This window comes from Nannocystis bainbridge, assembly GCF_028368995.1.
In the GTDB taxonomy this organism is placed as follows: Bacteria; Myxococcota_A; Polyangia; order Nannocystales; family Nannocystaceae; genus Nannocystis; species Nannocystis bainbridge.
The window spans coordinates 4083873-4141543 of record NZ_JAQNDL010000001.1 but is presented as its reverse complement, the minus strand read 5'-3'; the positions used below and the strand labels follow the sequence as shown (position 1 = coordinate 4141543).

At 70.6% G+C, this 57671-nt stretch carries 49 protein-coding genes (2 of these 49 cut by a window edge); 24 read left to right on the top strand and 25 right to left on the bottom strand.

Translation table 11 applies throughout. The annotated features are described in order from the left end of the window. Window positions 1–90: the 5' end (the start) of an acetyl-CoA carboxylase biotin carboxylase subunit gene (locus POL25_RS16165; RefSeq protein ID WP_272086921.1), read on the bottom strand. Its footprint begins 1275 nt before the window's first position; the window shows 90 of its 1365 coding nt (coding positions 1–90); it begins with the start codon at window positions 88–90; its stop codon lies beyond the left edge, outside the window. A 284-nt stretch (window positions 91–374) separates the two neighbouring features. Between POL25_RS16165 and POL25_RS16160 the strand changes: the two genes are divergently transcribed. Further along, window positions 375–2804 carry a serine/threonine-protein kinase gene (locus tag POL25_RS16160; protein WP_272086920.1) on the top strand — a complete coding sequence of 810 codons (2430 nt, stop codon included), beginning with the start codon at window positions 375–377 and terminating at the stop codon, window positions 2802–2804. A gap of 285 nt (window positions 2805–3089) precedes the next feature. On the opposite strand, the gene POL25_RS16155 is transcribed toward POL25_RS16160, so the two are convergent. Beyond that, window positions 3090–4013, bottom strand: a complete 924-nt coding sequence (locus POL25_RS16155; protein WP_272086919.1) for a ribonuclease Z — start codon at window positions 4011–4013, stop codon at window positions 3090–3092. Window positions 4014–4197: 184 nt separating this feature from the next. Here POL25_RS16155 and POL25_RS16150 point away from each other — a divergent pair, with 184 nt between their 5' ends. Next, on the top strand, window positions 4198–5199 hold the full coding sequence (locus POL25_RS16150; RefSeq protein WP_272086918.1) for a hypothetical protein: 1002 nt from the start codon (window positions 4198–4200) through the stop codon (window positions 5197–5199). 7 nt (window positions 5200–5206) lie between these two features. Continuing rightward, window positions 5207–5500 (top strand): gamma-butyrobetaine hydroxylase family protein, encoded by a 294-nt coding sequence (locus POL25_RS16145; protein ID WP_272086917.1) that lies wholly within the window; start codon window positions 5207–5209, stop codon window positions 5498–5500. Window positions 5501–5749: 249 nt separating this feature from the next. On the opposite strand, the gene POL25_RS16140 is transcribed toward POL25_RS16145, so the two are convergent. The 5 genes from POL25_RS16140 to POL25_RS16120 all read right to left on the bottom strand — a co-directional run bounded on the left by POL25_RS16140 (window position 5750) and on the right by POL25_RS16120 (window position 11297). After that, entirely contained in the window at window positions 5750–7972 is a 2223-nt protein-coding gene (locus POL25_RS16140) for a DUF3160 domain-containing protein (RefSeq protein ID WP_272086916.1), read from the bottom strand. Between the two features lie 84 nt (window positions 7973–8056). Then, complete coding sequence (locus POL25_RS16135) at window positions 8057–8602, bottom strand: GNAT family N-acetyltransferase (RefSeq protein WP_272086915.1); 546 nt, start codon at window positions 8600–8602, stop codon at window positions 8057–8059. A gap of 47 nt (window positions 8603–8649) precedes the next feature. Next, window positions 8650–8889 carry an RNA recognition motif domain-containing protein gene (locus POL25_RS16130; RefSeq protein ID WP_272086914.1) on the bottom strand — a complete coding sequence of 80 codons (240 nt, stop codon included), beginning with the start codon at window positions 8887–8889 and terminating at the stop codon, window positions 8650–8652. A gap of 180 nt (window positions 8890–9069) precedes the next feature. Further along, window positions 9070–10674, bottom strand: a complete 1605-nt coding sequence (locus tag POL25_RS16125; protein ID WP_272086913.1) for a FecR domain-containing protein — start codon at window positions 10672–10674, stop codon at window positions 9070–9072. Continuing rightward, window positions 10671–11297, bottom strand: a complete 627-nt coding sequence (locus POL25_RS16120) for an RNA polymerase sigma factor (protein WP_272086912.1) — start codon at window positions 11295–11297, stop codon at window positions 10671–10673. Before POL25_RS16120 ends, POL25_RS16125 begins: the two co-directional genes overlap by 4 nt. A gap of 90 nt (window positions 11298–11387) precedes the next feature. Between POL25_RS16120 and POL25_RS16115 the strand changes: the two genes are divergently transcribed. Both POL25_RS16115 and POL25_RS16110 read left to right on the top strand, forming a co-directional pair. Beyond that, window positions 11388–11996, top strand: coding sequence for a hypothetical protein (locus tag POL25_RS16115; protein ID WP_272086911.1), 609 nt, complete (start codon window positions 11388–11390; stop codon window positions 11994–11996). An 85-nt stretch (window positions 11997–12081) separates the two neighbouring features. After that, window positions 12082–12507, top strand: a complete 426-nt coding sequence (locus POL25_RS16110; RefSeq protein ID WP_272086910.1) for an HU family DNA-binding protein — start codon at window positions 12082–12084, stop codon at window positions 12505–12507. 44 nt (window positions 12508–12551) lie between these two features. Here the strand turns inward: POL25_RS16110 and POL25_RS16105 are convergent, their stop codons facing one another. Continuing rightward, window positions 12552–14414 (bottom strand): PEP-utilizing enzyme, encoded by a 1863-nt coding sequence (locus POL25_RS16105; protein WP_272086909.1) that lies wholly within the window; start codon window positions 14412–14414, stop codon window positions 12552–12554. Window positions 14415–14670: 256 nt separating this feature from the next. On the opposite strand from POL25_RS16105, the gene POL25_RS16100 reads away from it, so the two are divergent. Continuing rightward, entirely contained in the window at window positions 14671–15144 is a 474-nt protein-coding gene (locus POL25_RS16100) for a hypothetical protein (protein ID WP_272086908.1), read from the top strand. Next, complete coding sequence (locus tag POL25_RS16095) at window positions 15141–15500, top strand: hypothetical protein (protein WP_272086907.1); 360 nt, start codon at window positions 15141–15143, stop codon at window positions 15498–15500. Before POL25_RS16100 ends, POL25_RS16095 begins: the two co-directional genes overlap by 4 nt. A 60-nt stretch (window positions 15501–15560) precedes the next feature. On the opposite strand, the gene ppk1 is transcribed toward POL25_RS16095, so the two are convergent. Both ppk1 and POL25_RS16085 read right to left on the bottom strand, forming a co-directional pair. Beyond that, window positions 15561–17705, bottom strand: coding sequence for a polyphosphate kinase 1 (gene ppk1, locus POL25_RS16090; RefSeq protein ID WP_272086906.1), 2145 nt, complete (start codon window positions 17703–17705; stop codon window positions 15561–15563). 22 nt (window positions 17706–17727) lie between these two features. Then, entirely contained in the window at window positions 17728–18204 is a 477-nt protein-coding gene (locus POL25_RS16085) for a SixA phosphatase family protein (RefSeq protein ID WP_272086905.1), read from the bottom strand. A gap of 133 nt (window positions 18205–18337) precedes the next feature. Here POL25_RS16085 and POL25_RS16080 point away from each other — a divergent pair, with 133 nt between their 5' ends. The 4 genes from POL25_RS16080 to POL25_RS16065 all read left to right on the top strand — a co-directional run bounded on the left by POL25_RS16080 (window position 18338) and on the right by POL25_RS16065 (window position 22374). After that, window positions 18338–20476 carry a DUF2079 domain-containing protein gene (locus POL25_RS16080; RefSeq protein ID WP_272086904.1) on the top strand — a complete coding sequence of 713 codons (2139 nt, stop codon included), beginning with the start codon at window positions 18338–18340 and terminating at the stop codon, window positions 20474–20476. A 99-nt stretch (window positions 20477–20575) separates the two neighbouring features. Further along, a complete protein-coding gene (locus POL25_RS16075; protein WP_272086903.1) occupies window positions 20576–21325 on the top strand; it encodes a hypothetical protein in 750 nt (249 codons plus the stop codon). A 1-nt stretch (window position 21326) separates the two neighbouring features. Beyond that, a complete protein-coding gene (locus POL25_RS16070) occupies window positions 21327–21860 on the top strand; it encodes a hypothetical protein (RefSeq protein WP_272086902.1) in 534 nt (177 codons plus the stop codon). Window positions 21861–21870: 10 nt separating this feature from the next. After that, window positions 21871–22374, top strand: a complete 504-nt coding sequence (locus tag POL25_RS16065) for a hypothetical protein (protein WP_272086901.1) — start codon at window positions 21871–21873, stop codon at window positions 22372–22374. 95 nt (window positions 22375–22469) lie between these two features. On the opposite strand, the gene POL25_RS16060 is transcribed toward POL25_RS16065, so the two are convergent. Continuing rightward, complete coding sequence (locus POL25_RS16060; protein WP_272086900.1) at window positions 22470–23003, bottom strand: hypothetical protein; 534 nt, start codon at window positions 23001–23003, stop codon at window positions 22470–22472. Between the two features lie 176 nt (window positions 23004–23179). Further along, window positions 23180–25864 (bottom strand): MGH1-like glycoside hydrolase domain-containing protein, encoded by a 2685-nt coding sequence (locus tag POL25_RS16055; RefSeq protein WP_272086899.1) that lies wholly within the window; start codon window positions 25862–25864, stop codon window positions 23180–23182. Window positions 25865–25955: 91 nt separating this feature from the next. Between POL25_RS16055 and zwf the strand changes: the two genes are divergently transcribed. From zwf to gnd, 3 genes are read left to right on the top strand one after another with little or no spacing between them, the layout of a single operon-like run. Then, a complete protein-coding gene (zwf, locus tag POL25_RS16050; protein ID WP_272086898.1) occupies window positions 25956–27482 on the top strand; it encodes a glucose-6-phosphate dehydrogenase in 1527 nt (508 codons plus the stop codon). After that, a complete protein-coding gene (gene pgl / locus POL25_RS16045; protein WP_272086897.1) occupies window positions 27479–28162 on the top strand; it encodes a 6-phosphogluconolactonase in 684 nt (227 codons plus the stop codon). The genes zwf and pgl overlap by 4 nt, the downstream gene beginning before the upstream one ends. Next, window positions 28155–29576 carry an NADP-dependent phosphogluconate dehydrogenase gene (gene gnd, locus POL25_RS16040; protein ID WP_272086896.1) on the top strand — a complete coding sequence of 474 codons (1422 nt, stop codon included), beginning with the start codon at window positions 28155–28157 and terminating at the stop codon, window positions 29574–29576. The genes pgl and gnd overlap by 8 nt, the downstream gene beginning before the upstream one ends. Window positions 29577–29716: 140 nt before the next feature. Here gnd and POL25_RS16035 read toward each other — a convergent pair whose 3' ends face one another. From POL25_RS16035 to POL25_RS16005, 7 genes are all read right to left on the bottom strand, one after another. Continuing rightward, window positions 29717–30616: a hypothetical protein gene (locus POL25_RS16035; protein ID WP_272086895.1), complete on the bottom strand. Its 900-nt coding sequence runs from the start codon at window positions 30614–30616 to the stop codon at window positions 29717–29719. A 77-nt stretch (window positions 30617–30693) separates the two neighbouring features. Further along, the gene (locus tag POL25_RS16030) at window positions 30694–31620 is read right to left on the bottom strand and encodes a hypothetical protein (protein WP_272086894.1); all 927 of its coding nucleotides are present in this window, start codon (window positions 31618–31620) and stop codon (window positions 30694–30696) included. 186 nt (window positions 31621–31806) lie between these two features. After that, entirely contained in the window at window positions 31807–32463 is a 657-nt protein-coding gene (locus POL25_RS16025) for a hypothetical protein (protein ID WP_272086893.1), read from the bottom strand. Window positions 32464–32651: 188 nt separating this feature from the next. Next, entirely contained in the window at window positions 32652–33263 is a 612-nt protein-coding gene (locus POL25_RS16020) for a hypothetical protein (RefSeq protein ID WP_272086892.1), read from the bottom strand. 30 nt (window positions 33264–33293) lie between these two features. Next, entirely contained in the window at window positions 33294–35039 is a 1746-nt protein-coding gene (locus POL25_RS16015; RefSeq protein WP_272086891.1) for an ATP-dependent nuclease, read from the bottom strand. Between the two features lie 97 nt (window positions 35040–35136). Then, on the bottom strand, window positions 35137–36168 hold the full coding sequence (locus tag POL25_RS16010) for an agmatine deiminase family protein (protein WP_272086890.1): 1032 nt from the start codon (window positions 36166–36168) through the stop codon (window positions 35137–35139). 4 nt (window positions 36169–36172) lie between these two features. Next, window positions 36173–37150, bottom strand: coding sequence for a deoxyhypusine synthase family protein (locus tag POL25_RS16005; RefSeq protein ID WP_272086889.1), 978 nt, complete (start codon window positions 37148–37150; stop codon window positions 36173–36175). Window positions 37151–37268: 118 nt separating this feature from the next. Here POL25_RS16005 and POL25_RS16000 point away from each other — a divergent pair, with 118 nt between their 5' ends. The 5 genes from POL25_RS16000 (at window position 37269) to POL25_RS15980 (ending at window position 43089) form a co-directional block, all read left to right on the top strand. After that, window positions 37269–38903, top strand: coding sequence for a glycerol-3-phosphate dehydrogenase/oxidase (locus tag POL25_RS16000; protein WP_272086887.1), 1635 nt, complete (start codon window positions 37269–37271; stop codon window positions 38901–38903). A 61-nt stretch (window positions 38904–38964) separates the two neighbouring features. After that, a complete protein-coding gene (locus POL25_RS15995) occupies window positions 38965–39912 on the top strand; it encodes a diacylglycerol/lipid kinase family protein (protein WP_272086886.1) in 948 nt (315 codons plus the stop codon). 30 nt (window positions 39913–39942) lie between these two features. Further along, window positions 39943–41619, top strand: coding sequence for an FAD-binding oxidoreductase (locus POL25_RS15990; RefSeq protein WP_272086885.1), 1677 nt, complete (start codon window positions 39943–39945; stop codon window positions 41617–41619). Beyond that, complete coding sequence (locus tag POL25_RS15985) at window positions 41616–42170, top strand: hypothetical protein (RefSeq protein ID WP_272086884.1); 555 nt, start codon at window positions 41616–41618, stop codon at window positions 42168–42170. The genes POL25_RS15990 and POL25_RS15985 overlap by 4 nt, the downstream gene beginning before the upstream one ends. Before the next feature lie 58 nt (window positions 42171–42228). Next, a complete protein-coding gene (locus POL25_RS15980; protein ID WP_272086883.1) occupies window positions 42229–43089 on the top strand; it encodes an HTTM domain-containing protein in 861 nt (286 codons plus the stop codon). Between the two features lie 5 nt (window positions 43090–43094). On the opposite strand, the gene POL25_RS15975 is transcribed toward POL25_RS15980, so the two are convergent. Further along, complete coding sequence (locus tag POL25_RS15975; protein ID WP_272086882.1) at window positions 43095–43997, bottom strand: hypothetical protein; 903 nt, start codon at window positions 43995–43997, stop codon at window positions 43095–43097. A gap of 698 nt (window positions 43998–44695) precedes the next feature. After that, on the bottom strand, window positions 44696–45589 hold the full coding sequence (locus POL25_RS15970; RefSeq protein ID WP_272086881.1) for a hypothetical protein: 894 nt from the start codon (window positions 45587–45589) through the stop codon (window positions 44696–44698). A 437-nt stretch (window positions 45590–46026) separates the two neighbouring features. Here POL25_RS15970 and tssD point away from each other — a divergent pair, with 437 nt between their 5' ends. Further along, the gene (tssD, locus tag POL25_RS15965) at window positions 46027–46584 is read left to right on the top strand and encodes a type VI secretion system tube protein TssD (protein ID WP_272086880.1); all 558 of its coding nucleotides are present in this window, start codon (window positions 46027–46029) and stop codon (window positions 46582–46584) included. Between the two features lie 50 nt (window positions 46585–46634). Here tssD and uvrA read toward each other — a convergent pair whose 3' ends face one another. Continuing rightward, window positions 46635–50012: an excinuclease ABC subunit UvrA gene (uvrA, locus tag POL25_RS15960; protein WP_272086879.1), complete on the bottom strand. Its 3378-nt coding sequence runs from the start codon at window positions 50010–50012 to the stop codon at window positions 46635–46637. Then, the gene (gene pdxA / locus POL25_RS15955; protein ID WP_272086878.1) at window positions 50009–50929 is read right to left on the bottom strand and encodes a 4-hydroxythreonine-4-phosphate dehydrogenase PdxA; all 921 of its coding nucleotides are present in this window, start codon (window positions 50927–50929) and stop codon (window positions 50009–50011) included. The genes uvrA and pdxA overlap by 4 nt, the downstream gene beginning before the upstream one ends. Before the next feature lie 119 nt (window positions 50930–51048). Here pdxA and POL25_RS15950 point away from each other — a divergent pair, with 119 nt between their 5' ends. From POL25_RS15950 to POL25_RS15940, 3 genes are all read left to right on the top strand, one after another. Then, complete coding sequence (locus tag POL25_RS15950; RefSeq protein WP_272086877.1) at window positions 51049–52326, top strand: DUF3108 domain-containing protein; 1278 nt, start codon at window positions 51049–51051, stop codon at window positions 52324–52326. Between the two features lie 133 nt (window positions 52327–52459). After that, on the top strand, window positions 52460–53911 hold the full coding sequence (locus POL25_RS15945; RefSeq protein ID WP_272086876.1) for a serine/threonine-protein kinase: 1452 nt from the start codon (window positions 52460–52462) through the stop codon (window positions 53909–53911). Window positions 53912–53937: 26 nt separating this feature from the next. Beyond that, entirely contained in the window at window positions 53938–54456 is a 519-nt protein-coding gene (locus tag POL25_RS15940; protein WP_272086875.1) for a gamma carbonic anhydrase family protein, read from the top strand. 78 nt (window positions 54457–54534) lie between these two features. On the opposite strand, the gene POL25_RS15935 is transcribed toward POL25_RS15940, so the two are convergent. Together POL25_RS15935 and POL25_RS15930 are read right to left on the bottom strand one after the other, a co-directional pair. Next, the gene (locus tag POL25_RS15935) at window positions 54535–56040 is read right to left on the bottom strand and encodes a hypothetical protein (protein WP_272086874.1); all 1506 of its coding nucleotides are present in this window, start codon (window positions 56038–56040) and stop codon (window positions 54535–54537) included. A 134-nt stretch (window positions 56041–56174) separates the two neighbouring features. Then, a complete protein-coding gene (locus tag POL25_RS15930; RefSeq protein ID WP_272086873.1) occupies window positions 56175–57149 on the bottom strand; it encodes a fibro-slime domain-containing protein in 975 nt (324 codons plus the stop codon). 398 nt (window positions 57150–57547) lie between these two features. Here POL25_RS15930 and POL25_RS15925 point away from each other — a divergent pair, with 398 nt between their 5' ends. Continuing rightward, window positions 57548–57671, top strand: the beginning of a protein-coding gene (locus tag POL25_RS15925; protein ID WP_272086872.1) for an N-acetyltransferase. Its footprint extends 1016 nt past the window's final position; 124 of the gene's 1140 nt are visible here — the first part of the coding sequence; its start codon is at window positions 57548–57550; its stop codon lies beyond the right edge, outside the window.

Sequence of the window (57671 nt, the reverse complement as noted above, 5' to 3'; positions counted from 1 at the left end):
GGCGATCCGGACCGCCACTTCGCCCCGGTTGGCGACCATCAGCCGGCGAAACATCGGTACAGCGGGTGTGCCGCGGGTCTTGGCGCTCATGGAGGCGCCGAGGCTACCACCTTTTGCGCGGTACTGCCCCGCCGCTCGTCGCGCGCCCGAGGTCGGTGCGCGCCGACGATCTCGGCGCGCGCTTTCCATTTATAATCGCGGACGAGGTTCTTCTCCTTATGGCGGACGAGGGCGCAGACAAGGGACGCGGTCAGAGCGACGACAAGGGGCGCACGGTCTTCGGCATCGGCTTGCCGGCGTCGGTCCAGGCGGCCACTCGCGCGGCTCCGGCCTCCTCGCCGCCGCCGCCGGTCGCGGCGAGACCCGCACCGCCGGTGAAAGTCCCCGCCAAGGCGGACGACGAGGACACCATGCGCGACGTCCGGGACCTCACCCGTCCGGACGACAAGCGGGTCGCGGACGACAAGCGCACGATCGTCGCCAGACCAGGGCAGCTGTTCGGCGCAGCGGCCACGCCTGCTGCGGCGGAGCGCCCGGTATCCGACCACACGATGCCCGACATCCGCGCGGTGACGGGCCAAAAGCGCGATACCGGCGAGTTCACGGCGCCCGCGATCGCGAACGCCGATACCCACCTCGAGCTGCGCACGCCGGTGAAACTCACGGCGGGCAAGCCGATCCCGGGCACCCGCTACAAGCTGCTGCGCTGGCTCGGCGAGGGCGGCATGGGCGTGGTTTATGAAGCCGAGCACATCGACATCGAGCGACGGGTCGCGCTGAAGATCCTCCGCGCCGAGCTCAGCCTCCGCAGCGACACGGCCCAGGTGTTCCGCGACGAGGCGCGCGCGGCGACCCGCGCCGGCTCGAAGAACATCGTCGAGATCTTCGACTTCGGCGAGCTGCCCGACGGGCGCCTGTTCTTCTGCATGGAGCTGCTGAACGGCATCGACCTCGCCAGCCTGGTCGACCCCGAGCTCGAGTTCGGCCGCCTCATCGCCGTGCTGCGCCAGGTGTGCAAGGGCCTCGGCCTGGCCCACAAGGCCGGCATCGTCCACCGCGACATCAAGCCCGAGAACATCATCCTCATCACCCACGACGGCCGCCGCGACATGGCGAAGATCGTCGACTTCGGGGTGTCGGCGATGCTGACGGCCGACCGCGGCGCCGGACCGATCGCCGGCACGCCGGCCTACATGCCGCCGGAGCAGATCAACAACACCGACTTCGACGGCCGCCTCGACATGTACGCGATCGGCTGCGTGATGTACGAGCTGCTCGTCGGCCACCCGCCGTTCGTCGACGACAACCTCGCCGAGGTGTTGCTGTCGCACATCAAGGTCACGCCGCCGCTGCCGAGCCAGGTCAAGCCGGACCGCAACATCCCGAAGGCGCTCGAGGACGTGGTGATGCGCTGCCTGGCCAAGTCGCCGAGCGACCGCTACGCCGACATGGCCGAGCTCGAGGCGGCGCTCTGCGAGGCGCAGATCGCGGCCCGCATCACGACCGAGTGGGACGACCTGCCGCTGCCGGAGATCGAGCCCGAGCGGCGCGCGGCCCTGCTGGCGCGCATGCCCGGCTCGCAGGCGGAGGAGGGAGCGCAGCGGAAGTGGCTGCTGCCGGTGGCCGCGGCCGTGGGCGCGGCGGTGATCACCGCGGTGGCGCTGATGCTGATGGGCGCGCCGGAGGTGACGCCGGAGGAGCAGGAGCAGATCGAGTCGCTCAGCCGCGTCGCGCGGCAGGCCGCGAGCATCGGCCACTACGTCAACCTGCCGGAGGAAGGCGGGCCGACGGCGCTGCTCAAGGTCAAGGAGCTCGAGTCGGTCGAGGGCAGCGGCGAGCGCATGGCGGACGAGCGCGGCGAGGAGCTGCGCAAGGAGTTCTCGAACCAGCTGCTGACGATCGGCGACAAATTCTGGGACACCGAGGGCACGCGGCCGCTGTCGCGCGACTACTACGCGTGGGCGCTGGCCTTCGACCCCAAGAGCGAGCGAGCGCTGACCCGCGCGGCCCGCTCGCAGGCGGAGATCGACGACTACGTCAAGCGCGCCGAGGCCGGCACGCTGAGCCCGGGCGAGAAGGCGACCGGCGAGCTCGCGGTGGCGCTGATCCAGCCCGACGAGGACAAGCGCGCGGCCAACATCAAGAAGGCGGTCGCCAAGGCGCGCACGGAGGCGCCGCTGTCGGCCCAGACCGCGCTCCTCGAGGTCGCGCGTGGGGCCGGCGTGGCGGTCGAGCCCGAGGCGGCGCCGCCGACGAAGGAGCCCGAGCCGGAGCCGACGAAGCAGGACGACCCGCCGCCGGAGATCGTCGAGCCCGATGCGGTCGAGCCGACGCCGGAGCCGACCGGCAAGCCGTCGAAGTCGAGCAGGGGCGGCGGCAAGAAGAAGAGCGAGCAGGAGGACCCGGGCGACGACGAGCTGGCCGACGCGCCGGTCAAGCGCGACCCGGCCAAGGCGACCGAGATCGCCGGCCAGGGCAAGGCGGCGCTGGCGTCCGGCCGCCGCGACGAGGCCGAGTCGCTGTTCAACCAGGCGATCAGCTACGACCGCCGCAACGCCGAGGCGTTGATCGGTCTGTCGGACATCTACTTCGACCGCGGCTCGGCCGACAAGGCCCAGCGCTTCGCCGAGAAGGCGGTCGCGGTGGCCCCGAACAACGGGTCGTACCGGCTCAAGCTCGGCGACGCCTACTACAACGCGCTCCGCTACCGCGACGCGCTGCTGCAGTACGAGAAGGCCCAGGAGCTCGGCGACGCCAAGGCGGCCCAGCGCATCGCCAAGGTCAAGACGAAGCTCGGCGGGTAGGCTGGCCGAAAGGGCATGCTCGAAAGGGCATGCTCGAAGGGGCATGTTCTTACGAGCATGTCCTTTCGCTCCGCCTCGGAGTCCTCTGCCGCTTCGCAACACGGCGGCGACCTCCGCGCGAGGTAGTGGGTAGAAAGGGCCTCGAAGTCGAGGGACCGTGAACAACAGGAACTTCGGCACCGGATCGGCTCTCGCAGAGAGGCCGCGACCGCAGTTCGCGGGGCGTTGGCTCCGAGGCGCGGCGCCGTCTGTTCGAGAGCTGCCGCGATCGCGGCGCGCAGGGCCTCAGGCGCCGGCTTCGCGGCGCTTCGGCACCGGGATGATGTCGCAGTCGCGGGCGGCGATCACGTCGGGGTGGATCGCGCGGGCCTCGGCGACGAAGGCCTCGGTGTCCTGGTAGCGCTGCGAGAAGTGGGTGAGGACCAGGCGGCGGACGCCGGCGTCGCGGGCGATCGTCGCGGCCTCGACGGCGGTCATGTGGCCGTGGTCGTGGGCGAGGTCGGCGTCGCAGTGGAGATAGGTCGACTCGCACACCAACATGTCGGCGCCGCGGGCCAGCGCCACCGCGTTGGCGCACTTGCGGGTGTCCATCACGAACGCGAACACCTGGCCCGGCTTCGGCAGGCTGACGTCGTCGAGGTGGATGGTGCGGCCGTCGAGCTCGAGCGAGCCCTCGAGCATCAGCCGGCGGACCATCGGCCCGCGCACGCCGGCGGCGGCCAGTCGGTCGGGCAGCATGGTCCGCTTGGCCTTCTCCTCGAGGCGGTAGCCGAAGGCCTCGACGCCGTGGTCGAGCGGCAGGGTCGAGAGGGTGAGGTCGGCGTCCTCGTAGATCGTGCCGGGGCCGCGGATCGGTCGCGCGGTGATGTGGGCGACGTCGTGGAAGATCGAGGCGTGGCGCAGGCGATCGAAGAAGACCTGACCCGAGGCGGGGTAGTGCACGGTGACCTCGTGCTGGACCCGGTCGAGCGAGATGCGCTGGGAGATACCGGCCAGCCCGAGGCAGTGGTCGCCGTGGAAGTGGGTCACGCAGATCCGCGTGATCGCGGCGGTCGTCACCCCGGCGTAGATCATCTGCCGTTGCGTGCCCTCGCCGGGGTCGAACAGCAGGCCGTGGTCGTCCCAGCGCAGCAGGTAGCCGTTGTGGTTGCGATAGCGCGTGGGCACCTGGCTGGCGGTGCCGAGGGCGATGAGTTCCCGGGCGGACATAAGGGCGCGGAGCATAGATCAGGCGCCGCGGCCGCGGGAGCGAGCGAGCGGCCCGCAGCGGTGTTCGCTCCAGCAGTGACAGGTCCCTTGGGACAGGTCCGAACGGCCAGGCGGCTCAGGGCGTGACTGATACGATGTTCAGAGGTGCGCACGCGGGGTCGGCGCTTGTGGTAGAATCCGCGCCGTGCATTCTCGCCTCCTGAGGCTGGTCGGCGGCGCCACGGTGTGGCTGCTCGGCGCGTGCGGGGCCAAGCCGACCGAGGTCGAGCTGCAGCTGTTCCCGTGCGACCTGGTCAGCGGCGCACCGACGAGCGTGTCGCTGCGGATCCAAAGCTACGGCGCGGAAGGGGCGATCGGCGAACCTCTGACAAAGACGTTCCCGATCACCGATCCGGCCGTGTTCGACGATGACTTCGCGACGGTCGGGTTCACGCCGCCCGCGGGCACGCTGACCGCCGACATCACGGTGACGTGGATCGCCGAGGGCGAGATGGCCGAGGCCAAATACAACCTGTCGGTGCCGGCGCTCGGCGAGGTGCTGCAGCTCGGCAAGGACGAGTGCGAGGGCGGGCCCGGGACGACCTCGACGCCGACGACCGACGGGATGACGACGGTCGGTCCGGGCACGAGCGAGACGGGCACGAGCACGGAGCCCGGCACTTCGTCGACGAGCACGAGCACGACGGAGACGACGAGCACGAGCACGACGGAGACGACGAGCACGAGCACGACCGACGAGACGACGACCACTTCGACGACGGACACGACCGAGACGACGATGGGGACGGCGGGCGACGATCCGATGGAGGGTGGGGGTTGCGAGATCCCCCTCGAGCTCGCCTGCGATGCCGGGCCGGGCGTCCTCGGCAAGCTGCTGCAGTGCCAGGACGGCAAGTGGGAGCTCAACGAAACCTTCTGCACGCCGGGCAGCTGCGGTGACACGGGCCTCGCCGAACCGCAGGCGGCCGGTTGCGTCGGTTCGCTGCAGTCGTGGAGCTGCGCCTGCGCCGACACGCCGAAGAGCGAGTGCTCGATGGGCATGCAGAGCCAGTGCGGCGAGTCCACCGGCGACGGCGTGAAGGTCGAGCTGTGCGTCGAGGACGCCGGCAAGACGTACTACTACGTGTCCGTGTGTCCGGTGTGCGAAGAAGAGAACGGCCAGCCGCTGTGCGTGGTTCCGCCATGAGGTGCCGATGGTCCCGGTAGACATCGCCCATCACGTGAAGGAAGCCGTCCTCGAGGTCACCTGGGAGGACGGCGCGGTGTCGCGGCTGGCAGCGGGACTGCTGCGCGGCTGGTGCCCGTGCGCGACCTGCCAGGGGCACACGCCGGGCATCCGGTTCCACGAGCCGCCCGCGGGGGTGACGATCGCCGAGCTGCACGAGGTCGGCGCCTACGCGCTCGGGATCCGCTTCTCCGACGGGCACGACAACGGCATCTTCACCTGGCCGCACCTGCGCTGGGTCGCCGCGTACGGGCAGGGCTGACGTTCGCCTCGCCCGGCGGGACGGGGCGAAGGATGACGTCGTTCCGAACGTGAGGCCGCAGGGTCTTCAGGACATGTCATTCGGGACATGTAGCGAGTCGAGGCCCACTAGGCGGAGGCTTCGCGCTCAGGACGACCCTTGCAAGGCCGCGGCGCTTCAGTTCGGCTGACGAATGACATGCGCTTCAGGACATGCTCATGAGAGCATGTCCTGAAGTTATTTTGCCCGCAGCGACGGCGGGGGTGCGTCCTAGCGGACGAAGCTCTCGGTCCAGGACGGCCGCGCGGGCGGATCGCCCGAGAGGGTGGTCGCCCAGTCGGAGTCGGTCTGGCGGTCGTAGCCCTCGGTGAGCACGCTGTGGAAGCTCGAGACCGGGCCGACGTAGGCGCGGGTGCCGGAGCAGTCCTCGAGGGTGAAGACCATGAGCATCGGGCGGCCGGTGGCGGCGTGCAGGACCCAGCCCTTTTCGACGCCGGCGGCGTCGGTCGGGGCGGTGTGCACGTCGGCGATCGTCGGCTCGAACTCGGCGATCTTCGCCTGGTCGAAGAACAGCTTGCCGTACCAGCCGTCGTACTGGACCTCGCCGCAGCCGACGAGCTCCATCTCGATCGTGCCGCGGAGGAAGTCGTACTCGCCGGTGGTCAGCGCCTGGCCGTCGATCTCCTTCTGGGCGATGCTCTCGAGCGTGGTCGACACGTCCTTCAGGTGCGTGAAGAACGTCTGGGCGTTGGCGACCTCGAAGCCCTCGCCGGCGAGCTCGCCGGTCAGCTCGAGGCCGAGGTCGCCGAGGTGGGCGAGGCGGTTGTAGAGCGCGGGCACCGGCTCGACGTAGGCGTCGATGTACTCGCAACCGTTGCCGCCGGAGTAGGACTGCTTGACGTAGAGCAGGGTGTCGTGGCGCAGCTCGGCCCACGAGGCGGTCTGGGTGTTGAGGCCCTTGTCGGCCCACGCGGCGGTGCGCATCGACTCGGGCAGGTTGTCGAACTCGCTGTGGTCGCCGAGCGCGCGGATGGCCGCCAGCCAGCCGTTGTAGAAGTTGGCGTCCCAGAACTCCTGCGGGTGGCTGTCGACCAGGAAGCGCATCTCGTGCAGCGTGCCCTGGTAGCCGTACTCGTCGAGCTCGGGCTCGAGGTGGTGGGCGGCGGCGTTGTTGCCGAGCACGAACTGGACGTCGAGCTCGCTCGGCAGCATGCGCGTGACCTTGGTGCCGGTGCGCAGGTCCTGCACGCGGTCGTAGGTGACGTTGTTGAACACGTACGAGTCGATCGTGAAGCGCTGACCCATCAGGTGGAACACGCGCGGGAGCATCAGCTGCGGCGCGTTCGGGTCGGTGTACATGATCTGCGACATGATGCGCTGGAGGCCGTAGGCGCCGTCGATGAGGGCCTTGTAGACGACCTCGTCGGACAGCTTGACCAGCTCCTCGGGGGTGTGAGCCCCGACCGCGTCCATGTAGGTCGTCATGTCGGCCGGGCTCATGCTGTCGCGCTCGCCGATCAGCAGCGAGATGGTCTTGTCGATGCGCTTCCAGTTGGCCTCGGCGCCGCTGTCCTGCAGGAGGTGATGCAGGAGGAAGGCGGCATCGAGGCCGCGGCGGTTGAACTGCGGCTTCTGGTTCTCGTCGTAGACGACCATCGAGAGGTCGGTGCGGCCGAGCCAGATCATGGCCTGGAAGTAGGTCTGGAGGTCGGTGTCGTCCTCGTAGTGGCCGCGCGGCTCGAGCTGGGAGAAGTCGTACTCGACGTTGACGCCGAACAGGTCGAGGCCGGCCGGCTTGAGGCCGGTGACGGCGGCGAGGATCCGGTCGACCTTGTCCTGCACGACCTTGTCGTCGCTGACGGGCTCGGCGAAGCCGGACAGCAGGGCGCGGCCGACGGTGAGGTAGACGTCGAGGTCGGCGGCGGCGGCGGCGAGCTCGGGCGGGAGCTTGCCGATGCGGGCGCCGAGGGCCTTGTGGCTGGTGTCGAGCATCGTCGCCATCTCCTGGCGGAGGACGGTGCGCTCGAAGTACATGAGCATCGAGTCGAACGACTTGTGCAGCGCGTAGAGCATGCTGTCGGCGGTGACGAGCACCGGCAGGTCGTTGTCGTAGATGTCGAGGTAGGTGGTGGCGAAGGTCCGGGTGTCGGGGCTGTCGACGGCGACGAAGCCGTTGCTGGCGAGCAGCTTGTCGTGGGCGTCGGTGAGGCCGGCGTAGGGGCGGATGAGATCGAGGCCGGCGGCCTTGAGCGCGTCGTACGAGACGGAGGCGATATAGGCCGGCTGCGGGTAGAGCTCGAGGAACTTGGCGACGCTGAGCTTCTTGGCCTCCTCCTGGACCGGCGCATACTCCTCGGCGATCCACGGATCGGGCGCGGGCTGCTCGACCTCGGGTGCCGCGTCGGGACCACCACCATCGGGACCGTCGGGCTGGCAGGCGGTGATGGCGAGCGCCAGGGCGATAAAGGAGGAAGAGACGCGAAGCAAAGTCATGACACCGAGGGTAGATGGACTTGCGAAGGCGTCAACCAATTCTCGCGATCGCAGATCACGTGCGTGGTCGCCATGACTTCGATGTCAGGCTGGGGGGATCAGCCGACGGGCGAGCCAGATGTCGTGCTGGCCGAAGCCGTTGGCGTCGGGCATGACGCCGATCACCGAATAACCGAGTTTTCGATAGAACCCGAGCGGGTGGCCGCGCAGGTCCTGGAGGCGCGCGAGGTGGCCGATGACGTCGGGGTAGAGGTCGACGCCGGCGAGCGAAGTCAGCCCGAGCTCGTCGTCGGAGCCGACGAACATCGTATGGATGCCCATGGCGCGCACGTGATCCTCCAGGTCACGGACGAGCATGCGACCGACGCCGCTGCGCTCGCGGTCGACCCGGACCACGAGCGGGTGGATCTCCCACACGTGATCCGTGTAGCGCTCGTTGACCGCGGCCCACCCCAGGAGCTCGTCGCCGGCGACCACGGCCCGCGCGATCCGGGCCGGGTCCAGCGCCGCGTCGACCTCGTCGCGCGCGGCGTCGAGGTCCGGCCAGCCCTCGGGCATCCGCGCGTGGAGCAGCTCGGCTGCCTGTTCGAGCAGGTCCGGTCGGTCAAACGTGAGGTCGACGAGCTGCACGCGGGCAGGCTAGCGAGCTCCCGTCGTGGCGACAAGCGTCGCCCGGTTCAAGCGTCTTCGCGGACGCGGATGGTCGCGCCGTTGAACGGCTTTTCGTTCATCGAGGCGATCGCGGCGGCGCCGGCCTGGGTGCTCGCGAACTCGACGTGGGCGACGCCGGTCGAGGCGCCCTCGTCGTCGAACTCGAGCTGGCAGCGGGTGATCGATCCGAAGTTGTCGAAGCCGGCGAGCACCTGCGCCGGCGTGGTCGTCACTGTCATATTTTCTACGCGGATGCGCTTCGGCATCGTTGACTCCTTTTCGAGAGCAGAGGTCGTCCCGCGGCCCTGGAGCCGCACGTCGCGGTGTAGCACGGCGACGTGGCGAGCGCCGGTCGAGGCGTGGCGCGGCGATCGGCCGCGGACGGGCCTCCGGCGAACGCCGTTGGCACGTTCATCGGCGCCGCGAGGCGCGTGCGGACCTCGGCGCTACAGCTCGGAGACGAGCTGAGGGAAGCGCTGGAGGATCTTGCCGGCGTACTTGCCGTCGGGGTGACGCCGCAAGTAATCGCGGCCGTGCTCGATGGCCTCGTGGATGTCGCCGTTCTCGGTGCTGGCGAGCCACAGCCGGTAGCGCGCGAGCTCGACGTCGGCGTGGTCGGGGGCGCGGGCGAGGAACTTCTCGAACGCCTGCTTGGCGGCAGGGTAGTCGTTGGCGAAGTCCATGCGCAGGATGCCGATCAGGAGGTGGCCCTCGGCGATGTCGTCGTCGCCGTGCTCGCTCATGAATTGGGTGAGGCAGCGGGCCGAGAGGTAGCGGGTCTCGGCCGACTCGTAGAGGCCCTGGCAGTGGGCGAGCGAGGCCATGAGCTGCTCGCGGCGCGAGGCCCGGGTCTCGCGCACGAGCTTGTCGATGAGGGCCTGGCCGTCGTCGCCGCGGGCCTCGCGGCCGCGCTTGTGCGAGGCGGCGTGCGGACGCTCGAGGCGCGGGCGGGCGTCGGCGGTGCGGACGACGATGTGCTCGAGGCGACGGAGGCCGGGCACGTCGGGCAGGCCGGGCACGACCCAGCTGGGCGGGATGGTGCCGTCGGCGAACACGAACTGACCGTCGCCGTCGCCGTCGGACAGCGGCATGGCGAGGCCGACCTCGGGGCGACCGACGTCGGCGTAGGTCGAGCGGGCGACGTCGAAGCGATAGCCGGCGCTGACCTCGGCGAGCAGGTCCTCGCTCTTGAGGTCGAGGACCTCGACCTCGCCGCGCAGCACGGCCACGGCGGTGTCGCCGTCGTCGTCGACCTCGACGGTGAAGACGGTGCCGACGACGCGGACGATCGCGGAGGGCGTGCGGATCTTGAGGATCGGGTCGGCGGGCAGTCGCTCGTAGCGGACGGCGATCATGCCGCGCCGCAGGTCGAGCTCGACGAGGCCAGGGTCGGCGCGCGTCCAGTGGATCTCGGAGCCGCTGCCGAAGTTGGCGAGGATCTTCCCGACCAGGCCGATCTGCATGCTGCTGCCCGGGAACACCTCGAAGCGGGTGCCGACCGGGAAGGTGTCGGTGGCGACGGGGCGCTCGCCCTCGGCGACGAAGCTGTTGCCGGCGACGACGCGGCCGTAGTCGGCCTGGGCGTGGTGATCGAGGCCGGCGGCGCGCGCGGGCTCGGACTGGGCGGCGGGACCCGTGGGCTGGCGGGCGAGCAGGTCGGGGAGGTCGCGGGAGGCGACCTGCGAGGCGGGGCCGCCTTCAGGGCGGACGACCACCCAGGCGAGCGCCGCGGCGAGGGCGGCGACGCCGACGAGGCTGACGTTCTGCCTGTACCAAGAGACAGGTGCCGCGGCGCGGACCTTGCGGAGGATCGCGGTGAACTCGCGATCGCGGGCGACGATGCCGTGGCCCGAGCTGCCCGGGTCGGGGCCGCGGTAGACGGCAGAGAGCAATTGATGGGCGCGACGACAGCCTTCGCAGCCGCGCAGGTGGGCGTGGTAGCGGGCGAGACCCTCGGCGTGCAGGCGATCGCCCACGACGAGCTCGGCGTCCTCGCGGCACTCGAGGCAGCCGTAGCGCGGAGCAGAGTCGTCGTGGAGGGCGGGGTTCATGCGTCGCCGTGGACGAGGTCGTGTAGGCGCTTGCGGGCGCGCGTGAGCCGGTCGCCGACCGTCGAGACCGGCTTGTCGAGGATCTGGGAGATCTCCTGCAGGGTCAGGCCTTCGTAGTGATAGAAGACGAAGACCTCGCGCAGGTCCGGCGCGAGCCGCTGCAGCAGCCGCTCGGCCTCGCCGCGCACGTCGACGCGGCCGGTCTGCAGGTGGGCGTCACGCCCGTCGGTCCACCACTGGAAGGCCGACTTGACGCGGTTGCGACGGAAGCGCTGGCGCAGCAGGTTGTGCGTGGTGTTGGTGGTGATCCGGTACAGCCACGTGCTGAGGGCCGAGTTGCCCTTGAAGGTGGCGAGCGCCGCGAAGGCCCGGGCGAACACGGTCTGGACGATGTCGTCGATCTCGCTGTCGGGCCCGAGCAGGCGATAGAGGTGGCCGCGGACCTGCGACTGATGCGCCTCGTAGAACTGTCGCAGCGCCCGCGGGTTGCCGGCGCGCGCGCCCGCGAGGACGAGCTGCTCCTCGGTGGTGAGGTAGCCGGCGGCGCGCTCGTCGTTCGGAGCGGCGGCTTCGGTGGTCGCGTCGGTGGCGAACAGATCGGTGATCGGCAGGGCCTGATCCATGGGGCGGGCGTTGCGTGTCACCGATCCGACAACCTTTCCGCGGAAATTTCCGGGCGCTCGGCCTCACCATAGCAGGGTTACACTGGTGGTGTGACCGATCCGTCGACGGGCGCGCTCTCGTGCTGGCGGGCCCGCTACTGGGACCGGCCCCTCGACCGGGCGACGTGTGCGGCGATGGCCGCCAAGTACGCGGCCCTGGCCGCCCTCGAGGCGCTGCCCGGCGGACCGGCCCAGGCCGCGGCCATCCGTGCGGCAGCCGAGCGGTGGCCCGGGTCGCTCCGCGAGTCGCAGCTGGCCGGCCCGGCTCGCTGTCAGCTGCGCAAGGAGCAAGCGGCCGCGGGCGCGGCGGCGGAGGAACAGCCGCGCGCGCGCTGGCGCGAGGCCGGGGCGGCTCCGGTGGCGCTGTGGGCCGACCTGCATCCGCTGCTGGGCGACCTGCTGGCGTGGCGCCGGGCGACGGCGGGCAAGGACGGGCCAGCAGGGCTGCTGGCGTTCGTCAAGGGCACGCCGGCGGCAGATCGCTGGCCCGCGGATCTCGCGCTATTGGTCCGGGTCGGCGGTCCGCAGGCCCGGGTGCGCATGGCGTACGCGTGGCTGGCCGCACAGGCGAGTCTCGGGCTGTCGGCGCTCAACCTGGAGTTGTTCGGACGTGAGGGTCCGTGGGACGCCCGAACAGGCGATCCACCGCCAGTGCCCTAGCGGTCTCAGGGGTCCGTCTTACTGCTTGAGATCTCTCGTTTTTTCCGCCTACCATCATCGTCCCCGGCGGTCGGAGATCAGCGACGTGACCAAATCCGAACTCATCGAGCGCGTGTCCGAAGCTGCGAAGCTGACCAAGGGCAAGGCCGAGTTGGTCGTCGGGACGATCTTCGGGGCCATGACGGAAGCGATGGTCCGCGGCGAGGGCATCGAGATCCGCGGCTTCGGCAGCTTCACGGTGCGGCAGTACAAGTCCTACGAGGGCCGAAACCCGCGCACCGGCGGGTCCGTGCACGTGAAGCCGAAGCGCCTGCCATTCTTCAAGGTCGGCAAGGAGCTGCGCGCCCGCGTCAACCTCTCGACGGCGCCGCTGATCGAGGACCCGGACGACATAGAGGTGCCGGAGCGCAAGGCCGCCGCGCCCAAGCCGGTCGCCGCGTCGCCCGCCGCCGCGAAGCCGCGGCCGGCGCCGAAGCTCCGCGAAGAGCACCTCTCGGAAGACGAGATCTAGCGTAGGCCGCGCCGCGGCCCGGGCGATCGAAAACGATCTGTCCTTCAGGACATGTCCTTGGGGGCAAGGCGGAGGCGACCGGCGCGGGTGTCGAGCTCGACGGTGCTGCCATCGGCGAGCTCGCTGCAGCCGGCGCAGCCGATCAGCGCCGACAGGCCGAGCTCGCGGGCCATCAAGGCGGCGTGGCTGAGCGCGCCGCCGTACTCGCAGCAGACGGCGCGCACGCCGAGCGCTCGCAAGGCGACCGCGGCCTGAGCGGTGAGCGCCGGCAAGACGACGACGGCGTCGGGCTCGGGCGGGCGGGCGAGCAGGTCGGCGAGGTCGCTGCGAAGGGCGACGCGGCCGCGCACCGGCGGGCCGACGGCGATCCCGCTCCACCGCCGTCGCGGCGAGAGCGGCACGGGCCGGCCGTCGTAAAGCGCCGGGGGTGGTCGCAGCGCGACGAAGTACTGCTGCTGGTGCCGGCGTGCGGCGAGATCAGGCAGGTCGCGGCCGGCGAGCGCGTGGTCCAGCTCGTCGGGGGCGAGCAGGAAGACGTCGGCGCCGAGCCCGAGGCGTTCGCCCGCAGCGAGGTAGATCCGCCGCAGCGGGGCCAGGCCGAGCGCGAACAGGTGATCGTCGAGCTCGCGCACCAGGACCGCGGCTCGCTGCGGGTCGGCGGGGACGATCTCGCGGACGGCGGAGGACGAGGTCGCCTGCTCGATCGACGCCCCGTCAGGATGTCCCTCGAGACATGACCGATCGAACAGGTCGGCGAGCGCCGGGCTGGCGATGTCCCAGGCAGCGGGCAGGACGTCGAGGTAGTCGCCGCGACCGTCGAGCGACAGCAGGGCCTGCGGGTCGGGGGGCGGGAGGTCGCGCGGGAGCTCGACGCGGACTTCGCCGTGAACGACGAGGATGGCACGCAGGTGCTCGAGCGCGCGGGCGAGCAGCGGGCGCAGATCTCCGGCGAGCCCGGCGACGAAGCCCTCGAGGGCCCGACGGGCGCCCGGGAGATGACGCTGGCGCAGCTCGGCGAGCGCGTGGTGGGGGTCGATGGCGGCGGTGCGGCCGGAGGACGCGGCGCGCTCGTAAAGCCAGCCGCCGAGGACGCGCAGGCTGGATCCCTGGCCGATGAGCCAGGCGATCACGCCGGCGTGCGCGGGCGAGAGCGCGGCCGGGTTGTGCTCGCCGTCCAGCCGCCACAGGCCGGGCAGGCCGGGGATGTGGTCCTGGTCGGGGGCGACGGCGGCGCAGAACTCCGGCCACCCGGGCACGAGCGGGCGCGCGAGCGGGCGGGCCTGGACCAGCCACACGGCGCCGGTCGGGTCGACGACGAGCTCGAGGTCGAGGGCTGGCACTTCGGACATGGCCGATGCGACATGGTCGAAGATACTCGTGATGGCAGCGGCGAGCGCGGGTTCGGCGAGCGCGAGCGGGCCGGACCAGGTCGGGCTGGCGCCGGCGGCGAGGGCGTCGGGGCGGGTGGCGTCGTGCAGCTCGAGCGTGCGGGCGCCGCCGCGATCGGCGGCCGCGACGGCGAGCCAGCGGCGCTCGACCTGGCGCTGGACGAGCAGCTGGTAAGCGGGCACGTCGCCGCTGTAGCGCAGCAGCCAGGGGTCGTGGGCGGCGTCGGCGATGGCAGCGGCGGCGCGGTCGATGTCGCCCAGGTCGCGGCAGTCGGGCACCGAGAGGCCGAGCCCCGCGGCGGCGGCGTCGGCGGTGTCCTCGCTGGCGAGCGCGGCGCGCACGATGACGGGGCCGCCGCTCAGCAGGGCGTGGAGGCGGCGGCGGATGTCGGGGTCGGCGAGCTCTTCGGGCGCGACGGCGAGGCCGGGCGGGACCGGGAGGCCGGCGTGAAGCAGGCGCGAGAGGACGGCCGACTTGGGCGCCGCGTCAGGGCCAGGCAGATCGCCGAGGACGAGCACGGCGAGGACTGTAGCAGCGGAGCGCGAGGGGAGGTCGGGGTCACGGGGATGCGAGGTCGCGAGGGCAGGTTTGTCCGAGTGGCAGTGATTCTCGGAGCGGAGTGATTCTCGGGGCAGCGGAGTGATTCTCGGGGCGGCAGGGATTCGGGTGATCGTGCCCGTGCTCGGGCGCGCTCGCGCGAGGGGCGTGCTTGCGAGCGACGCAGCCGCGGCGGCGTGGGCCGGCGCTCGCGCGGCGTGGTACACCGCCCGGGTCATGGACCTGCTGCTGCCCGGGCCGGGGCTGGCCGAGTGGTTGCTCGCTGCGCTGGGCGGCAAGAAGGTGGCCTTGTGGACAGGTCCGGATGCCGGTCGCGGGCGCGGCGGCAGGGCGGCCCGGGCGACCACCACGGCGCTGCGCCAGCGGCTGGGGTGGACCGAGCTGGCGGGGGCGAGCGGGCTCGACGGGCTGGTGGTGGTCGTCGCGCTCGGCGGCGCCGAGCCGCCGGAGGACGCGCTGCGGGCGGTGCAGGACGGCGGGGCGCTGGTCGAGCTGGCGCACCCGCCGGTGGTGCCGCTGTGGCGGCCGTCGCGGTGGGCGGCGCGGGCCGAGCTGGTCCGGCGGGCCTCGCAGGCGCGCGCGGGCGAGTGGTTGGGGCGCGGGTGCTTCGCGGTCGAGCAGTGGGCGCCGATCGACACGCCGCGGCTGCTGGTGACGTGCGGCCGGGTCCGTGCGATACCGGGCCCATGAGCTCCGGCTTCTTGACCGTGGAGGTCGACGACGCGACGTTCACCGAGCCGGTCCAGCTGACCTTCCGCCGGTCGGGGCCGCTGCAGCGGGTGCGCACGGTCGACCTCGACGGCGCGGGGCCCCGGCGCGCGCGCGGGCTGCAGCGGCGGCCCGACGGCAGCCTCGACGCCGACGCGCCGGCCTGGGCCTGCCCGGTCGAAGACAGCGGCGCCGGCGTGTCGTGGCTGGTCTACGGCGGCAACGCGGGGCTGTGGCTGGCGCCCGAGGCGGCGCGCGAACCTGATCTCGAGGACAGCCGCCAGGTGTTCGAGACCTACGTGCTGGTCGACCGCGACGCCATCACGCTGGCGGAGTAGGGTGTAGCGAGGGCATGTCGCAAGGGACATGCTCCCGGGGGCATGTCCTGAGGGACATGCCTATTCGAGCATTTCCTGGCGGACCATCAGGTCCTCGAGGATCTGGCGCTGGGCCTGGGCGGCGCCCTGGTTGGCCGACAGCAGGCGGAGCAGGGTCTCCTGGGCCGGGCGGGCCTCTTCGGTCGGGGGGGTGGGGCAGCAGCGGACGTAGCTGCCGTCGGCCTGCAGCTCCCACGCCTGGGTGTTGTCGGCCAGGTAGGTCGTGAGGGCCTCGGTGACGACGCGGGCGCGCAGGGCCGGGTCCTCGATCGGGAACGCGGTCTCGACGCGGCGCAGCAGGTTGCGCGACATCCAGTCGGCGCTGGCCCCGTAGGTGACCTCGTCGCCGGCGTTGTGGAAGTGGTAGATGCGGTGGTGCTCGAGGAAGCGGCCGACGATCGAGCGCACGCGGATGTTGTCGGACACGCCGGGCACGCCGGGGCGCAGGCAGCAGACGCCGCGGACGATCAGGTCGATGGACACGCCGGCCTGCGAGGCGCGGTAGAGGGCCTCGATGACCTTGACCTCGGTGAGCGCGTTGAGCTTGGCGATGATGCGCGCGGGCTTGTCCTGGCGGGCGTTGTCGGCCTCGCGGTCGATCAGGGCGATCAGCCGGTCCATCAGGGTGAACGGCGAGACGAGCAGCTTGTTCATGCGCGGCACGCTGCCCAGGCCGGTGAGCTGCATGAACACGTTGTGCACGTCCTCGCCGATCGCGTCGTCGCAGGTGAGGAAGCTGAAGTCGGTGTAAAACTGGGCGGTGACGCTGTGGTAGTTGCCGGTGCCGAGGTGGACGTAGCGGCGGTAGCGGCCGTCCTCGCGGCGGACGATCAGCAACGCCTTGGCGTGGGTCTTGTAGCCGACGATGCCGTAGACCACGGTGACGCCGGCCTGCTGCAGCCGGGTGGCGAGGTCGATGTTGGCGGCCTCGTCGAAGCGGGCCCGCAGCTCGACCACGGCGGTGACCTCCTTGCCGGCGCGGGCCGCCTCGAGCAGCGCCTCGGCCATCGGCGAGTCGGCGCCGGTGCGGTAGAGCGTCTGCTTGATCGCCAGCACCTTGGGGTCGCGCGCGGCCTGGCGCACCAGCTCGAGCACCAGCGAGAAGCTCTCGTACGGGTGGTGCAGCAGGATGTTGCCGCGCCGCAGCTCGGCGAACAGGTCGACCTCGGCGCCGGGCGTGCGCCGCGGCCCGGGGATGAACGGCGGGTACTTGAGCTCGGGCCGCTTGATGACGTCGTAGATCGCGGCCAGGCGGTGGAGGTTGACCGGGCCGTCGACGCGGTACAGGTCGTCGGGCTGGAGGTCGAACTTGCTGAGCAGGAAGTCCGCCATCTCGGGCGGGCAGGTGTCGCTGACCTCGAGGCGCACGGCGTCGCCGAAGTTGCGGGTCCGCAGCTCGCCCTTGAGCGCGTTGAGCAGGTCCTCGACGTCCTCCTCCTGGACCCACAGGTCGCTGTCGCGGGTGACGCGGAACTGGTAGCAGCCGCGGACCTGCATGCCGGAGAACAGCTTGTGGACGAAGGTGGTGACGATCGAGCCGAGCAGGGCGTAGCCGTGCGGGCAGTCGGCGACGCCGGGCGGCAGGAACACCAGGCGCGGCAGGCTGCGGGGGATCTGCACCACCGCGGTGCCGCTGTCGCGGCCGAACGCGTCGCTGCCGGCGAGGGCGACGATCAGGTTGAGGTTCTTGTTCTGGATGTTGGGGAACGGGTGCGACGGGTCGAGGCCGATCGGCGTGAGCACCGGCAAGACCTCGCGGTCGAAGTAGTCCTCGAGCCAGGCGCTCTGCTCCGGGGTCCAGGTGTAGAGCTTGAGCAGGCGGATGCCCTCGGCCGCGAGCGCGGGCAGCAGTTGCTGCTGCAGGAACATGTACTGCTCGCGCACGAGCTTCTGCGCCTGCTCCTTGAGCGCGCGCAGGGCGTCCTGCGGGGTCCGGCCGTCGGGGCCGACCTGCGGCAGGCCGAAGCCGACCTGCTCCTTGATGCTGGCGACCCGGACCTCGAAGAACTCGTCGAGGTTGGTGCTGACGATCGTGGTGAAGCGCAGGCGCTCGAGCAGCGGGACGCGCGGGTCCATCGCCTGCTCGAGCACGCGGCGGTGGAACTCGAGCTGGCTGAGCTCGCGATTGATGTAGAGACTCGGATGGGTGAGCTCGACGGGCGCCATGATCGCAGCGGGCAGCAGGGTATCAGGCGCCGAGCAATCGCAGCATTTTCGGCAGAACCAGCGCCTGCAGCTCCATCGACCCCGGACGCAGCGGTCCGGAGAGGACGGCGACGCCGCCCTTCTTGAGCGGAAACCGCTCGCCGCGAGCGATCTCACCGGCGGTCAGCCAGGCGAGCAGGGCGCTCAAATGCGGCTCGTGACCGACCAGCGCGACACGCTCGCCCTCGACGTGCGCGAGCATCTCGATGTCGGGCGGGCGCGCGAGGTCCGGCAGGGTCTGGCGCGGACCCTCCAGCAGCGGCTGCAGCAGGTCCGCGGTCTGAACCGCGCGCAAGAGCGGGCTGTGATAAAGGCGGTCGAAGCGCCAGCCGAGTCGACGCGCGCCCTTCACCGCGGCGGCGAACTTGCGCTCGCCCGCGGGGGTGAGCGGGCGTGAGGCGTCAGGGCGGTCGGGCGTGGCTTCGGCGGCGATGGCGTGACGGACGAGAAACAGGAGCACGACGGGTGGAAGTGTGCCGCAAAAGGCCGCGGCTTGCTGGGCTGCTGGGCCCGCTGGTACACTCCCGCCCTCTTTTCCGAGCCCCCGAGAACGCGGTCCTTTGGCCCGCTGCGGGCCGTGCGAGACAGGCTTTATGACGACGACACCGGAGACCGAACCGCCGAAGGGACGCCTGCTGCGGGCCATCGACGCGACGGTCGCGCAGCTGTGGAGCTGGGGTCCGCTGTACCTGCTGATCGCCATCTCACCGGGGCTCACGCTGTGGCCGCTGCTGCGCGCCCCGGCGCTCCGCTACGTGGTCCGCAATGACCTGTCGATCGACCAGCGGTTCGAGGTGCTGGCGGCGGTGGCGGTCTCGATCGTGGCGACCACGGCGGCGTACGTGGCGCTGTGGCGGCGCCGGCGGCGGACCGAGCCCGGGCTGTCGCTCGGCGCGTCGTTCGCCGCGACCAACCGCTGGGCCTTCGCGCTGCTCGCCGGGCCGCTGCTGATCGGCATCAGCGTGGCCCGCGTCGAGGTCAAGCACCCGATCTTCACCTCGTTCATGATCGCGGCCGTCACCGCGCTGGCGATGACGTTCTTCTACCGCGCGCTCGGGCTCAAGCGGTTCGCGCCGCCGGAGGACCCGTTCGTGCCGGCCCGCGATCCTCGCCTGGCTCGCGCGGTGTTCGCCGCCGGATTCGTCGGCTACTGCGCGCTGCTGTGCTGGTTCGCGCTGCTCGACCACCGCAACCTGGCGTCGACGGTCTACGACCTCGGGATCTACGACAACCTGGTGTGGCAGACGGCGCACGGCCACTTCCTCGACTGCTCGCTGATCCGCGGCGGCAATCACATGTCGGCGCACTTCGACCCGATCCTGCTGCTGATCGCGCCGATCTACCTGCTGTACCCGCACGCCGAGACGCTGCTGGTGGTCCAGACGCTGTGGCTGGCCAGCGGGGCGCTGCCGCTGTGGCTACTGGCGCGGCGCCGGCTGAAGAACGAGTGGATGGCGACGATCTTGACGATCGTCTACTTCCTGTACCCCGCGCTGCACGGGGTCAACATGTTCGATTTCCACTCGGTGGCGCTGATGGTGCCGCTGGCGATGTGGGCGGTGTACCTGCTCGACATCGGCGGGATGCGCCGCTACTGGCTGGTGTTCGCGCTGCTGCTGGCGACGCGCGAGGACATGAGCCTGCTCAACTGCTTCATCGGCGCCTACGCGATCCTCATCGGTCGCACGCGCACCGGCCTGGCGACGATCGCCGTCAGCCTAGTGTACCTCGCGTTCGTCAAGGCGTTCGTGATGGCCGACTCGAGCCTGCTGATGTCGGCCGACAAGGCGTACTCGTACATCTACTTCTACGAGGAGATGATCCCGCACGAGAAGGAGGGCGCGCGCGGGCTGTTCACCACGCTGCTGGTCAACCCGCTGTTCGCGCTGCAGGTGCTGTTCAAGGAGGAGAAGCTGCTGTTCTTCTTCCACCTGCTGCTGCCGCTGCTGGCGCTGCCGTTCGCCGCCGGCCGCAAGGTGGTGCTGATGCTCCATGGGCTCTTGTTCCTCGGGCTGGCCAGCCGCAAGCACCTGTTCTCGCTCCACTATCAATACTCGGCGCTGCTGTTCCCGATGCTGTTCGCGGCGCTGCCCGACGGGGTGGCCCGCGCGGTCGACAGCGAGCGCCTGCGCCGGCTCGGGCTGGCCCGCGCGCGCGTGGCGTGGACGCTGCTGCTCGGGATGCTGACCGGGTCGCTGCTGGTGTCGTGGAAGCGCGGGGTGCTGTTCGAGAACGCGTCGTTCGTGGCCGGCTGGACCCGCCTCGAGCGGCGGCCGACGCAGGCGATGAAGGACCGCTACGCGAAGGTGCAGGAGATCGTGGCGCGCATCGGGCCGGACTCGAAGGTGTCGGTCAGCCACGAGATCGGCCCGCACTTCTCGAACCGCCGCCACGCGTACCACTGGCCGATGATTGCCGACGCGCAATACGTGGTCCTGTTTACCGACGTCTACAGCTTCAGCAAGGACGACGAGCGCCGCTACAAGCGCCTGGTCGAGCGCAACAAGTTCCGCACGCTCGAAGACACGATGGGGCTGATCCTGCTCGAGCGCGTCGACGGCTCGGAGCTGCCCGAGGAGTTCCGCGGCGCGGCCGGCGAGCGGCCCAGCGAAGACGCCGCGATCGAGGCGGCGGCGGGACAGGCGGCCAAGAAGGCGCCAGGCCGAGCCAACGGCTCCGCGAGCGCCGCCGCAAAGGACGGCGACAAGGCGGACGCGACCGCGGGTCCGTGAGCACACGCGCGGGCAGGCCGCCTCGATCCTTGACGGGGGTGGCCCTGGGCATTAGTTTTTGCGATGCACGCGGAGGTTTTCGCGCTGCGGAAGAAATCCATGAAAAGTCCACTGTCCAAGGTTGCAGGCCGTCCTCTCGTCGTCGCGTTGTCGGCGGCGGTCGCGCTAGGCGGAGTCACCGGTTGCGGGTCGGAGCGCTCGAACGAGCGCTGGGTCGTCACCGAAGACACGCGGGTCGAGATCGATTGGGACGCGATCAACCAGGCCTACCGTGACGCGGAGGGGCCGGAGGACTTCGAGAAGCGCGTCAACGAGATCTACACCGGCGACGAGGTCGTCAGCATCTCGGTGAAGGACCAGGACGACAAGTCCCAGGTCGTCACGGGCTTCTTCGACAAGGACGGCGACGGCGCCGCGGGCGAGTCCGAGAAGATCTTCACGATCAAGCGCGACGTCGTCGGCGAGGGCGCGGCGCAGTACCAGATCGCCGGCGCGGGGGGCTACTCGCACTACCGCTCGCCGATGTGGGACATCGCCGCGGGCATGATGCTCGGCTCGTTCCTCAGCAACATGTTCATGCCGGGCTACCGACCCATGTACATGACGCCCTACAGCACCAGCCCGGCCCGCGCCGGGGCGCTCGCGGCTCACCGCGACAGCCATCGCGCGGCCAACCCGAGCAAGTTTCCGCCCAAGTCCGGCGCCAGCTCCGGCCGCTCGTACGGCAACCGCGGCGGGGCCTGGGGCTCCGGCGGCTCGGGTCGCTCGGGCGGCGGCGGCGGTGGCGGTCGACGCGGCGGCGGGTTCGGGTCCAAGGCGAAGCGGTCGCGCGTGCTGCTGCGCGCCTGACATGACCTCGCTGCGCGACCTGCCGTTCGAGCAGACGCCGCCGCTGGCGCTGTTCGGGCTCGACCAGGACGGCGACGTCCCGGTCGACCACGAACACACGCGCTACGGCTGGTGCGCGCTGCCGGGGGTCGAGCTGATCGGCGAGGAGCAGGCGCTGTGGGTCGAAGCACCGCTGGTTCTCGCGCTCCACAGCCCGGACGAGGACGAGATCGCGGTGCCGCGCCGCGGCGGGGTGCCGAGCGACATCAACCTCGAGTTCGCGCTGAACGAGTCCGACTCGGCGATCGCGCTGCTGTCGGAGTTCCTCGCCACGCGGGTGCCGGCGATCGTCGGCGACGCCAGGACGATCGTGCTCGCGCTGTGCAACCCGCGGCGCGCGCGGATATCCAAGCCGCCGGCCCTGGCCGGACGGCGCATGTACTACGGGACAGGCGACGTGGTCGCCTGGCTGCGCCGCCGGGCCGGAGCGACCGACTGGTCGCTCGCCGGCGACGGATTCGTCCAGCTCGAGGCCGCACGCTGGCACAGCTGCTGACAGGAGCACCATGACCGTCTCGCACGCCAAGAAGCTCGTCTACGCCGGGATCTTCGTCCTCAAGAAGCTCGACCTCAAGGGCGGCGAAGGCGGGATCCGCCTGCCCGTGCTGCTCGAGCCGCAGCACGCTCCGCTCGAGGAGGTGCTCGAGAAGCTGGTGATGGACGGCTTCATCGAGATCGATCGCAAGTCGCAGCTGTACAAGCTGACGAAGCGGGGCATCGCCCACCTGGGCAAGCTGATCGACGAGGCGGAGAGCTACATCGACGAGTTCGACGAGCAGGAGATCGCGGACGTGGTCGACGAGCTGCGCGCCCGCAACCTCGACCCGCTGCGGGTGCGCTTCCTGTGGGGCTGGTACCAGGGAGAATTCGACGACGTGGCGATGTTCCAGGAGCGCCGCGGCTTCGTCGAGATCGAGCCCGACTGGCCGCTGTTCGTCGTGTCGGACGACTTTTACGAGAACCTCGAGCTCGACCTCGAGGGCGACGAGGCCGAGGCGCTGGACGACTGACGCTCGGCGGGTGACGCGGGGCCACTCGCCTGCGTGAACGCGAGCGAGACATGTCGCTTGGAGCATGTCTTTCGAGTGCATCGCTCGAGATGCGCTCACTTCTTCGCCGCGTCGGCGTTCCAGTGCACGCCGAGGACCGCTTGCGGATCGACGATGAAGCCGGACCCGTCGGCTACACGGATGATCACCACGTTGCTGTGGTATTCGATGCGCTTCACCTGCCCGATCGTGCGTGGGCGGCCGTTGGTGTCGCGAATGTCGACGACGCCGCTCCCGTCGTCGAAGCTGAACTCCTGAAGCATGCGATGTTCCGCCGGGCCCGGGCCCCGCGCGGAGCCGGTCAGCTCGATCTTTGCGTCGCCGGCGAGCTCCACCTTGCCCGCCTGTGCCTGCGTGGCGAGGTCCGCGCAGCGGCTGCTGACGCGCACCGGCTTGCCACGCCCGCGCCGATCGTCGGGGGACGCGCGCCAGTCGTAGCTCGTCCGCCACGCGGCCGACGGGCACGCCGACGCGTCGAGCGGGGACATGCCGGGAGGCAGCCGCGCGGGCTCGGAAGCGACGACGTCGAGCTGGTAGTGGGTCGCGCATCCCGAGACGAGGAGCGACAAGAGAAGGCACCGGAACGGCATGACGCGCACGATCGGCCGCCGGCGCCAGCGCCGTCAAGGGGCTGTGATTCACGGATCGATGGCGCGGCGATCTCGATCGACTGCGCGCTCGGGCGTTCTCGGAGGTCGGTGGAAGGCGCCGGCGATCGTGCGCACCTCGGCGACGCTGGCGGCTTCCAGGTCTTCGTCGAAGCGGCCTAGTGGTCGTCGTCGGGCGGAGGGCACTGCTGCAGCAGCAGCTTGGCGACCAGGGCGGTCCAGCCGGTCTGGTGGCTGGCGCCGAGGCCCTGGCCGGTGTCGCCGTGGAAATACTCGTGGAACAGCAGGTGGTCGCGCCAGTGCGGGTCGTGCTGACGCGGGTCGTCGCCGGCGTAAGGGCGGCGGCCTTTGGCGTCGGGCAGGAAGATGCGGGTGAGGCGGCGCGACAGCTCGTCGGCGATCTCGCGGATCGACAGGTAGTGGCCGGAGCCGGTCGGGCACTCGACGCGGAAGTCGTCGGAGTAGTAGTGGTGGAACTTCTGTAGCGCCTCGATCAGGAGGAAGTTGATCGGGAACCACACCGGGCCGCGCCAGTTGCTGTTGCCGCCGAACAGGCCGGTCTGCGACTCGCCGGGCTCGTAGCCGATCGAGAGGGTGGCGCCGTCGATGTGCAGGCGGTACGGCTCGGTCGCGTGGATCTTGCTCATCGAGCGCACGCCGTAGTCGGACAGGAATTCGCCCGGATCGAGCATGCGCCGCAGGAGCCGCTTCATGCGGCTGCCGCGGACGAGGGCGAGCAAGCGGCGCTCGCCGGCGCCCGGCTCGTACCAGCGCGAGACCAGGCGCGCGAGGTCGGGGCGGTGGGCGAGGAACCATTCGAGGCGGTGGCGGAATCCAGGCATCTGCTCGAGCAGCAGCGGCTCGATGGTCTCGACGGCGAGCAGCGGGATCAGGCCGACCAGCGAGCGCGCCCGCAAGCGGAGGGCGCGGCCATCAGGCAGGTGCAGGACGTCGTAGAAGAACTCGTCCTGGTCGTCCCACAGGCCGATGCCCTCGCCGCCGAGGTTGTTCATGGCGTCGGCGATCGACAGGAAATGCTCGAAGAACTTGCTGGCGATCTTCTCGTAGACGGGATTCTCGCGCGCCAGCTCGAGCGCCATCGTCATCATGTTGAGCGAGAACATGCCCATCCACGCGGTGGCGTCGCTCTGCTCGAGCACGCCGCCGCTCGGGAGGCCGGCGCTGCGGTCGAACACGCCGATGTTGTCGAGCCCGAGGAAGCCGCCCTGGAAGATGTTCTTGCCGGCCGAGTCCTTGCGGTTGACCCACCAGGTGAAGTGCAGCAGCAACTTGTGGAACATCGCCTCGAGGAAGGCGCGGTCGCCCTTGCCGCCGTGGCGCTGCTCGATCTTGTAGACCCGCCAGGTCGCCCACGCGAACACCGGCGGGTTCACGTCGCTGAAGTTCCACTCGTACGCGGGCATGGCCCCGTTCGGGTGCAGAAACCACTCGCGCGTCAGCAGGTCGAGCTGCGACTTGGCGAACTCGGGGTCGACCAGCGCCAGCGGGATGCAGTGGAACGCCAGGTCCCAGGCCGCGTACCACGGGTACTCCCAGGTGTCGGGCATCGACAGGACGTGGTGGTTGTAGAGGTGCCGCCAGTCGGTGTTGCGCCCGCGCGTCCGCTCGCGCGGCGGCGGCGGCTGAGCCGGGTCGCCGGCGAGCCAGTCGCGCACGACGTAGTGGTAGAACTGCTTGGACCACAGCAGGCCGGCGATCGCCTGGCGGAACACCTGCCGCTCGTCGACCGTCATGTCGGCGCGCACGCCGTCGTAGAACGTGTCGGCCTCGGCCCGGCGAGCTCGCATCAAGGCGTCGAAGTCGGCGAACGGGGCGGCGAGCTCGGGGTCCAGGACCGGCTCGTCGGGGCACTGTGGTGATGCTGTCTTTGGGGACAGGCGCAGGCGGACCGTCCAGCTCGCGCCGGGAGCGACGACGGCGCGCAGGTGGACGGCCGACTTGGTGCCGGCCGCCGCGAGCACGCCGGACTCACCGTCGACGACGTGGCGGTGGAAGGCGTCCTTGACGTGCGGGGTGCGGTTGTCGGCGCCGAACAGGCGCGCGGCGTTGGTCTCGTTGTCGGTGAAGAGGAGGGCGCCGGGGGCCTCGCTGACGAACCACAGTTCGCCGAGCTCGCGGTGCTCGGCGACCAGCGCGGGCAGGCCGTCGGGGCGCGGGGCCGGGGTGAGGGTGGGGACGCGCGGGTCGTCGGACCAGGCCCAGGTGTTGCGGAACCACAGCGTCGGCAGCAGGTGCAGCGGGGCCGGATCGGGGCCGCGGTTGTGCGCGGTGATCTGAACGAGGATGTCGGTCGGGCCGGCCTTGGCGTACTCGACGAACACGTCGAAGTAGCGGCCGCCGTCGAACACGCCGGTGTCGACCAGCTCGAACTCGGGCTCGTCACGGCGGCGGCGGGCGTTCTCGGCGAGCAGGCGCTCGTACGGGAACGCCGCCTGCGGGTACTTGTAAAGCGCCCGCATGTAGCTATGGGTTGGCGTGTTGTCGAGGTAGAAGTAGACCTCCTTGACGTCCTCGCCGTGATTCCCCTGCGGCCCGGTGACCCCGAACAGCCGCTCCTTCAAGATCGGGTCGCGCTCGTTCCACAGCGCCAGGGCGAAGCACAGCCGCTGGTGCTCGTCGCTGATGCCGAGGAGGCCGTCCTCGTTCCACCGGTAGGCCCGCGAGCGCGCGTGGTCGTGGGGGAAGTAGCGCCAGACGTCGCCGTCGTCGCTGTAATCCTCGCGCACGGTGGCCCACGCGCGTTCTGCGAGGTAGGGCCCGAACAGGTCCCAGCGCCGCTCTCGGCGGCGTTGTTCGGCTTGGCGCTGGCGCTCCGGATCCATGGCGCGCGCCAATGTACCACGCGAGCCGGCCCCGGCCGCCCGGCGCGGGGGCTGCCGCGCGCGGCGATGCGGGCTACCATTGCCGCGCCCCATGCCCTCCTCTCCTCCGGCGCACGTCGTGATCTTCGGCGCGAGCGGCGACCTCACGCTGCGCAAGCTGATGCCCGCCCTCACCAGTCTGGCCGCCCGCGGTCGCCCGAGCGGCGGCTTCCACGTGCTCGGGGTCGCTCGCCGGCCGATGGACGACGAGACCTATCGCCAGCAGATCCGCGAGGCCATGCCCGAAGAGCAGCGCGCCGACTTCGAGGCCCTCGCGCCGCGCGTCCACTATCTGCAGGGCGACGTCGGCAACCCCGAAGATCTCGACCGCCTGTCGCGGCGGCTCGACGAGCTGCCCGGCGGGCGCGACGCGGGCCGGCTGTTCTACCTGTCTTTGAAGCCAGAATTGTTCGCGCCCACGGTCGCGCTGCTGTCGGTCGGCGGGCTGCTGCACGTGCGCGCCGACGAGACCTGCGCGTGGCGGCGGGTGGTGGTGGAGAAGCCGTTCGGCCACGACCTGGCGTCGGCGGCGGCGCTCAACCGGCAGCTGCACGAGTCGCTGCGCGAGGAGCAGATCTACCGCATCGACCACTACCTCGGGAAAGAGACGGTGCAGAACCTGCTCGGGTTCCGCTTCCACAACGCGATCTTCGAGCCGCTGTGGAACCGGCACCACGTCGAGCACGTGCAGGTCACGGTGGCCGAGGACCTGGGGATGGAGCGCGGGCGGGCGGCCTACTACGACTCGACGGGCGCGCTGCGCGACATGCTGCAGAATCACATGTTGCAGGTGCTGGCGCTGGTGATGATGGAGCCGCCGAGCTCGCTCGAAGCGGCGGCGATCCGCGGGCAGAAGGTCCAGTTCCTGCGCAGCCTGCACGTGCCCGGGCCGGAGCACGCGCAGCGCTACTCGGTGCGCGGGCAGTACAAGGCGGGCAAGGTCGCCGACAAGAAGGTGCCGGGCTATCACGCCGAGGAGGGCGTGCCGGCCGACTCGCGCACCGAGACGTACGTGGCGATCCGGGCCGAGTGCGACTCGTGGCGGTGGGCCGGGGTGCCGATCCTGCTGCGCCACGGCAAGCGCCTGCCGAAGAAATTCACCGAGGTGCGGATCCAGTTCCGCGTGCCGCCGGTGCAGCTTTTCAACCGCCCCGAGGGCATCTCCGACGACGAATTTCGCGAGCGGCTGCGCCAGGGCGACCTGTGCCAGATCCGCCCCAACGCGCTGACGATGTCGATCCAGCCGCGCGAGGCGATCCGCCTGGCGTTCGGGGTCAAGCGCCCGGGCGCGGCGATGGTGATGGCCCCGGCCGAGCTCGACTTCGACTACCGCGAGCGCTTCGGCGACCGCACCGCGCCGGCCTACGAGCGCCTGCTGCTCGACGCGATGACGGGCGACCAGACGCTGTTCCTCCACGCCGACGAGATCGAGGCCAGCTGGCGGTTCGCCGACGCGTTCCGCGGCGCATGGGACCGGCCCGACGCGCCGCCGCCGGCGCAATACTCGGCCGGCTCGTGGGGCCCGGAAGCGGCCGACGAGCTGTTCAACGGCTGCGAGGGCGGATGGTCGGAAGGATGACGCCGCAGCTCGAGATCTTGCGGTCGCCGCGGCCGGCCGAGGTCGCGGCGGAGCGCCTGGCCCGCGCGATCGCCCGCGTCGACGCCGAGCGCGGCGCGTGCCGCCTGGCGATCCCCGGCGGCTCGGCGCTGGCGGTGCTGCCACATGTCCTCGAGGACCTGTCGAAAGGGACATGGTCGAGAGTGCAGCTCACGTGGGTCGACGAGCGCTGCGTGCCGGCCAGCGACGAGGGCAGCAACCGCGGGGGCTACCTGCGGCTCGGGCTGCCGCCGCCGGCCTCGGCGCTGCCGCTGTGGGCCGACGACGACGACGATCCGGCGCGGGCGGTGGCGCGGTTCGAGCGGGCGTTCGCGCGCGAGTTCGCGGGCGGGCTCGACGTGGCGCTGCTGGGGCTCGGCGAGGACGGGCACGTGGCGTCGCTGTTCCCCGGGCACGCGGCGCTGCAGGCGACGGGGGCGGCGGTGTTCGTGGCGGACAGCCCGAAGCCGCCGCCGCGACGGATGAGCCTGACGCTGCCGGTGCTGCAGGCGACGCCGCACGCGGTGATGATGGCCGCGGGGACGGGCAAGCGGGCCGCGCTGCGGCGAGTGATTCAGCGCGAGGACGGGCTGCCGACGACGGCGCTCGCAAGCCTCGTGATTGCGACCGACATCGATTCGGAGGGTGAGAGCGATGAGTGAAACAGGGCTGTGCGATCTGGCCGTGGTCGGCCTCGGCGTCATGGGCGGCAACCTCGCCCGCAACTTCGCCAGCCGCGGGCTGCGCGTGGCGGGCTATCAACGCACCGTCGAGCACGCGCACGCGCTGGCGGCGGCGCACCCGGAGGCGCACCTGCGCATCGCCGAGGACGTGGCCGAGCTGGTGAAGATGCTCGAGCGGCCGCGGCGGATCGTGCTGATGGTCAACGCCGGGCCGGCGGTCGACGCGGTGCTCGACCAGCTCGACCCGCTGCTCGAGGACGGCGACATCGTCGTCGACGGCGGCAACAGCCTCTACGCCGACACCGACCGCCGGGTCGCGCGCGCGGAGGGGCGGCCGTGGCGGTTCGTCGGCATGGGCGTGTCGGGCGGCTCGGAGGGCGCGCTGCTCGGTCCGTCGATCATGCCGGGCGGCGACCGCTACGCGTGGGAGCGCCTGCGCCCGCCGCTCGAGGCGATCGCGGCCCGCAGCGCGTCGGGCGTGTGCGTGACCTACTGCGGGCGCGGCTCGGCCGGGCACTTCGTCAAGATGGTCCACAACGGCATCGAGTACGGCGACATGCAGCTGATCGCCGAGGTCACGGCGCTGATGCGCGCGGGCCTGGGCTGGCCCTGGGGACAGGTCGCCGACACGTTCGCCGGCTGGAACCGCGGCGAGCTCGAGAGCTACCTGATCGAGATCACCGCCGACATCCTGCGCGTGCCTGACCCGCAGACGGCGGGGGCGCTGCTGATCGACGCGGTGCTCGACCGCGCGGGGCAGAAGGGCACCGGCAAGTGGACGGTGGTGGCGGCGGCCGAGCACGGGGTAGCGATCCCGACCATCGCCGCGGCCGTCGACGCGCGCCTGCTGTCGTCCGCGAAGGACCTGCGCACGCGCGCCGAGGCGGCGCTGCAGCCGGTCCGCGGGGCGATCCAGGGCGTGTCGGCCGACGACCTGCGCGACGCGCTGTACGCCAGCAAGATCGCCAGCTACACGCAGGGCTTCGCCCTGCTGCAGGCGGCCAGCGAGGCCCGCGACTACGGGACCAACCTGGGGGAGATCGCGCGGATCTGGACCGGCGGCTGCATCATCCGCGCGGTGTTCCTCGAGCGGATCCGGGCCGCGTTCACGCAGACCGACAAGCCCGAGCTGCTGATGCTCGCGCCCGACTTCGTGGCCGACGTGGCCCGCCGCCTGCCCGGCTGGCGGCGCGTGGTCGCGGCGGCCGCGGCGGCGGGGCTGCCGATCCCCGGGCTCTCGGCGTCGCTGGCGTGGTTCGACACGCTCACGCAGTCGCGCGGCAGCGCTTCGCTCATCCAGGCTCAGCGCGATTACTTCGGCAGCCACACGTACGAGCGCGTCGACGCGCCCGGGGTGTTTGTTCATTCCGAGTGGCCGAAGTCGCCGCAGTAGCAGTCGTGCAATGTTTGGACATGCCCTTCGGGGCATGTCCAGATGGACATAAACCAAGGAACATGTCCATCGGAACGTGATATGAATTTCTGATAATACGATATGACCTTTCGGTCATGTCGTAGCATGATGTTTCTTCGTCACGACGGCAGGCGGCAGACGCCGAGGTGCAAGCATTCCGGGGCCTCGCCGTCATCGTAGAACGGCTGGCAGGTCTGACCCGCGCCCGGGCACGCCGAAGCCTTGGTGAGGTCGCACCAGGGCACGCAGCAGCCGGCGACCTTTGGATCACACTCGAGCGCGGCGCTCGGTTCGTCGCAGTGCAGGCCGGGGTCGCACTCGCTGCTCTCGTTGCAGCCGTCAGCGAATGCGCCGGTGCTGCCGGAGATGTCGGGCAGGCACTCGAAGATGAAGCCGAGGCCCAGCGCGAGCGGGGCGCACACCTGGGAGCCAGGGCAGGGGTCGCGGAGCGGGTCGCAGCCGGGCAGGCAGACCGAGAGGCCTGAGGCGAAGATCGAGCACCAATGGGCGGTGCTGCAGGCAGAGAGGCCCTGCGGCGGACAGCCGGGGTCGTCGGGGCTGCCGGTGCAGAACGAGACGCAGACGCGGTCAGCGGGATCGGCGGCCTGCTCGTGGCAGATCGATCCGGCGGCGCAGGAGTCGTGGCCGTCGAGCGGGCGCTCGCCGGTCGCGCACGGCTGGCCCGGAGCGTCGGGATCGCGGGCCACGGGGACGCAGCGGAAGGTGTCGAGGCGGCCGTCGCCGTCGCCGCTCAGGGCGGTGCACTTCTGTCCTTCGAGACAGTCCTGCAAAAAGAGGTCGCACTCGACGATGGCAGCGGCGTCGGGGCGGGCGATGAAGGAGCCCTCGGTCGGGTCAGTGCTGGAAAGATGGGTGGTCGAGCCGGTGGTGGCGGCCGTGGTCGAGTCGGAGAGGATGACGGAGCCGGTGCCCTCGCCGACCTGCCCGGCCGGGCCGGTGCCGCACGCGTGCAGGCCGAGCAGCGCGAGCGCGAAGCTTCGAGAGGGGCGCCTCGACATCGCAGCAAGAGTAGCAGCGAGGCGGCGGGGCGAAGGCTCGCGCAAGGGTCCTGGAGTGGGCCTGCGCGAGGTCGGAGCTAGGGCAGGCGGCAGGTGCCGATGGCGTCGAGTGGCGGCGCAGCGTCGGGTTCGTACCAGGAGACGCACTCCTGACCCGCGCCGGGGCAACTGTTCGGCTGGGTGACGTCGCAGAAAGGGAGGCAACAACCGGTGGCCCGCGGGTCGCACTCGTCGGCCAGAGCGGAAGGGTGACAGAGGAGGCCGAGATCACATTCGTTGCCGTACTCGCACGGGTCGAAGACCTGACCCTCGTCGCCGCTGGCGTCCAGAGCGCAGGTGAATTCGCTCGCTTCGGTCCAGGGCCACTTCGGGATGCACAGGTCGGTGCCCCTGCAGTCTTGCAGCAGCGGGTCGCACATCGGCAGGCAGAGGATGACGGCGTAATCGGCGGCGATGTTGCAGGTGGTCAGCGGATCGGCGCATTGCGGAGCTTCGGGGGAGCCGGTGCACATGGCGATGCAGGTGCTGCCAGGAGGCTCTGCTTCGGTGACCCAGCAGATGTGGCCCGCGTCGCAGGAGTCGAGGCCGCTGACGTCGCCGAAGTTGGTGCACGGCTCGCCGAGCAGGTCGGGGTCGGGGACTTTTTCAAAGCAGCCCCAGCTCTCCCAGGCGCTGTCGCCGTCACCGGAGTACGGCATGCACTTCTGTCCTTCGGGACATGCGGGCACCCACGGGTCGCACTCCGGCGGGCCGTCGCCGAGGTCGGGCGGAGCGATGAAGACGGGGTCGTCACTGGTGGAGGTGCTCGAGGTGCCTTCGCCTGAGGTGCCGGACGTGGGCTCGCCCGCGCTTGTGGAAGTGAGATGCATGCCGGTCGTGCTCGTGCTCGTTGTGGCAGGCGAGCCCGTGGTGTCGCCGGCGCTGTCCTCGAAGGCGTGCGGCCGCGGCGAGCAGGAGGCGAACGCGGCGAGCAGGAGCACGGAGCGGCCGAATGAGACCGGCATGTCGCCACCAGCATGCCCGATGGCGGCGAGAGCAGGCGGATTTGCCAGGAGAGCGAGGCGCGAAATCGTCCGGGTCCGGCCAACAGCGCGGGATCCAGGGCGGCGCGATCCTGATTTGTCGACCGGAGCGGATGCGACCGTTTGATCTCGAGCACCGCGGCTCGAGCGAGCCGGGCGCGATCGCTTTCAGAGAGCGGGAGCGTCGACGGCGAGGGCGGCGCGGCGGATGGCGCCGAGCCATGGGGTGGCCTTGCGGATCAGGCCGTGGACGAGGATCGGGCGCCCGAGCACGAGGTCGTCGCGGCGCAGGACGTCGAGGGTGAAGCTGACCTCGCACGGGCCGCCGCGGTCGGCAGTGACGAGCCGCAGCTGATCGCCGCCGTCGATGATGAGCTCCCCGGCGAGCGCGCCGTAACCGACGGTGCCCTCGCCGCCGACGCCGGCGATCGCGGCGAGCTGGGCGGCGTCGAGGCGCCGCAGGTGCAGCTCGCGGACGACCTGAGCCCGCCTGGCGACGAGCACGAGCTCGCCGTCAGCGTCGCGCTCGAGCACGCCGGTGAGGAGGACGTCGTGGCCGAAGAAGTCGCGCAGGCCGCGAGGATGCCGACCGCCCGGGCCGGCGAGGCGCGGCGAATAATTGTCCATGGGCAACCACGGGGTGACGCGCAGGCGGCGACCCTGGGTGTCCTCGAGGACAGGCCACATGGCGCCGACGCCGTCGCCGCCGCACCGCCGCAAGTGCCCGCGGCCGGTGACGAGCCGCCGCACCAGGTGGTCGGCGTGCTCGAGCAGCGTGCTGAGATCGATGGCACGCGAGGCGTCGTACATGGCGACGTGAACCATGGCCGGCGGCCTAGCCGCGGCAAGCACGAGCGGCAGCATGCTCCATACGATGCGGTGGACTCACCATGAGATATTTAATTGGAAGCGAGTCCGGCAACGGCGCCGGCGCGGCGGGCTCCGCGGGGAAGCGGGAGCATCCAAGGACATGTCCATGGGGACATGTCTGGAGATGCATGTTTGCGGAATCGTCAGAGGCCGGCGAGATCGAGGGCGAGGTCGCAGTAGGCGTCGAAGTCTGCCGGGTCCTCCGGGTCGGCGGGGGGCCGTGAGACCGATAGGGACGCCGTCAGGGCTGAAGGTCGCGGGAACAGCAGCTCCCAGCGGTCGCCGTCCTCGGTGTCGAGGAAGGCGGCGTGCACCCGCGCGGCGGCGGCGAGCGAGGTCATGATCCGACGAACGCTGCCGGACCCGGCGAACAGTCGACTCATGCCGCTGCTCGCGGCCGAAAGTTTGAGGGCGACGTAGCGCGGGCCGGCATGCAGCGACATGTACACGAGGCCGATGCCGGCCTTGCCGTCCCGGACGTGGCGCGCGAGCGGCTCATGGTAGCTTTCGAAGTAGCGCCGGACGTCGGGGTCGACGGGGACCATGACGACGAGGTCGTAATGGTTGGGGATGTCGAAGGCAGGCGGGAGGCCGTGAACGCCGGCGTTCACCTGGTGCGGGGTGTTGGGTGACCACGGCAAGCAGGCGCGCAGGCGGCGGGCGTAGGCGTCCTCGACGTGGTCGGCGAGCGCGGTCAGCAGAGCGTCGGCGCCGCTGCGCGGGGCGATGAACTCGAAGCGGTAGTCGAGACCCATGAGGCTTGCTTCTTCGAGGGTCGGATGACTTCAGGGGAACGGGCGCTCGCAGGTCGCGCAAGCCGTGGCGGCAGGGGCATCGAGCTGGTTGGCGCGGCGGATGAACGCGACGAGCTTAACGAGCTGAGCCTGCAGGTCCTGGCCTGTCGGGCCGGCGAACCATGTCTCGGCCGGGATGAGTTTTTTGATGACGCGTTCGGCATGAGCCGTCTTGCGCTCGTCCGCTGTCGCCGTACCGCGAATCTTGGAAGCCTTCAGGTGATTGTAGAAGGGGAGGTCGGCGCTCGTACGCGCCGGACGGACATGCTCGGCCGCGGCTGCGCCCCAGAGGTGGGTGACCGCGTCGTCGGGGAGGTACCACTCGATCTCGTAGCCGTGGGTGATCCAGTGATCTTCGCCGACGAGCGCGGCGATGTTGCGAACAGGGTCCTTGGCGGGATCCTGGCCGATGCCGGCGTCGCGGTCGCAGATGAAGTAGTTGTGACGACAGATGCGGCGGATATCCTGCAGCCAGTCTTCGAGGTGGCCAGGAGCGATGTCGGCGGCGAGGCTGAGGATGTTCGAGCCGCCGGTCTGGGCAAAGGTGTAATGCTGGTTGACGAGCAGCTCCGGAGCGACGAGGCCGAGCCAGTGGGTGACGAGCCGGACCTCCGTCGGGCCCTCGACCCAGAGCACACAGTTGGTCTGCGTGAGGCTGCTGGGGAGCACGCCAAGCTCGTCGAGGATCTCCCGTTGATGCGGCTTGGAGAGGCAGGGATGTGCGGTGGTCTTCTTCGTCGTTGGATCGCGCGTGAGGCGATAGACGTTGGCGCCGGGGAACTCGTTGACGAAGATCGGGCTGTGGGTGGCGATGAAGACCTGGCGCTTGCCGCGGTGGTCCTTGATCTGCTGGATCAGCCGTCGCTGCGCGGACTCGTGGAGGTGTGACTCAGGCTCCTCGATGAACACGGCACCTTCATCGGGTTCCGCAAGCAGCACGAGTGCGAGGGCGAGGACTTGTTCGACGCCACCACCAAGTTCATTGAGACTTCGGACCGCATTCCCGTCATGAAAGGCGACCGAAATCTCAGTCCCATTGGCACCACGGGTGCGATTGATTCCGATCTCTCCGATATGGGGAACCACGGCATTCATGAAACGGTCGATGTCTGTACGTAATCGGCCACCATCGAGGCCCGTCAGCACATGGTCGAGTCGAGCCACCAGATGTTCCGCCTCCGAATCCAGGCGCTCGTGGTGCGAACCCAACATCTCGACATAATGAGATTTGCGGCGGTGCCAAAGATGATAGGAGCGAGATAGCCAATGCCGATGCAGTCCCGATATCCGAGATGCGACGCGTTTGGCTTGGGAGAGATTGATCGGAATCATCGGCCCGAGCTCGGTGGCGTCAACGAATCGAAGGAAGCCGTTGTCTACCCCGCCAAGCCCTCGAGCCGCGTCCTCGACTTGTTCATAAATCTTCCCGTCGTCTCCTACCCAGCGGGGGAGAGCGGATTTGCCGTGAAACTCTGACCGATAATGTCTGATGTGGTCAGGGAAGTGGGCAGAGCGGAGAACAAAAGCTTGATCAGGGGGGATGGCTGAATCGAGGTTCAAACTCGCACCATCAGCCGAGCCAGGGGGGTTACTCCGGGTGAGCGCAAACGCCTGGAGTCCGCGGAAAAGCGTCGTCTTGCCGACGTTGTTCGGGCCGACGATGATGTTCACCGCGGCGAGGTTCCGTAGCTGGAGCCCCTCGAGGTGGCGGAAGTTGAGCAACAAGTCACTGATCACTGTCAGCTCCTCTCGGGCGACCCGCCGCCCTGCTGGGTTTTGGAGGCGCGCGGCACATGGCGCGCGCGCGTCCTCCTCTTCTAAACAGCAGCGGCCTTCAGAACGGCTGCTGCTGGCTCAGGCAGTGCAGCGAGCCGAGGCCCACCACCAAATACTTCGCGGCCACCGGCACGATCACGCGGTCGGGGAACAGCTGCTCGAAGATCTTGAGCGCCTGCGAATCGGTCGGTTGGTCGAAGGTCGGGACCAGGACGGCGCGGTTGGCGAACAGGAAGTTCGCGTAGCTCGCGGGGATCTGGCGGACGCCGCCGGGCCAGTCGTCCTCGGCGGGGAAGTCCCAGTACATCGGCGGGGGCACCGGGAGCTCGACGAGCTGCAGCTTTTGGCCGTTCTGGTCGCGGGCCTGGGTGAGGGCCTCCCAGTTGCGCTCGAGCACGTCGTGGTCCGGGTGGCCCTGCGGGGCGCGCACGGCGGCGATCGTGTCGGCGTTGACGAAGCGAGCCAGGTCGTCGATGTGGCCGTCGGTGTCGTCGCCCTCGATGCCGGCGGGCAGCCAGATCGCGTGGGTCGTGCCGAGCGCGGCGTGCAGCTCGCGCTCGATGTCGGCGCGGCCGAGGCTGGCGTTGCGGCCAGGGTGGAACAGGCACGACTCGGAGGTCATGACCGTGCCGACGCCGTTGACCTCGATGCTGCCGCCCTCGAGCACGAAATCGTGGATCCACAGCGGCAGGCTGAGCATCAGCGCGACCTTCTGCGGCACGACGTCGTCGTTCGCACAATCGCCGTACTTGCCGCCCCAATTGTTGAAGTGGAAGTCGTGCAGGGCCAGCGCGCCGTCGGACTTGCGCTTGACGAAGATCGGGCCGTAGTCGCGGATCCACGCGTCGTCGGTGACGATCGCGATCGACTCGCCGAGCATGCGCACGGGGACGAACCGGCGCACGGCGGCGGTGAAGTCGGCGTGCTGCTGCTGCGCCTCGGCCAGGCAGCCCGGCCAGGTGGTCGGGTTGTGCGGGCGCGCCAACCAGATCGACGACAGCGGCTCCCACTCGGCAGGCATGCGGTAGCCGAGCTCGGCCGCCGACTGGGTCAGCTCGTTCAGGGGGTGGCGGATGCGCGGGTGCTTCACGACGTCACCAGCCCAGGACGTAGGCGAACACGAGCGGCGCGACGATCGTCGCGTCGGACTCGATGATGAAGTTGGGAGTGTCGACGCCGAGCTTGCCCCACGTGATCTTCTCGTTGGGCACGGCGCCGGAGTACGAGCCATAGCTGGTGGTGCTGTCGCTGATCTGGCAGAAATAGCCCCACAGCGGCACTTCGGTGCGGCGCAGGTCCTGGTGCAGCATCGGCACCACGCAGATCGGGAAGTCGCCGGCGATGCCACCACCGATCTGGAAGAACCCGATCGAGCTCTTGTCCGAGGTGCCCGTGTACCACTTGGCCAGCTCCATCATGTACTCGATGCCGGTGCGCACGGTGTGCACGTTCTTGACGTGACCCTCGATCACGTGGCCGGCGTACATGTTGCCGAGCGTCGAGTCCTCCCACCCGGGCACGAACATCGGCAGGTCGCGCTCGGCCGCCGCCATCAGCCAGCTGTCCTTCGGGTCGATCTGGTAGCTGTCCTTCAGGACACCCGAGCGCAGGATCTTGTACATGAACTGGTGCGGGAAGAAGCGCTCGCCGGCGCGGTCGGCGCCTTCCCACTCGGCCAACACCGCGGTCTCGATGCGCCGCATCGCCTCCATCTCGGGGATGCAGGTGTCGGTGACGCGGTTGAGGTGACGCTCCAGCAGAGCCTGCTCGTCCTGGGCGGTGAGCGAGCGGTAGTGCGGGACGCGCACGTAGTGGTCGTGCGCGACGAGGTTGAACACGTCCTCTTCGAGGTTGGCGCCGGTACAGCTGATCGCCGTGACCTTGCCCTGGCGGATCATCTCGGCCAGGCTGAGACCGAGCTCGGCCGTGCTCATGGCGCCGGCGAGGGTGACCAGCATGCTGCCGCCGCGGTCCAGGTGGGCCTGGTACGCCGTCGCGGCGTCGACGAGCGCCGCCGCGTTGAAGTGGCGGTAATGGCGGCGGATAAAGTCGGAGATCGGTCGGCTCTGCATGCGGCGGGCAGAGAATACGCGATCGCTGGCCCCAGCGGCACCGCCTGAACGGCGTCTCGCGGACAATGCGCACGAGGGCCCTGGTCGCCGGGTCGGAAGGACAGTAGGTTTGCCCCGCATGCGGAGCCTCGCGCGCCTGGCCCAGCGGAACTACGACCTCGTGATCCTCGGCGGCGGGATCACCGGCGCCTGCGTGGCCCGTGACGCCGCGCTGCGGGGGCTGCGGGTCGCGCTGGTCGAGAAGCGCGACTTCTGCAGCGCGACCTCGGCCGCGTCCTCCAAGCTGATCCACGGCGGGCTGCGCTACCTCAAGAACTTCGAGCTCGGGCTGGTGCGCGAGTCGCTGCGCGAGCGCCGGTTGTGGGAGCTGCACGCGCCCCACCTGGTCTACCCGCTGCCGATGCTGCTGCCGGTCTACGCCGGCGCGGCCGGCAGCTCGCTGGCCGAGCTGCGGGTCGGCCTGACCCTCTACGACCTGCTGTCCTGGGACCGCAACCGCCTGCCCGACCCCGACCAGCGGCTGCCGGCCCACCGCACGCTGAAGCCCGCCGAGGTGCTGGCCGCCGAGCCGAGCCTACGGGCCGAGGGCCTGAAGGGCGGGGCGGTGCTGCACGACTGTCAGATGTTCTCGCCCGAGCGGCTCGAGCTCGAGTGCCTGCTCAGCGCGGCGGCGGCCGGGGCCGAGCTGGTGAACTACGCCGAGGCGGTGGGGTTCGTGCGCGAAGGCGCGCGGGTGGTCGGGGCGAAGATCGAGGGCCGCCTGCCGGGCGACGGCTCGGTCGAGCTGCGCGCGCCGGTGGTCGTCAACGCGACCGGGCCGTGGGCCGACCTGATGCTCGAAACGCTGGGGTCGGAGCCGCTCACCCAGCTGGTCCGCTCGAAGGGGATCCACATCATCACCCGCAAGCTGACCCGGGAGTACGCGCTGATGATGGCGGCCGGGACCGGCCACTTCTTCGTCCTGCCGTGGCGCGACCACGCGCTCATCGGCACCACCGACGAGGTCTACGCCGGCCACCCGGACGCCTTCCGCGTCACCGAGGCCGACATCGCCGGGCTGCTCGCCACGGTCAATCGCTTCTACCCGGCGGCCGAGCTGCGCCGCGAGGACGTGCTCCACAGCTACGGCGGCCTGCGCCCGCTGGTCGACGACGGCCCGCAGTCGGGCTCGTACCAGAAGAGCCGCCGCGCCGAGGTCTGCGACCACGGCAAGACCGATGGCGTGCCCGGGCTGGTCTCGGCGATCGGCGGCAAGTGGACCACGTCGCGCGCGCTGGCCGAGAAGGTCGTCGACGTGGCGCTGCGCCTGCTCGGCCGCCCGCGCGCGCCCTGCACCACCGACCGCACGCCGCTGCCGGGCGGGGCGATCGGCAACTTCCGCGCGTTCGTGGCCGGGCTGCAGGCGCGCCACCCGGGCCTGCCGGGGCCGCTGCTGCACCACCTCGGGCGCAACTACGGGGCGCGCGCAGGCGAGGTGCTGGCGCTGATCCAGGCCGAGCCGACGCTGGGCGCGCCGCTGCGCCCGGGGCTGCCGGAGTGCGGGGCGGAGATCGTGCACGCGAGCCGGGCGGAGTGGGCGATCGAGCTCGGCGACGCGGTGCTGCGCCGCACGGGCCTCGGGCAGCTGGGCGACCCCGGGCTGCGCGCGCTGGAGGCGGCCGCGCGGCTGATGGGCGGCGCGCGCGGCTGGGACCGCGCGGAGCAGGTGCGCCAGGTCGACCGCGTGCTCGACCGCTACGCGTCGGCGGCATGACACGCCGGGGCGAAGCGACATAAGCTCCATGTCGGGCCGCAGGGCCGCGAAGGTTCCTCGAATGCGCGCGCGAGCGATCGTCAACCCGAACTCCTCCCGCGGCCGCCTGGCCCGCGCCTGGCCCGAGGTGCACGCCAAGCTGCAGGCGGCGCTCGGCCCGGTCGAGGTCGCGTTCACCGAGGCGCCGATGGCCGCGGCCCGGCTCACGCGCGAGGCGCTGCGCGACGGGGTCGAGCTGGTGATCGCCTGTGGCGGCGACGGCACCAACAACGAGGTGGTCAACGGCTTCTTCGAGCCGCCCGTGCCCGGCGCGCCCGATGTCCGCGTCGGCGAGGGCGCGGCCCTGTCGATCCTGATGCTCGGGACCGGCGGCGACTTCCGCAAGAGCTTCGGCGCCGCCGGCGACGTCGACGCCCAGGTGCGACGGATCGCCGAGAGCAAGCCCAGGCCGCTCGACGTCGGCCGCATCGACTACGTCGCCGACGACGGCTCGCCGGCCGCCCGCTACTTCGTCAACATCGCCAGCTTCGGCGTGTCGGGCGTGGTCGACCGCGAGGTCAACCAGGCGCGGCTGACCAAGCTGCTCGGCGGCAAGTTCACTTACTTCGCGGCGACCGTGCGCGGGCTGCTGCGCTACCGGCCGACCGAGGTGGTGATGCGGGTCGACGACGGGCCCGAGTTCAGGCTGGTCGTCAACACCGCGGCGGTGTGCAACGGCCGCTACTTCGGCGGCGGCATGCACGTGGCGCCGATGGCCGACCCGTGCGACGGCCGGCTCGAGTTGATCGTGATGCACGACATGGGCCTGCTCGATTTCCTCCGCGACCCGAACGCGATCTACCGCGGCGAGCACCTGCGCAAGCCCAAGGTCCGCCACCTCTCGGGCACGCGCGTCGAGGCGCGCGCGGCCGCGGGGGCGGAGGTCCTGCTCGACGTCGACGGCGAGGCCCCTGGCCGGTTGCCGGCGACCTTCACCGTGTTGCCCGGGGCGCTGACCCTGCGCTATTGAGAGTCACCACATGTACGAAGGGACAGATCGATGATCGACCGCCGCGCGCTGCGCTGGAACGGCTGGGGCTTCGTCCACGCCGGCTTCGAACTGGGTCGCCGCGAGCCCGAGGTGTGGCGCTGGGTCGCCGAGTCGCTCGGCCGCAAGACGCTGCCGCACCGCCCGGCCGCGCCGCTCGACCGGCTCGAGCTGGCCGCGCCGGCGCTGACCGAGGCCGACCTCGCGGCCCTGCGCGCGCTCGTCGGCGCCGACCACGTCAAGACCGACCGCTACGAGCGCGCCTTTCACTCGCGCGGCAAGAGCTACCTCGACCTCCTGGCCCTTCGGTCAGGTGACCTGCGGCAGGCCCCCGACGCGGTGGTCTACCCCGGCACCGGCGAGGAGGTGCAGGCGCTGGTGAGTCACTGCGACCGCGAGGGCATCGCGGTGGTCCCGTTCGGCGGCGGCTCGTCGGTGGTGGGCGGCGTCACGGCCAGCCGCGGCGACGGCCAGCGCGCGGTGGTGACGCTCGACACGACGCGGCTCGGTCGGGTCCTGGCGATCGACGGCGAGTCGCTGACGGCCCGCGTGCAGGCCGGCATCTACGGCCCCGAGCTCGAGCGCACGCTGCAGCGCGAGGGCTTCACGCTCGGCCACTACCCGCAGTCGTTCGAGTTCTCGACCCTCGGCGGGTGGATCGCGGCGCGCGGGGCCGGGCAGCAGTCGTATCGTTATGGCCGGGCCGAGAAGTGGCTGGTGGCGGCCGAGCTGGCGACGCCGAAGGGGCCGTGGAAGACCGAGAGCTTCCCCGCCTCGGCGGCCGGACCCAACCTCAATCAGTTCGTCGCCGGCAGCGAGGGCATCCTCGGGGTGATCACGGCGGCGACGGTGAAGATCCACCGCGTGCCGGCCGAGAAGGACTACCGCGGGTTCTTCTTCAAGGACTTCGAGGCCGGGGCCAAGGCGGTGCGCACGATCCTGCAAGAGGAGCTGCCGGTGGCGATGCTCCGCCTGTCCGATGGGCCAGAGACGCACTTCCTGCAGAGCTTCTCGGCCGCCCAGCACCCGCCGGGGGCGCTCGAGCGGGCGGCGATGCAGGCGCTGGCGTGGCGCGGCTACGGCGAGGGCCGCTGCCTGCTGATCGTCGGCCTCGAGGGCGACCGCGAGACGGTGCTCGAGTCGCAGGTCCGCACCCGCGCGATCGTCGAGCGGCTGGGCGGCGTCCACCTCGGCACCCGCGTCGGCGAGCGCTGGTACTCGCGGCGGTTCGGCATGCCGTACATGCGCGACCCGATGCTCGACCGCGGGATCGCCGTCGAGACGCTCGAGACCTCGGTCCGCTGGTCCGACCTGCACCACCTCTATCGCGGGGTCCACAGGGCCATCCACGACGCCCTGCGCGACAACGCGGCCGACCCCGAGGCGCGCGCGATCGTCATGTGCCACCTGTCCCACGGTTATGTCGACGGGGCGAGCCTGTACTTCACGATGATCTTCCCGCAGAAGCAGGGCGCCGAGGTCGAGCAGTGGCTGGCGGTCAAGCGCGCGGCGTCCGACGCGATCGTCGCCGGCGGCGGGACGATCAGCCACCACCACGGGGTCGGCACCGACCACGCGCCGTGGCTGCTGCGCGAGAAGGGCGAGGTCGGGGTCGCGCTCCTGACTGGCCTCAAGGACAGCCTCGATCCCAGGCACACGTGCAACCCGGGCAAGGTCCTGCCGGGGTGAGCGCGCCGGAGCCCGGGCCCGCGCGCCCGCTGCGGCGCGACGTCGCGGCGGCGCTGCTGGTGCTCGTGGTCTGGCTGGTGCCGATCGGCCAGGGGGCGATCCAGGCGGCGCCGGCGACCTGGTGGCCCACGATCGTCCGCGATCTCGGATCGATCTCCTGCCTGTTCCGCCACCGGCCCGAGAGCGTGCCGTACTTCTTCATGCAGGTGCTGCGCGAGGGCCGGCGCGAGTGGGAGCCGGTCGACGAGCGGGCGCTGTTCCCGATGGAGCCGTTCGGCTACCGCACCCGCTTCGACCGCTTCATGGAGCGCTTCGGCGCCAAGCACGAGGCGTCGCGCCTCGACCTGGCCCGCTGGGTCGCGGACCGCGATCGCACCTTGAACCCGAAGCAAAACCCGGTGGTGGCGGTCCGCTTCCTCGCCGGATCGCAGAAGATCGACCCGGCGCGCCCGCCGGTCGGCCACTGGCAGAAGCCGGAGCCGACGCCGCAGACGGTGCGCGTGCTGTCGAGCCACGACCTGCGCGAAGAGACAGGGAGGCCGGGACGATGAGCGCCGCGCATTGTTGCGTAGCGCGCAAAGATCGGCGCCCCGCGGGAGTCGAGGCGTCGTGAAGCCGCTGCAGCGCGCTGTCGATTTCGTGTTCGGGCCGGTCGCCGCCGGGCGGCTGGTGGTGTTCCGCGCCCTGTTCGCGGCGACGCTGCTCTACTACGTCGCGTTCCGCTGGCGCTTCGCGGCCGAGTGGCTCACGCCGGTCGGCTATCACCCGAGCGGGGGCGCGAGCGTGGGCTTCCAGCAGGCGGTGCCGCTGCTGCCGGAGGCGGCGCTGCCGTGGTTCGGTGTGGCCTACTTCGCGGCGATCGTGGCGCTCATCCTCGGCTTCAAGCCGCGCCTGGCGATCTGGCCGGTCCTGCTCGGTACTGCCTATGTCACCGGCGCCGACCGCCTGGCCGCGTTCACGATCAACAAGATCTTCCTCGGCGGCCTGTTGATCCTGGCCCTCGCGCCGCCGATCGTCGAGGACGCCGCGGGCCGGCCGACGATCCGCTCGGCGTGGCCGCTGCGGGCGCTGCAGTTCACGCTGATCGTGCAGCTGTTCGGGGCGGGCATCTGCAAGGTCAGGTACGGTGATTGGCTGGCCCACGGCGATACGCTGTGGCATCAGGTGCAGGTCAACTTCATGACCGACACGGCGGCGTGGATGGTACGCAACGTGTCGCTGCCGATATGGGCCGGGCTGCAGCACCTGGCGCTGGCGTTCGAGCTGGCGGCGCCGCTGCTGTTCATGGTCCGCCGTCTGCGACCGCTCGGCTACGCGATGGGCTTCGGCATGTTCCTCACCATCGCCCTGACCATGCGCGAGCTGATGTTCTTCGCGCTGCAGATGTGCGCGTTCTTCGTGCTGTTCGTCGACGAGGCGCGGCTGCACCGCTGGCGACGCGCGCTCAGCCGCGACGGCGACAAATCATAGGAGCGTCAGGCCGGGCCCTCGGCCAGGGCCTCGATGCGGCGCAACAGCTCCGGGACGTCGAGGCGGACAAAGGCGCCGCCGTCGAGCGCCTCGAGCGGGGTGAACGGGCGCGGGTGGGCCTGCAGCCACGCGGCGAGCTCGCCGGCGACCGCCGCGGGCACGGGCTCGCCGGCGCGGGCGCGGATCAGCCACAGGCCGCGCTGCAGATTCGTCGGGAGGACATCAGCCCGCGCGTTCACGTGCCGGCGATCGTCGAGGTAGGCGTGCCACAGCAGCGCCTCGGTGGCCGCGTCGCCGCCGGGGATGGCCTCGGCGTATTCGTCGTAGCCGCGACCGCGATAGAGCTCGGTGAGCGGGCCGACCCTGACGAGCAGATCCATCACCGTGACGGCGTCGCCCTCGAGCGCGGCGTCGGCGAGGAGCAACCACAGCTCGACGTCGCGGTGCGGCTGGACGCGGCCGGCCCGCACGAGCGACCAGATCAGCAGGTCCCAGTCGTCGCCGGCGGCCCACTGCAGCTTGTCGAGCATGGCGAACTTGCGCCGGTGCGCCCGCAGGCTGCGCGCGACCTCGCTGGCGACCTCGGGCTCGACGCCGGGCAAGCTCTTGAAGCGCGGCTCGTCGATGACCGGGAAGGCGGCGTCGTCGGCGAGCAAGCGAGCACCCTTCGCCAGCAGAGCCGCGACCTGCCGCTCGAGGTAAGCGACAGCGGCGGCGGGCCGGACAGTCGCGGTGGTGCGCAGCGGAAACCTGCGCTCGGGCCGACCCACCGCCGTCACCAAGGTGCTGCCGCGAAGCCGCAGCTCGTAGGTCCGCAGGACCCCCGTGCGCTCCGCATGCAGCAATCGCCGGACGCCCTCGTCCGCGCCGGGAGGCTGGGCGAGCCGCGGATGCTCGAGAGAGAACATCAGACGACGCGCAATTTGACCCAGCTCATGCGATGCGTCAAGGCGCCGCCGGCAATGGCGCGAGACGCCTGGATGGTCGTGGCAGACCGGACATTTCACGGGCTGGCCTTTGGGACAGACCGAGCTCGCACGCGGTCCGAGATCCGCGGCCGCGTCGAGGCGGACGATACGAAGCGCCCCGGGTCGCCGTCGTGGCGACGCCGGGGCGGCTGGTCAGCGGATGTTGCCGACCGAGTTCTTCATGGTGTCGTGCCTGGTGCCGCCGCGCACGCCGGACTTGATCGTCAAGGGACGGGTCTTCTTGTCGTTCTTCATCGCGAGCCTCCTCCAAAGAACCGTAGCACGCGACCGCGGGCGCATGAGCGCAGGGGGCCGACGCGGGCTCGGCCAGCGCGACCGGTCCCACGGCCGGCCCGGCGCGTGTGGGCGCACAGAGCGTCGCTGACGCTGCATGGGGCCCCGCAGAGCGCTCGCGGCCGACGTCGGCCGGGTCGCACCAGTGTCGTCACGCGCATCTCCGGCCTGCGACGATCTCGGCGGTGGCATGCGCGGTCGACCTGCTGCTTCCGGGCGACGTCGCTCGGATCGGTGATGCCCGCGGGCGATCGATCTCGGACAGGCGCGGCGGTATACGCCGCCGCGACGGGCCGATACGAGTCACATGTCCTTAAAGACATGTGACTCGTCCATTCGCCGCCTCAGGGGACGATGGTGTACGGGGTGTAGGCGACGGCGATCCCGTAAGAGGTGCCGGTCTGCGAGGCGCCGGTGCCGTACATGGCCGACCACGGCGCCACCTTGCCGCGGTAGCGGGCGCCGCCCGGGCTGCTGGCGTAGAAGACGTACGAGTTGGCGGGCTCGTCGGCGTCGAGTTCCCTGTAGGCGGTGGTGGTGTCGGTCCAGGTGCTGGACGTCAGCTTCTGGACGGTGAACTCCTTGCCGTCGTTGAGGGCGTCGTTCTGGTCCTGGGTGCAGATGCCGAGCCACGTCACCGTGTTGTTGCTCGAGCCGGGATAGAAGTACACCGAAGCGCCCAGGCTCACGTTGTCGCGGAACGAGGAGGCGTGATGCTGGCTGAGCACGTCGAGGTCGTACTCCCACTTGTCGCCCCAGTAGGGATCGTCGCAGTAGTTCTCGATGTCCTTGTATCCGTGGGTGCTGAGGTCGAGCGGGATCAGCGGGATCATCGGGTTGGCCTTGAGCGGGCGCGGCGTGTCCTTGCCCAGAGCGTCGTGGTTGGTGCGCAGGCGGGCGATCACGGCTGAATCGGCGCCCTCGGCGGCCATGTAGATCTCGAGTGGCGACGCGTCCTCGGCCCTCAGGCTCAGCAGCCCCGAGGGCTGGCCGGAGGTCCGCGCCTCGAGCACGCCGATGTCGCCGTCACCGAGGTCGAGGAAGGTCAGGGTACGTCCGTCGACGCCGTCGATCCGCGCGAGTTCGCTGCCGACCACGGTGCGGCTCTCCGCCGCGCTGTCGTCGTCGGCGCTGTCGAGGCTCGGGCTCGAATCGTCACAGCCGCTGCTCGCGAGAGCGGCGACGGCGGCGAGGGCAATGCAGGGGATCCAGCTGGGCATCATCATTCGGGTGTTCATGCGGTTCTCTATTCCAGGGAGATGGCGGCGGGCCGGGCGATGATTCGCCCCGGCTGCCGGGCCCCTTTGGCAATCGACGTGCCGCAATTTTGTCGTGGAGATTCAGCCACCGCCGCGGTCAGGCGGGCCGGCATGAAGCTTCGGCCACGGGGCGGCCCCATGGGGCCCCATGGGGCCGCCGGCGCGTTGTCGACATGATCCAAAGGACATGTGTGATCGATGTGTCCATTGTGACATGTCGTGACGAGCAGGCGCTCATTGCTACGCTCGGCCCGTCACTCGCAGCCCCCAGCGCATGAGGCGAGCGCACCGCCGCGACATCGCGCGTGAACTATGCGTAGCGCGCCGGCGCGCTCGCCCGCGTGCGTGCGGTGGGTGAACGATCCGCGGTACCTTGCCTCGCGCGCGAGGGTTCGTCGCGCAGGAGCACGATGTCGATGTCGAGCAAGCAGCTGTTGCGTTCGCTGGCGCTGGTGGCGTGTGTGTCGGGGGTGGCGCTCGCCCCGTTCGCGGAGGCCGAGGCGGCGCTCAACGCCTACCTGCGGATGAAGGGCCAGAAGGTCGGGGACATCAAGGGCAGCGTGGTGAAGAAGGGCCGCGAGAACATGATCGCGATCCTCTCGCTGGACCACGAGGTCAGCATGCCGCGCGACGCGGCCTCGGGCCTGGCGACCGGCAGGCGCCAGCACAAGCCGCTGGTGTTGACGATGGAGCTGGGCAAGGCGACGCCGACGATCCAGCAGGCGTTCCTCGACAACGAGCTGCTGACGTCGGTCGAGCTCAACGTGTTCGGGCCGGACGCCAAGGGGGCGGAGACGCTGACGTACACGGTCAAGCTGACGAACGCCAGCATCGCCGCGATCCGCCTGCTGCCGGGGCCGAACGACCAGGTCGTGCAGGAGGTCAGCCTGACCTACCAGAAGATCGAGTGGATCTGGCGCGACGGCAACGTCACCGCCTCGGATGACTGGGAGAAGCACAACGTCAAGCGGTGACGTGGCCCACAGGGGATGTCCTCGGCGACATGCCCCGTCGGACATGCTCTTTACGCCATGCCGAGGACGCGCGCCAGGTAGTGGCCGGTGGCGCTCTCTTTGACCCTGGCGACCTGCTGCGGCGAGCCGGCGGCCAGCAGCCTGCCGCCGCGCTCGCCGCCCTCGGGGCCGATGTCGACGACCCAGTCGGCGCACTTGATGACGTCGAGGTTGTGCTCGATGACGACGACGGTGTTGCCCTCGTCGACCAGGCGCTCGAGCACCTTGAGCAGCTGCTTGATGTCGCCGAAGTGGAGGCCGGTGGTCGGCTCGTCGAGGATGAAGAGCGTCTTGCCGGTGCTCTTCTTGGCCAGCTCCTTGGCCAGCTTGATGCGCTGGGCCTCGCCGCCCGACAGCGTCAGCGCGCTCTGGCCGAGGGTGACGTAGCCGAGGCCGACGTCGCGCAGGGTCTCGAGGGCGCGGCGCAGGTTGGGGTAGTTGGCGAAGAACTCGCTGGCGTCGGCGACCGACATGGCGAGCACGTCGGCGATGCTCTTGCCGCGGTAGGTGATCGCCAGGGTCTCGCGGTTGTAGCGGCGGCCGTCGCAGCTGCGGCAGGTCACGTACACGTCGGCCAGGAAGTGCATCTCGATGCGGCGCACGCCGTCGCCCTGGCACGACTCGCAGCGGCCGCCCTTGACGTTGAACGAGAAGCGCGACGGCGTGTAGCCGCGGATCTTCGACTCGCTGAGGTTGGCGTAGAGCGTGCGCAGCTCGGCGAACAGGCCGGTGTAGGTCGCGGGGTTCGAGCGCGGCGAGCGGCCGATCGGCGACTGGTCGACGTGGATGACCTTGTCGAGGTGCTCGAGGCCGGTGATGCCATGGTTGGCGAGGCCGAAGCTCGAGGCGCCGTTGAGCCGCCGCGACGCCTCGGGCAGCAGGGTGTCGATCACAAGGCTCGACTTGCCGGAGCCGCTGACGCCGGTGACGCAGGTCAGCGCGCCGAGCGGGATCCGCACGGTGATGTCCTTGAGGTTGTGGCCGGTCGCGCGCGTGATGCAGAGCGCCGGGCCGACGGCGCCGCGCCGCTTCTCCGGCACCGGGATCGTCATGCGCCCGGTCAAGAACGCGGCCGTCAGCGAGCGCTTGTTCTGCAGCACCTCCTGCAGCGGCCCGGCGGCGACCACCCGGCCGCCCTGCGAGCCGGCGCCCGGGCCCATGTCGACCAGGAAGTCGGCGGCGCGGATGGTGTCTTCGTCGTGCTCGACGACGATGACGCTGTTGCCGAGGTCGCGCAGGCGCAGCAGCGAGGCGATCAGGCGGTCGTTGTCGCGCTGGTGGAGGCCGATGCTCGGCTCGTCGAGGATGTAGGTGACGCCGACCAGGGCGGCGCCGATCTGGGTGGCGAGGCGGATCCGCTGGGCCTCGCCGCCCGACAGCGTCATCGTCGTGCGGTCGAGCGTGAGGTAGCCGAGCCCGACCTCGAGCATGAACTTCAGCCGCTGCTTGGCCTGGCCCAGGATCGCCTCGGCGACCTCGCTCGTCTCGGCCCCGAGGTCGAGCGCGTCGAGGAACGGCACCAGCTGCTCGATCGGCAGGGTCGCCAGCTCGGCGATGTTGCGCCCGCCGATCTTGACCATGCGCGCCTCCTGGCGCAGCCGCTGGCCCTGGCACATGGGACATGTCACTTCGGCCATGAGCTCGGCGATCTCGTCGAGCGTGCCGCCCTCGTCGGGGTCGGCGTCGTCGACCTTGTCCTCGGCCTCGCGGAGGCGCCGCTGCAGGCCCGGGATCACGCCCTCGAACGGGGCGGGCTTCTTGCCGGCCAGGCCGGGCACCGCCTGGGTGCCGGAGCCCTGGATGATGGCGATCTTGGCCTCCTCGGGCAGGTCGATCCACGGCGCGAACAGGTCGAAGCCGTAGGCCTCGGCGAGCGCCTGCAGCTGGGCGTGGGCGGTCTTGCCGGCGCGCCGCGTCCACGCGCTGAGGGCCCCCTCCTTGATGCTGAGGTGCTCGTTGGGGACGATGCGCCGCGGGTCGAACACCCGCTTGCCGCCGAGGCCGTCGCACTCGGGGCAGGCGCCCTCGGGGCTGTTGAACGAGAACAGCCCGGGCGTGAGCTCGGGGTAGGCGAGGCCGTGGTCGAGGTCGGCGAAGCGCTCGCTGAACTGCAGCTCCTCGCCGTCGAGGGTGACGACCTTGAGCTGGCCGCCCGACAGCCGCAGGGCGGTCTCGACCGAGTCGGCGAGCCGGCCGCGCACGTTGTCCTTGAGCACGAGGCGGTCGACGTAGACCTCGATCGTGTGGCGGACCTTGGGGTCGAGCTTGACCTCCTCGCTGCTGAGGTCGCGCACCACCTCGTCGACGGCCAGGCGGGCGAAGCCCTGGCGGCGCAGGTCCTCGAGCAGCTCGTGATGGTCGCCGGCGCCGTCGCGCACGACCGGCGCGAGCACGCTGAAGCGGGTGCCCGCGGGCAGGGCGAGCACGGCCGCCAGCATGTCCTCGACGCTGTGGCGCTTCATCGGCTTGCCGGTGCGCCAGCTGAAGACCTCGCCGCAGCGGGCGAACAGCAGGCGCAGGAAGTCGTAGACCTCGGTCGAGGTGCCGACGGTCGAGCGCGGGTTCTTGCCGGGCGACGACTGCTCGATGGCGATCGACGGCGACAGGCCCTCGATGAGGTCGACGTCGGGCTTGGGCAGCTGGGCCAGGAACTGGCGCGCGCTGGCCGACAGGCTCTCGACGTAGCGGCGCTGGCCCTCGGCGAAGATGGTGTGGAAGGCCAGGCTCGACTTGCCGGAGCCCGAGGGGCCGGTGAGCACGACCAGCTTGCCGCGCGGCAGGTCGAGGTCGACGCCCTGGAGGTTGTGCGTGCGGGCGCCGCGGATCCGTATGCTGTTGGGCGGGACGGGGATCGCCGGCCGCGCGGGCGCGAGTGCCGGTTCGGGAGCGGTCGAGGTCGTGTCGCTCGCGGCCGTCGCGGAGGCGGGCGCGTCACTCGTCGCGGGCTTCGAGGACGGCGCGGAGGCGGGCGCGTCACTCGAGGTCGTCGCCATCACGTCGGTCGGGGTCGTGGCGGGCTTCGAGGCTTTCGCGTCGGTCGGGGTCGTGGCGGGCTTCGAGGCTTTCGCGTCAGCCTCGGTCGAGGCCGTCGCGGGCTTCGAGGTCTTCGAGGATGCTGCGGTCGAGGTCGTCGAGGTCTTGGCGACCTTGGCGGTCGTTGCAGGAGCCATCACCGGAGTGTCCGCGGCGGCCGTCGAGGTCTTGGCAGCTTTCGAGGTCGTTGCAGGAGCGGCCGCGGTCGTGGCGGCCTTCGAGCTCGTCGTGGCGGTCGCGGCCTTGGTCTTCGAACTCGCCGTCGCGGCCGCAGCGGAGGTCTTGGCGGCCTTCGCAGCAGGGGCGGCCGCCGGCGCGGGCGCGGCGGACTTGCGGGTCTTGGATACCTGGCTCATGGTACATGTCCCCGAGCGAGGGCGACGGCCGCCAGCATGCTGCTGGGATCGGCGACCCCGCGGCCCGCGATGTCACGCGCGGTGCCGTGGTCGGGCGAGGTGCGGGTGAACGGGAGCCCGAGGGTCATGTTGACGCCGTCGCGCATGTGCAGCAGCTTGAAGGGCCCCAGGCCCTGGTCGTGGTACATGGCGAGCAGGCCGTCGAGGCCGCCATCGAGGTGGGTGACGAACGCGGTGTCGGCCGCGAGCGGGCCGACGAAGCTGCACGGCAGCGCCTCCGCGGCGGCCCACGCCGTCAGCTCGGCGATCGCGGGGGCGACGATCCGGAACTCCTCGTCGCCGAGCATGCCGCGCTCGCCGGCGTGCGGGTTGAGGCCGAGCACCCCGATCCGCGGGCCCGGGAGGCCGAGGTGATGCACCAGCGTGCGCGCCAGCAGCTTGCCGCAGCGCACGATCGCGGCCGGCGTCAGCAGCTCGGGCACCGCGCGCAGCGGCACGTGGATCGTCACCGGCACCACGCGCAGGCGCGGGCCGATCATCAACATCGCGAAGTCGTCGACGCCGGCGCGGTGGGCCAGGTACTCGGTGTGACCGGGGAAAACGAAGCCCTCGGCCTTGCACGCGGCCTTGTCGATCGGCGCGGTCACCAGCGCGGCGCCCGGGTGCTCGAGCACGAGGTCGACGCCGCGGACCAGCGCCGCGACCTGACCGCCGCGCACGTCGTCGACCAGCGGGGCGATCGCCTCGAGGCCGCGGGTCGCCCACGGGGTGGCGAGGGCGCGCGCGAGCCCGACCAGGCGCTCGCGATCGGCCACGACGCGATCTCCTGTGCGGAGCGCGCCGGCGTCACCCAGCCGGAGCAACAGCTCCGGGCCGATCCCCTCGGGGTCGCCTTGCGTCACCACGAGGTGCGGCACAGCTGGCAGTGCGGTACTCAAGCGCTCCCTGAAGTTGGCGGAAAAGGGCCGGCACTCTACCATCTTTGCCTCGCGTCATGACGAAGCGCCCTCCTCACCCGCGGCCTACACGCGCGACCTTGAGCGCGGCCCTCGCGGCCCTCGCTACATCGGTGCTGTGCGCCTCCGCGGGCGCGGTCACCTGGAGCATGCCGCGTGACGCCGATGCTCGCGCCGCGCCGAGCGAAGCGCCGGCGAGCCCCACGCCGGCGACGACGACGCCTGCGACCACCGGGTCCGCCGCGCCGGACAAGGCGGTTCGCATCACGCCGTCGAAGCAGCCGCGCAGCGAGCCCCCGCCGGAGCCTGCACCGCGGCCCGAGGGTCGCCTGGCGGCGCCGGAGATCGACCTCGGATTTTTTGCAACAGATGGGTCTCGGCTGCCGCGCGTCGAGCCGCCGAACGCCCTCGTGCAGGGGCGCGACGAGCAGGGGCTGTCGCCGCTGGTCGGGCGCAGCGGTGAGCTGTCGCGGCCGCCGCTGATCGACCGTTCGCGGCGGCTGCGGGCCTCGCCGCGGCCGCCGGACTTCGGCTTCACGCTGCAGCCCGGCGAGAAGTTCAAGTACGACATCATCTTTGGCGGCAACCCGACCGGCATCGCCGAGGCGGGGGTCGTCGCCCGCGAGCCGGGCCCGAACGGCTCGCCCGACCGCGTCCGCCTCGAGGGCTTCGCCCGCACCAGCGGCGTCGTCGCCCTGCTCACCACCCTCGTCTACGACATGGCCGCCTACGTCGACGCCACCACCGGCGCGCCGCTCGAGACCGGCTCGATCACCCGCCGCGAGGGCCTGCCCGGCTCGTACAAGCGGCGCGAGACGACCACCACGTTCTTCGGCCGCGGCTTCGTCGAGATCGCCGACAAGCGCGACGAGCGGTCGTCGACGCAGCGGCGGCGGCTGCCGGTCGACACCTTCGACCCGCTGTCGATCATGGCGTGGGTCCGCTCGCTCGAGCTCAAGCCGGGCGAGAAGGTCAAGGCGTACGGGCTCGACGGCACGGTGCTGCTGCGCGTCGACATCACCGGCAAGGGGATGGTCCGGTTCGACGGGATGCCGCCGATCGGTACGGCCCTGGGGATCGCTCCCGACCAGGTGCAACAATTCGAGGGGACGATCACCCGCGTCGACCGCTACGGCGCTGCAATTCCCGGCAAAAAAGCGTATAAAATGCGGGTTTGGGTGAGCGCCGATGGTCGCCGCATCCCGCTGGCCGTGGAGAGCGACATCTGGTTCGGTGTCGTACGGCTGGTGCTCACCCAGTACGATCCGCCGCGCGCGCAGACAAGCTCGACAGCGCCCGCCGGACCGCCTGTTCGGCAGCCGGCGGCGGTTCCGGCCCCGCGGCCCGGGCCCGGATGATGCGCGCCCTGGAGCCGAAACCTTTGTTACACTGCCTCGCGTTTTCGCGGTTTGTCACCGCGATTTGCACGCTCCGCGAGATTGAATATTTCTCTGCCCGACAGGGCCGACCCGCCGAAAACTCCGCGCCGTCATGACCTCGCAACGCTACCGACCCCTCTTCAAGCTCGACGCCGGCGGCATGGCCGAGGTGTACGTCGCCGAGGCCGAGTCGATGGCGGGCTTCAAGAAGAAGGTCGCCATCAAGCGCATCCTTCCCGGCCTCATCAAGGATCAGCGGTTCGTCCGCATGTTCCTCGACGAGGCCCGGCTGAGCCTGCGGCTGGCCCACGCGAACATCGTCTCCGTCTTCGACATCGGCGAGAGCGACAGCACCTACTTCATCGTCATGGACTTCGTCCATGGCATAAACATGAAGACGCTGCTCGAGAGCCAGGTGAAGCGCGGCGGGCCGATGCCGGTGCCGCTCACCGTCTTCATCCTCAACGAGGTGCTGAAGGGCCTGTCGTACGCCCACCGCCTCCCGGACAGCGAGACCGGGCGGCCGCTCGGCATCATCCACCGCGACATCTCGCCGCCGAACATCCTGATCTCGTGGAACGGCGAGGTCAAGCTGACGGACTTCGGCCTGGCCAAGGCGACCACGCAGCTCGAGTCGACCGACCCGGGCGTGGTCAAGGGCAAGTACAGCTACCTGTCCCCTGAGGCAGCTCGCGCCGAGGAGATCGACGCGCGCGCCGACCTCTACGCGGCGGGCATCCTCGGCTTCGAGATGCTGACCGGCCGGCGGCTGTTCCGCGGCAAGAACGACTACGAGACGATCGCCCTGGTCCGCGCGGGCGAGGTCCCGAGCATCCGCCAGTACAACCCGAACGTGCCCGAGGACCTCGAGCAGGTGCTGTTCAAGGCCCTGCACAAGGACATCTCGCAGCGCTATCAGACCGCCGACGACTTCGCCGAGGGGCTGCTCGGGTTCCTGTTCACGCACCGGCTCAAGGTCTCGGCGCGCGACATGATCGACTTCTGCCGCCCGATCCGCGAGGAGCAGGAGGCGGAGCGGCGCCAGGCCGAGAACAAGGCCCAGCAGGAGCGCTCGCCCGGCGGCAACAACCTCATCATCAACCTCATCAACGAGGAGATGCTGCACTTCCGCTCGCTCGGCCAGGAGGACAAGAAAGAGGCCTCCGCGGGCGCGCAGCCGGTCGTCACGCTCGGCGAGCAGCAGCAGCACGACCCGAGCCAGCCGCTCGACGTCGACGTGTTCACGCCGGCGCCGGGCGGGGTCACGCCGAACCGCCTGGGCCTGTCGCCGACCCCGACCGAGCCGCTGCCCGACAAGAACGACCAGCCCCTGGTCGACCAGCTCGGGCTCGGCAAGGACAACCCGCGGCCGAAGACCTCGCCGGGCGGCGACAACAAGCTGCCCAAGCGCCCGCCGCCGGGCAACCGCACCATCCCGCCCGACCCGCGCACCGCCCGGCCCCCCGAGCCCACCAACAAGGGCGAGGGCGGCTCGGCGTGGATCATCGTCCTCGTGCTGCTGCTGGTGGGCGGCGGCGTGGTCGCCTTCCTGGTCCTTACCTGACCCTTCGGCCAGGTACGCGAGGCGCCATGCTGGAGAAGCTCCGCGGCATCCGGCCCCAGGTCGCCCCGACCGCGTTCGTGCACGAGGCGGCGACGCTGATCGGCGACGTCGTCGTCGGCCCGCGCGCCTCGATCTGGCCGGCGGCGGTGCTGCGCGGCGACGACGGGGCGATCGTGATCGGCTCCGACACGTCGATCCAGGACGGCACGGTGATCCACGCGACCGAGGGCGTCTCGCACACCAGCGTCGGCGCGCGCGTCACCGTCGGCCACAAGGTCATCCTCCACGGCTGCACGATCGGGGACGACTGCCTCGTCGGCATGGGCTCGATCGTGCTCGACAACGCGGTCGTCGAGCCGTGGTCGTTCGTCGGCGCCGGCACGCTGATCCCGCCCGGCAAGGTCGTGCGCTCGGGCGAGATGGTGATGGGCAACCCGTTCCGGGTGGTCCGCCAGCTCACGGCCAAGGACCGCGAGTGGATCGAGTACGCCTGGACGGTCTACGTCAAGCGGGCCGCCGAGTACCTGGCCGAACGGTCAGGTTGATTCGGGCCCGCGCGTGAGCCGGTGATCAGGGCGGGGCGCCGCGCGCCTGTCCCGACGGACAGGCGCACGGGCATCGGCTCAGCTGCACAGACCGTTGCACTCGCCGACGCACACCTCGTCGCAGAGGCACTGGATCTGCGCGTTGTAGAGGTCGATCGTCGCGGTCTCGACGTTCATGCCGCACATGTAGAGGCACTCCTGGTCCTGGCAGCCGGCGATGCAGGTCTCGAGCGCCTTGCAGGCCGCGTTGGCGGCGCAAGCGTCGTTCTCGGCCTTGCAGCCGCCGGTCATGGAGTCCGCGGCGCAGGCGTTGCAGGCTTCGATGCCGTTGCAGGTGCCCTCGATGCAGCTGTCGTCGCCGCTGCAGGCCTTGCCGCAGCCGCCGCAGTTGGCGGCGTCGTACTGCACGTCGACGCAGGTGTTGTTGCACACCGCCTCGCCGGGGTTGCAGCCCTGGAACGCGTGGAACTCGGTCGAGCTGGTGACGATGCGCAGGTGGCCGACCGGCTGCACGGTGACGCCGGTGAGCTCGCCCTTGGTGGCCAGGTCCTTGTACACGTCGACGCGCTGGCGCTGCACCGACACGGCGATGTTGACCGCCGGGTCGCCGTCGACCGCCGCCTCGAGCGCCGCGCGCGGGAGGTCGAACTTGCCGCTGGCATCGTCGGCCTTGCAGGTGACGGTGCCGACGGCGAAGTCGCTGGAGGTGACGGTCGCGGTGATCGTGACCTCGCCGTCGCCGGGGGTCCAGCGCACCGGCAGCGGGCCGTCGCCGAACACCTGGGCGAAGTCGAGGGCATCGAGCTTCGGGCTGGTCTGGATGAACGCCGTGCCCGTGAACTCCTTCTCGAATGCCTCGAAGCCGGCGTTGCTGGCGCCCGACGCCTGCACCTTGGCCGTGCCGCCGGGGGCGAACGGCGCGGCGTTGTCGTCGCTCATGAAGGCGTACGGCGGGAACAGAGTGATCGCGATCGGCGTGCCGAGGAAGGTCAGCGCGCCGGCGTCGAACGACTCGATCTTCTTGCAGCCGGGCGTGTTCGGGGCCGGGAAGTAACAGACCTCGTCGGCGCCGCACTGGGCGTCGCAGATCCGCAGGCATGTCGCGTCGCAGCTGTCGTCGAAGCCGCAGTACTCGTCGGCGTCGCAGCCGCTGCCACAGTCGGGCACGAGCGCCAACTGACAGCCGGCGACGCTCTCGGTACAGCCCTGGCCCGCGCCGGTGCCGGCGTCGGGGACGAAGCTCGCGGACACGGCCGGGGAGATGCTGCCGCCGGCGGCCGGGTGGCTCTCGCCGAGGAAGATGGTGCCGAGCGCGTGCGGGCCGTCCTGCGGCTCGCCGGTCGTGTCTTCGGTGTCACCCGTGCCGCCCTCGGTGGGGTCGCCAGTGGTGCCGCCGGTGGGGTCGTCGGTCGAAGCGCCGGACGATGGGTTGCTGGTGCCCGGGTTCGAGGTCGGGCCCGCGGAGAGCGTCGCGGAGGCCGACAGCAGTGGGTCGGAGTCGTCGCCGCAAGCGGTGAGGGAGAAGAGGCCAATACCGGCTGCGAGGAGCGCGGCCGCGCGGGGGGGAGCGATCGTGTGCTTCAAGGGGTCCATCCTGAGGTCCGTCGTCGACGGAGCCGGGGCCAAGAGCACACAATTTTCCCGCGTAGTTCAGCCCGCTACGAGCGAAATCCGGCGTGAGCTTCGGCATCCGAAGCCCACCGCGTATTAGGCCGCAATCAGCCGGGGATGACGAAGCACTGGATGCTGGTGTCGATGCGGAAGTTCGAGTCGGTGGTGTGCCGCTCGGCGTGGAAGATGTCCATCGTGTAATTCTGGCCGATCGTGATCCCGAGATAACCGGCGTTCTCGTCGAGGCTGATGGTGTCGGTCAGCTGCGGATGGAGGCCGCCGAGGTCGATCGCCAGCTTGCCGTTGATGAACAGCCACAGGTCGTCGTCACCGGTGAACGTGAACACCTCGCCGCCCTGGTAGGTGAACTCGGTGTGGATCTCGGTGGTGAAGTGGAAGTTGTGCGGGTTGCCCTCGTCGCCCCAGCCCTGGCCGTCGATGGGGAAGAAGGCGTTGTTCTGGTAGGTGAACTGACCCGGCGACACCTCGGTCAGCGGGATGTCGATCTCGAACGCCATGTTGACGTCCGGCGTGTCGTTGTACCACTGGGCGAACTCGGCCGGCCCGGTGGTCTGCGGCGTGCCGCCGGGGTGGGCGTAGACCGGCTTGCTGTCGGGCCCGAGGTCCTGCTGGACCAGGCCCTCGTAGGCCGCGTCGCCGCCGAAGGTCTCGAAGTCGGGGTGGCTGGTGCGGAAGTCGCGGACCGTCGCCTTCATCACCGGGTCGCACTGCGGCGGCTCGAAGCCGGTGGTGTCCGGCAGCGACGAGGCGGTCTGCGGGAAGGTCGTCGAGGTGCTGGTCGTCTCGTCCGGGCCGGTGGTCGCGGTGGTGGTCGTCGGCTCGCTCGCCGTCACCGTCGCCGCGGTCGCCGAGCCCTCGCTGCCGCCGTCGGTGGTGGCCGTCGTCGCCTCGCTGGCGCCGCCGCTCGCGGTCGAGTCGCTGGCGCCGTCGCTGCCGAGCGTGTTCAGCGAGTCGATGCCGGGCCCCGAGCCGGTGTCGGTCGGGTCCTTGCCCTGGCCAGAGTCGCCGCAGGCGGGCAGGAGCGGGGCGATGAAGAAGATGGTCTTAAGGACATGTCGCATGGTTCACTCGCTTCCACGGGGTGATGCAGCCGCCGAGGTGGCAGGGGACGCGGCAGGGGCTACCACCGCCGCGCCGGGGCGCCGGTCCGCCGGCGAGGGCGGGCCGCTGCGGCGCGGGTGCCCGCGTCGCGGCGCGGCAGCACGGGCGGCGGCGAAGAACGCGCGGACGTCGGCGCCGGGGCGCTCGCCAGCTCTTTCGGACATGACCCAAGAGCCATGTCGAAATTGAAACCGCGCGAGCGTGACAGCCACTGCGACGAGGATAGCCCGCGAGGCCCTCGCGATCGCGGGGGGATGCCCCCGCGGGGCTCGAGCGGCCTCTGCGCACTTGACGCGAAGTGCGGCGGGCGGTAGCCCCCCGGCTCGTACGGGCCGCTGCGCGCGGCTGCGAGGCCGCCATGTCGTTCGAGCTCATCGAAGTCCCTCTCAGCGACCGCAAGCTGGTCGAGCGGTTCATCCGGGTGCCCTGGTACGTCAACCGCGAGCATCACCCGAGCCCGCGCTGGGTGCCGCCGCTGTTGA

Excerpts from the sequence above, each read along its gene's own strand:
- POL25_RS16155 (WP_272086919.1), bottom strand. The coding sequence starts at position 4,013 with ATGTCCGCCCGGGAACTCATCGCCCTCGGCACCGCCAGCCAGGTGCCC.
- POL25_RS16145 (WP_272086917.1), top strand. The coding sequence starts at position 5,207 with ATGGTCCCGGTAGACATCGCCCATCACGTGAAGGAAGCCGTCCTCGAG.
- POL25_RS16140 (WP_272086916.1), bottom strand. The coding sequence starts at position 7,972 with ATGACTTTGCTTCGCGTCTCTTCCTCCTTTATCGCCCTGGCGCTCGCC.
- POL25_RS16130 (WP_272086914.1), bottom strand. The coding sequence starts at position 8,889 with ATGCCGAAGCGCATCCGCGTAGAAAATATGACAGTGACGACCACGCCG.
- POL25_RS16125 (WP_272086913.1), bottom strand. The coding sequence starts at position 10,674 with ATGAACCCCGCCCTCCACGACGACTCTGCTCCGCGCTACGGCTGCCTC.
- POL25_RS16120 (WP_272086912.1), bottom strand. The coding sequence starts at position 11,297 with ATGGATCAGGCCCTGCCGATCACCGATCTGTTCGCCACCGACGCGACC.
- POL25_RS16100 (WP_272086908.1), top strand. The coding sequence starts at position 14,671 with ATGGACCTGCTGCTGCCCGGGCCGGGGCTGGCCGAGTGGTTGCTCGCT.
- POL25_RS16095 (WP_272086907.1), top strand. The coding sequence starts at position 15,141 with ATGAGCTCCGGCTTCTTGACCGTGGAGGTCGACGACGCGACGTTCACC.
- ppk1 (WP_272086906.1), bottom strand. The coding sequence starts at position 17,705 with ATGGCGCCCGTCGAGCTCACCCATCCGAGTCTCTACATCAATCGCGAG.
- POL25_RS16080 (WP_272086904.1), top strand. The coding sequence starts at position 18,338 with ATGACGACGACACCGGAGACCGAACCGCCGAAGGGACGCCTGCTGCGG.
- POL25_RS16075 (WP_272086903.1), top strand. The coding sequence starts at position 20,576 with ATGAAAAGTCCACTGTCCAAGGTTGCAGGCCGTCCTCTCGTCGTCGCG.
- POL25_RS16070 (WP_272086902.1), top strand. The coding sequence starts at position 21,327 with ATGACCTCGCTGCGCGACCTGCCGTTCGAGCAGACGCCGCCGCTGGCG.
- POL25_RS16065 (WP_272086901.1), top strand. The coding sequence starts at position 21,871 with ATGACCGTCTCGCACGCCAAGAAGCTCGTCTACGCCGGGATCTTCGTC.
- POL25_RS16060 (WP_272086900.1), bottom strand. The coding sequence starts at position 23,003 with ATGCCGTTCCGGTGCCTTCTCTTGTCGCTCCTCGTCTCGGGATGCGCG.
- POL25_RS16055 (WP_272086899.1), bottom strand. The coding sequence starts at position 25,864 with ATGGATCCGGAGCGCCAGCGCCAAGCCGAACAACGCCGCCGAGAGCGG.
- zwf (WP_272086898.1), top strand. The coding sequence starts at position 25,956 with ATGCCCTCCTCTCCTCCGGCGCACGTCGTGATCTTCGGCGCGAGCGGC.
- pgl (WP_272086897.1), top strand. The coding sequence starts at position 27,479 with ATGACGCCGCAGCTCGAGATCTTGCGGTCGCCGCGGCCGGCCGAGGTC.
- gnd (WP_272086896.1), top strand. The coding sequence starts at position 28,155 with ATGAGTGAAACAGGGCTGTGCGATCTGGCCGTGGTCGGCCTCGGCGTC.
- POL25_RS16035 (WP_272086895.1), bottom strand. The coding sequence starts at position 30,616 with ATGTCGAGGCGCCCCTCTCGAAGCTTCGCGCTCGCGCTGCTCGGCCTG.
- POL25_RS16030 (WP_272086894.1), bottom strand. The coding sequence starts at position 31,620 with ATGCCGGTCTCATTCGGCCGCTCCGTGCTCCTGCTCGCCGCGTTCGCC.
- POL25_RS16025 (WP_272086893.1), bottom strand. The coding sequence starts at position 32,463 with ATGGTTCACGTCGCCATGTACGACGCCTCGCGTGCCATCGATCTCAGC.
- POL25_RS16020 (WP_272086892.1), bottom strand. The coding sequence starts at position 33,263 with ATGGGTCTCGACTACCGCTTCGAGTTCATCGCCCCGCGCAGCGGCGCC.
- POL25_RS16005 (WP_272086889.1), bottom strand. The coding sequence starts at position 37,150 with ATGCAGAGCCGACCGATCTCCGACTTTATCCGCCGCCATTACCGCCAC.
- POL25_RS16000 (WP_272086887.1), top strand. The coding sequence starts at position 37,269 with ATGCGGAGCCTCGCGCGCCTGGCCCAGCGGAACTACGACCTCGTGATC.
- POL25_RS15995 (WP_272086886.1), top strand. The coding sequence starts at position 38,965 with ATGCGCGCGCGAGCGATCGTCAACCCGAACTCCTCCCGCGGCCGCCTG.
- POL25_RS15990 (WP_272086885.1), top strand. The coding sequence starts at position 39,943 with ATGATCGACCGCCGCGCGCTGCGCTGGAACGGCTGGGGCTTCGTCCAC.
- POL25_RS15975 (WP_272086882.1), bottom strand. The coding sequence starts at position 43,997 with ATGTTCTCTCTCGAGCATCCGCGGCTCGCCCAGCCTCCCGGCGCGGAC.
- POL25_RS15970 (WP_272086881.1), bottom strand. The coding sequence starts at position 45,589 with ATGAACACCCGAATGATGATGCCCAGCTGGATCCCCTGCATTGCCCTC.
- tssD (WP_272086880.1), top strand. The coding sequence starts at position 46,027 with ATGTCGAGCAAGCAGCTGTTGCGTTCGCTGGCGCTGGTGGCGTGTGTG.
- uvrA (WP_272086879.1), bottom strand. The coding sequence starts at position 50,012 with ATGAGCCAGGTATCCAAGACCCGCAAGTCCGCCGCGCCCGCGCCGGCG.
- POL25_RS15945 (WP_272086876.1), top strand. The coding sequence starts at position 52,460 with ATGACCTCGCAACGCTACCGACCCCTCTTCAAGCTCGACGCCGGCGGC.
- POL25_RS15940 (WP_272086875.1), top strand. The coding sequence starts at position 53,938 with ATGCTGGAGAAGCTCCGCGGCATCCGGCCCCAGGTCGCCCCGACCGCG.
- POL25_RS15930 (WP_272086873.1), bottom strand. The coding sequence starts at position 57,149 with ATGCGACATGTCCTTAAGACCATCTTCTTCATCGCCCCGCTCCTGCCC.